This is a genomic window from Idiomarina tyrosinivorans (assembly GCF_003987475.1).
In the GTDB taxonomy this organism is placed as follows: domain Bacteria; phylum Pseudomonadota; class Gammaproteobacteria; order Enterobacterales; family Alteromonadaceae; genus Idiomarina; species Idiomarina tyrosinivorans.
Genome location: NZ_PIQH01000003.1, coordinates 230,687 through 283,406, shown reverse-complemented (window position 1 = coordinate 283,406; position 52,720 = coordinate 230,687). Strand labels below are relative to the sequence as shown.

Sequence of the window (52,720 nt, the reverse complement as noted above, 5' to 3'; positions counted from 1 at the left end):
AAGAAGCAAGCTTCTTCCTGTTACCGCTCGACTTGCATGTGTTAGGCCTGCCGCCAGCGTTCAATCTGAGCCATGATCAAACTCTTCAATTTAAAAGCTTAATCAACTCAATGAATTACGTGTGCTTCGCTATTTCTAGCTCGAACACTTCATTCATTTGTCGTCTTAGTACAATATTCTTCTGCACAACAACAAACGATAAGTGCCCACACAGTTTGCTTGGCTTGATTATGTTGTTAAAGAACGTTGCTTCACTTCGTGAAGCAGGGAGGCGTATTCTACACGTCCCATACGGTGCGTCAAGTGCTTTTTTACGCTTTCCTTCACCGCCCTGATGAAGCGTTTTTCTCCTCATCAGCGGCGGCGAATTATAAGGATCTTATGTGCCTACGCAAGATCTTTTTGCAGAATTCTTTTCAACCGCGCAGTATTTAACCGATCTGCCGATTAATCCTTCGTTTTGTCCTGCTGATCAGCGTTTTCTGCGGCTTTCTCAGACTGAGCTTTTCCACTTTCTGCTTCAGAGAAATCTGCGTCATCACAATAGTCATCGCCGACAACATGCTTTAGACGCAATTTCTTCACACTCTTAACGGTTAGGATTGGACCCGACAAGGTGTAAAGGAAGAAGATAGCAAACAATACCAAAGCGGGTTCGGTTGCAACAATCACAAAAGCCAACACAATAATTAAGATAACCAAGAAAGAGACTCGCTCTTTCCAGTTTACGTCTTTGAAAGAGTGGTAACGGAAGTTGCTCACCATTAACAGACCCGCGCAAACCGTAATTAACGCCGCCAGCCAACTCACATCTTTGCCGCTAATCTGGTATTCGGTACCGACCCAAACCATACCCGCAACAAGCGCTGCAGCACTTGGAATCGCCAAACCTTGGAAGAAACGCTTATCGTTGGTGGCAATATTAGTGTTAAAACGCGCTAACCGAAGCGCACCACCTGCGACAAAAATAAAGGCGGCTAACCAGCCAATTTTACCTAAGTCTTGAAGCGCCCAGTTATAGGCAACCAGTGCTGGGGCCATACCAAATGACACAATGTCTGCCATACTGTCGTACTGCGCACCAAAGTCACTTTCGGTTTGGGTCATTCTCGCGACTCGACCATCGATACCATCAAAGATCATCGCAATGAAAATTGCGACAGCAGCTTCAATGTATCGCTCGTTCATTGAAGAGACGATGGCGAAAAATCCTGAAAACAGACCCGCCGTGGTAAACAGGTTTGGTAATAAATAAATACCCCGCCGTTTGCCATTATTAGACGATGCTTTGTTTTCCGCTTCACTACCCATAGCTTGGTGATTCCTTAGTTAATGTAATCCGATAAGCAAGCCAACATAATAGCCTTGCCAACGCGCAGTCTAACATACGTTGTTAAAGCGGGGAAAACTTCCCCGCTATTGGCTAATTTCCAGTTGCTCACCATTTAACGCTACATTAATCGGTACTCCCGGCTGTAACTCGCCTGCCAAAATCTTCTGCGCTAACGGGTTCTCTAACTCGTGTTGGATCGCCCGTTTTAATGGCCGCGCACCAAACACGGGATCAAAACCGGTCTTCGCTAAATGCTCTAGCGCATCATCTGACAACGTCATAGTAAACTCGCGTTCTTCCAAACGTTGATACAGGCGTTGCAATTGTGCCTTAGCAATCGCTTTGATTTCGTCTTGACCTAGCGGATGGAATACTACCGTATCATCCACCCGGTTAATAAACTCAGGGCGGAAGTGTGATGCCAACACATCCATCACCATGGCTTTCATTTCGTCATAGCTGTTGTCTTTAGCATGCTCTTGGATCAAATCAGAACCTAAGTTGGAGGTCATAATAATCACCGCATTTTTGAAGTCGACGGTGCGGCCCTGACCATCCGTTAAACGGCCATCATCAAGCACCTGCAATAAGATGTTGAAAACATCCGGATGGGCTTTTTCGACTTCATCCAGCAAAATCACCGAGTACGGTTTGCGCCGTACGGCCTCCGTTAAGTAGCCGCCTTCTTCGTAACCGACATAGCCTGGAGGCGCACCTACTAGCCGAGCCACTGAATGCTTCTCCATAAACTCCGACATATCAATACGAACCATGGCGTCGTCGGTATCAAACAGGAAATTCGCCAGCGCTTTTGAAAGCTCTGTTTTACCCACACCGGTTGGACCAAGGAAGAGGAATGACCCAATCGGGCGATTAGGATCGCTTAACCCCGCTCGCGAACGCCGAATAGCATTTGCGACGGCATCCACAGCTTCGTTTTGACCAACCACCCGCTGATGCAGGTTTTCTTCCATATGAATGAGTTTTTCACGCTCGCCTTCCAGCATCTTCGCGACAGGGATCCCCGTCCAACGTGATAGAACGTCAGCAATCTCCTCCTCAGTCACGCGATTCTTCAGTAGGCTCATGTCCTGCATTTCTGCTTGCAGGGCAAGATCGAGTTGCCGCTCTAACTCAGGGATTTTGCCGTACTGCAATTCCGACATGCGGTTCAAGTCACCCGCTCGGCGAGCAATATCCAGATCGGTTCGTGCCTGCTCTAACTGGGCCTTAATGTGTTGGGTACCCTGCACCGCTGCTTTCTCGGAATTCCAAACTTCTTCCAGCTCGCTATACTTATGTTCCAATTCATCAAGTTCGTCGTGCAGAATATCCAAGCGCTTCTTACTGGCGTCATCTTTTTCTTTTTGTAGCGCTTGCTGCTCCAATTTCAACTGAATAATACGACGCTCCAAGCGGTCCAAATCTTCCGGCTTAGAATCGATCTGCATACGAATGCTTGAAGCTGCTTCATCAATCAAATCGATGGCCTTATCCGGCAACTTACGGTCGCTGATATAGCGATGAGAGAGCGACGCTGCTGCAACAATTGCCGGATCGGTAATTTCTACCGAATGGTGCAATTCGTACCGTTCTTTCAGTCCTCGTAATATGGCGATGGTATCTTCAACATTAGGTTCATCCACTAGGACTTTTTGGAAGCGTCGTTCGAGCGCGGCATCTTTCTCGATGTATTGGCGGTATTCATCCAACGTAGTGGCGCCCACGCAGTGTAATTCACCACGCGCCAACGCTGGCTTCAGCATATTACCGGCATCCATGGCACCGTCGGCTTTACCCGCACCGACCATGGTGTGTAATTCATCGATGAACAGAATCACTCGACCTTCTTCTTTCGAGAGCTCAGTGAGCACGGCTTTTAAACGTTCCTCGAACTCACCGCGAAACTTAGCGCCGGCTAACAAACCACCCAAATCAAGCGACAATACGCGCTTGTGTTTCAATCCCTCTGGTACCTCGCCGTTGACAATGCGCTGCGCTAACCCTTCAACGATTGCCGTTTTACCAACCCCAGGCTCACCAATGAGTACAGGGTTATTTTTGGTACGACGCTGCAGCACTTGAATGGTCCGACGAATTTCTTCGTCACGACCAATCACTGGGTCCAATTTACCTTGCTCTGCACGCTCAGTAAGGTCGATGGTATATTTTTCTAGTGCCTGACGTTGATCTTCAGCATTCGAATCTTCTACTTTTTGGCCATCGCGAATTTTGTTTATTGCAGCTTCAATGGCTTCCCGTGAAATCTTCATTTCTCGGAAAATCGCCCCAAGCTTTCCTTTGTCTTCGCAGGCGGCAAGAATAAACAGTTCGGAAGAGATAAACTTGTCGTTACGCTTTTGCGCATATTTGTCGCATACATTCAATAATGCGGCTGTTCCTTGCGCAAGCTGCACTTCTCCTGCCATTCCTTCGACTTGAGGAATAGCTTCTAAGGCTTTTGCTAAACGCGAACGAAACTGCGGAATATCGATACCGACCATGGTGAACAATGGACGCACCGAACCACCTTGTTGATCGAGCATCGCCTGCATTAGGTGCAGCGGTTCGATGTACTGATGATCACGGCCTACGGCAATGGATTGCGCATCGGCAATGGCCATTTGAAACTTACTGGTGAATTTATCGTGACGCATCACTCTACTCCTGAAAACTTATCACTACATTTAATGTGGGTACTTTTCAGACAGAATCAAGCATTAAACGGATAAATTTTGTTAGGTCTGAGTCACCGATGGGCGCCATATTAGGCTAGCAAAGCGGGCAGCCGCTTGATCTTTCCGCCAAGAGAAACCAAATGCTTGCGTTGCATGGGCGGTGCAGGTTTTAGCCTGATGCACTTGCACAACTCCCAGTGCCAACAACTTTTTTTCTGCAATACTTTGTAAATCCGCCAACCAATGCTGTGAATCTTGTTGCCGGAAGTCATTGCGAAAGTCGCTATTTTGCTCGGTAAAGGCCTGCCAAACATCGCTGCCAACTTGGAAACACTGGCCACAAATACTTGGCCCAATCCAGGCACGAATCGGCTGCCCGTACCTTGCGAAACGCGCCACTGTATGTTCGAGCACGCCATCGGCTAGACCTCGCCACCCTGCATGCACAGCCGCTATCTGCCGAGCATCATCGGTTGCCAGCAATATGGGTAAACAATCCGCCGTGAGCGCAGCGCAAACAGCTTTTGCTTGAGTTGCGACTATCGCGTCAGCCACTTGCGCAGGCTGCGCTTGGTCCCAGTCTACTACTCTCGTTGTGTGCTGTTGCTGCAGCCAGCGGGGAGCAGAGGGAAGCGCCAATTGCCGTTGTAATCGACGCCGACGCAGCAGCACCGAGGCAGGGTCATCACCGACATGCGCCGCTAAATTGCCTAGCCTTGCCGTAGTGACCGCTACCCGGATGTTGGCACTGAAAGGATGTTGCGGATACCAGACCTTATCAGCCGCGGGCGTGTTGCTCACGATCAATTCTCAGTTGCTCAAGCAGATGAGTAAAATCTTCAGGGTAAGGTGCCTGCCAACTCATCCACTCGCCGCTTATCGGATGGTGCAAAGAAAGTTGTACTGCATGTAATGCTTGTCGAGAAAAGCCCCGCAAGGTTTGTAAGAAGCTGTCTGATGCTTGCTTCGGTGGCCGTGGACGGCCGCCATAGGTTAAATCGCCCACCAGCGGATAGCGGATATGTGCCATATGGACCCGAATTTGGTGTGTACGACCGGTCTCCAACTTTAACCGTAGATGGGTGTGAGCACGGAAGCGCTCCATAACGCGATAATGAGTGACCGCATCGCGCCCACCTCCAACAACTGCCATATGCGTACGTTTGGTTGGATGACGACCTACCGGCTCATCAACCATGCCGCCAGCAGTCATCACGCCATTGCAAACCGCTTCATATTCGCGCTCGATTTCCCGTGCCTGCATTGCAGCCACTAAGTGGGTTTGCGCAGGCACCGTTTTGGCCACCACCATTAACCCTGTAGTATCTTTATCCAAGCGATGAATAATCCCGGCGCGTGGTACTTGATCAATCGCAGGGAAATGGTGCAATAGCGCATTTAACAGAGTGCCATCAGGTGCGCCAGCTCCGGGGTGCACCACCAGCCCCGCCGGCTTATTGATCACCAAAATATCGTCGTCTTCATAAACGACATTAAGTGGCATGGGCTGTGGTTTGTGACGCTCTTCACTCTCGAGTTCTGCGTCTACAGCCAGCAACATGCCTAAGCTGACTTTTTCTCTCGGTTTCTTAACTGGCTCGGCATCGACCGAAACCGCGCCTTCGGTAATCCACTGTTTTAATCGTGATCGAGAATAGTCTGGGAACAACTCTGCCAGTGCTTGGTCTAATCGTTTCCCAGCCAATTCTTCAGGAACAATGGCTTCTAATTGTATGGTTTCGCTCATAGCTTAAAGGTTCGACTATTAAAGCCATTACGGCTGCGTTAGAATGCATGGAATGTGCATAGTGTAACCGTTTGCAGAGCAAGCGCCAAAAGCTTTCAACAAAGGGATAAGAATTACATGATCAAACGTCATTTTGTGGCAGCCGTCGTGACCGGTGTATTCCTCTCCGGGTGTGCAGGAAGCCCGCAAGATAACAAACCGGAACTACAAAGCACCTCGATAGAGCAGCGCTACGATCACGCTCATGAACTGATTGCCATGGGTAACCTATCTGCGGCACGCGACGAGCTTTCAGAACTGAGCAAAAAATATCCTTTTGGCCCATACGCGCACCAAATTCAATTAGACCTAATATATGTTTACTATAAGCTGGACGATACCAATCAAGCATTGGCAACCATTGACCGCTTCGTCCAATTGAATCCGAACCATGAAGACATGGATTACGTATTATACATGCGTGGTTTAGTCAATCAGCGTGCCGAATACAATACGCTACAAGACATGTTTGGCATCGACCGTGCGGATCGCGACTCGACCAAATCTAGCGAAGCATTTAAAGATTTCGTCCAACTTATCAAACGCTTCCCCGACAGCGAATATGCAGCGGATGCTAAGCTAAGACTGATTGAAATTAAGCGTCGCTTGGCGCGTAAAGAGTTAAAAGCTGCACAATACTACATGGAACGCCAAGCCTATTTAGCAGCCGCTAACCGCGGCAAATACATTGTTGAGTATTACCCAAACATTCCAGAAGTTGAAAATGCCTTGGCAATTATGGTGGAAAGCTACGACCAATTGAACTTGCCAGAATTAAAGCGCGACGCTTTACGGATATTAAAACTGAACTTCCCGAACAATGCCTTAGCGAAATCGGAGTGATATGGCTGGACGCGGGTTAAACCGCGTCCTCATTTTCCTCGCCAGTACGAATTCGAATTACCCGTTCCACCGCAGATACGAAAATCTTACCATCGCCTATTTTGCCAGTTTGTGCGGTCTCTACAATCGCTTCCACGCATCGCTCAAGCTGATCGTCAGCAACCACAACTTCAACTTTTACTTTCGGCAAAAAGTCGACCATGTATTCCGCACCGCGATAAAGTTCGGTATGACCTTTCTGCCGTCCAAAGCCTTTCACTTCGGACACAGTCATACCAGCAATGCCGACTTCCGAGAGCGCTTCGCGCACATCGTCAAGTTTAAACGGCTTTATAATCGCTTCAATCTTTTTCATCCTGACACTCACTTTTCCGACGCGTTTTGGCGTTCGATTTCATAGCGGTAATGGCTGGTAATTGGGTAACGCCTATCTTTACCAAAGTTACGCGGTGTAACTTTTGGACCAACGGCCGCTTGCCGACGTTTGTATTCATTTAGATCGACCAGACGCAATACTCGCTTCACGTCTTCTTCCGCAAAGCCCGCATTGATAATTTCCAGTGCTGACCAATCCTGTTCAACATACAATGCCAGAATGCGGTCTAAATCGCCATAGGGCGGTAATGAGTCTTCGTCGACCTGGTCCGGTGCCAGTTCCGCAGACGGTGGGCGCTCGATAACACGAGGAGGAATACAGGCGGAACGTTGATTACGCAACTTCGCTAATTCAAATACTAGCAACTTCGGCACATCTTTAAGGGGAGCAAAGCCGCCACACATATCGCCATATAGGGTGGCATATCCGACCGCCATTTCGCTTTTATTGCCCGTTGTAAGTACCAAAGAATGGAGCTTATTCGACAACGCCATCAGCAAGACCCCGCGGCAACGCGACTGTAAATTTTCTTCAGTCGTATCAACACCCGCATCGCCAAATAGCGGCTGCAACTGTTGCATAAAAGCGTTGAACATTGGCTCGATTGGCACGACATCGTAATGCACGCCAAGCGTATTTGCCTGCTCAGCGGCGTCATCACGACTCATTTGCGAGGTGTAGCGGAATGGCATCATCACCGCCCGCACTCGGTCGGCACCCAAGGCATCTGTTGCAATGGCTAATGTTAGCGCGGAATCAATACCACCTGACAAACCCAACACCACGCCTTTAAAGCCGTTTTTATTGACGTAGTCGCGAACACTGAGCACTAACGCGTCATATACTTCCGCCAACGAGGATTCAGATGCATGATGTGCCATTGCGCTAGCACTAATTATATCGCCTTCAATAGTCAGGGTGGCGTGGCTCGGTTCGCAATGGCCCAATTCGGCAACCAGTTCACCTTGGCCATTCAGTACCAACGAATGACCATCAAAAATCAGTTCATCTTGCCCGCCGCAATTATTTAGATAGACAATCGGTTTTCCAGACTCAGCAACACGCTGCCTCAGCACGCCTAAGCGCTGTTCGTGTTTGTCCATTTGGTAAGGCGACGCATTAATAGATAGCACCCAATCGATATGTTCTTGGGCTAATTTTGCCAGCGGATCGGGATGCCAAAGATCTTCGCAGATTAGCAAACCAATGCGTTGTCCACGCCACTCGAAAACCACCGACTCATGCCCAGGAATAAAGTACCGTTGTTCATCAAACACACCATAGTTCGGTAACCGTTGTTTGTGATAGCGGTGCAAGCATTCTCCGCGATGTAACACTGAAAGGCTGTTAAAACGCTGTTCTCCGATCGCATGCGGGTGGCCTACAATCACCACCGTTTCCGATGCCGCTGCACTGATTTGTTCTACTGCATTATCAACGGCCTGCTGCATATCATCACGAAGTAACAGATCTTCTGGTGGGTAACCGGTGATCGCCAATTCAGGAAACACAATGATATCGTGCTCAGCACTTTGCTCGCGAATGGTCGCAAGGATTTTACTGGTATTTTCATGAATCGCGCCGACAGTAAAATCGAGCTGCGCAAGACAAACGGTTAATGCGGTCATGGATTCTGCCACTTTAATACAAGTCTATGAATGCCAAATTTGGCGTATTGGGAGCGCATAATATAGCAGCAGCATCGCCGCATCAATGGCGCAACTCGTCAGGAATAGTGGATTCTGTGTTGTTTAGCTGTGGTCGCTTACCTTTTCCTTTGCGGAATGCTTTCAACTGGTAAACATATGCCAGCACTTGCGCCACGGCAACGAATAACCCTCGAGGAATTTCCTGTTCCAGTTCGGTGGTGTGGTATATGGAGCGCGCTAAAGCGGGTGAGGCAACTAATGGAATATCATATTCTAGTGCAATTTCACGAATTTTCGCCGCGGTTTCGTCCGTTCCTTTGGCTAACAGCACAGGCGCTTGTTCACCGTTTTGCTCGTATTTGAGGGCAACCGCATAGTGCGTCGGGTTAGTCACTATCACATCGGCATTGGGCACTTCTTGCATCATCCGCCGCTGCGCCATTTCCATTTGTAAGCGACGAATACGTCCTTTTACTTCTGGGCTACCTTCGGTCTCTTTGTGCTCATCTTTGACCTCTTGCTTGGTCATCTTCAAATCTTTGTTATGCTTCCACAGTTGGAATGGCGCATCGATGACTACAATCAACAACATTGAACAGCAGATCAGCATAAACATCCACAGCAACATTTCTACGGCTTCTTCCATCATCAGCGGCATTTGCCCGATAGAAATGGACAAGATGTGCCCGAACTGCCACTTCAGTAGCAGCGTTGCAGTGATCGCCACCACAAAAAACTTGGCAAATCCTTTCAGCAGTTCTACCCCTGCTTGCGCACCAACCATACGCTTAAGACCTTTTAATGGGCTCATCCGAGAAAACTTAGGCTCCATTGCTTTCCAGCTAAAATTAAAACCGCCTAACCAAATGTTGCCCCAAAAGGTGCCAATAACAATCACCAAAAAAATCAGCATTAACGGCCAAATAATGAGCCCGACTGCAGCCCCAAGGTTGGTAAACATTTTGGTGGTATCAAACGCATGCTGGCGATCAATCAACAGTAAAAAATGTCCCAGTTTTTCCATCTGCGACACTAAATAGCTGCCAAACCAGAAAAAACCCGCAGCCGAACTGAGCAATACAAACGCCGTGCCTAACTCTTTCGATCGGGCTATCTGACCTTTTTCTCGAGCCTCTCTTTTGCGTTTCTCTGTGGGGTCTTCACTGCGTTCTTGATCAGTCTCTGCCATACTCCACCCCTAACAAGCATTGCCCATGACCTGACACATCAGGTGCACAGTGGTCTGCCAATGCCGTTCAAAATGCGCTAAAAAGCCGCCAATAGTCAGCCAAAGAATCAACAGACCGCTGACCATTGCTACCGGAAAGCCGATCGCGAAAATGTTCAATTGTGGCGCAGCTCGGGTCATAATCCCAAAGCTCAAGTTAATCAGCAATAGCGCAATCATTGCCGATAGCATGCTTGCCAGCGCCACCGAGAACATCATGGTGCCAAAGTCGGCTATCGCTCGCATCGAAATATGGCTAATACCCGTTAAACCCACCGGTATGGTATCGAAGCTTGTAACGATTAACCGGAACATCATTAAATGACCATCAAATGCCAAGAATAATAGGCTGGCTAACATTAAAAAGAACTGCGCAATCACCGGTACTTGTTGGCCATTTGCGGGGTCAACCATAGAGGCAAAGCCCAAGCCAATTTGCATGGCAATAAACTGTCCGGTTAATACGAACGTTTGCAGGAAGAGAATAGATACTGTGCCCAGTGCCACGCCGATAATGATCTGCTGTGCAGTGATAACAAAACCCGCAACCGAGAACATCTCCACACCAACATTGATAGCAGGAAGTGCAGGGGCAACAGCAAATGTGATGGCAACACTCAAAAGCAGCTTAATACGTTGGTTAATCAGCGTACCAGAAAGCAGTGCCATACTCATAATCATTGCCGATATTCGAGTCATCGGCCACAGATGCTGAGCCAGCCAATCCATGACCACTGAGGTCACGAGGTCCATCAGCCAACCACTTCAGGAATACGCGCAAACATATCGAGGGTGAAATCCATCAGTTGTTGCACTAACCAATGGCCGCCAAGCCCAATCACTGTGAGGGTAATTAACAACCGCGGAAGGAAGCTCAGGGTCTGTTCGTTAATGGAGGTCGCGGCCTGGAATACCGCAACTAATAGCCCCACCAATAGACTGGGCAAAATAATGACTGCCACCATGGTAACAATCAATTGCAGCGCTTCTTGGAAGACGTCGAGAAAAACCTCAGGGGACATAACGCAGAGCCCTCCAGCTACATGCCAAAGCTACCCGCGAGGGTGCTCATGGTTAAGTTCCAGCCATCAACCAGCACGAACAACATCAATTTGAACGGCAATGACACGATCATTGGCGATAACATCATCATACCCATTGCCATCAATACACTGGCAACAACAAGGTCAATAATCAGAAACGGAATAAACAACATAAAGCCGATTTGAAACGCCGTTTTCAGTTCCGAAGTAATAAACGACGGAATCAATACCGACAGCGGCACTTGTTCCGGCGCAGTCACATTTTCGGTACCAGAAATGTCCAGAAACGTTTCTAAATCGGTTAACCGTGTCTGCGATAGCATAAAGGCCTTCATCGGTGCCTCAGCGCGGTCGAGCGCTTCCATCGAAGTAATCGATTCATTCATGTATGGCTGCAAAGCGTTCTGGTTTATTTCGTTGAATACCGGGGTCATGATGAAGAAGCTTAAAAATAACGAAATACCAATCAGTACCTGGTTCGAGGGAGATTGTTGCAAACCAATCGCTTGGCGCAAAATCGCTAACACCACAATAATGCGAGTAAAAGAGGTCATCATAATGACCATCGCTGGAATAAACGTCAGCGCTGTCATTATGGCGAGAATTTGAAGGGTTACGGAGTATTCTTGCGTGCCGTCAGGATTCGTTTTTACCGTTACCGCAGATATATCTTGTGCCCAAGCTAGGTCGGGAATCAAAAAGATGACAGCGACAAGTAGAAGGGGCCAAAAAGACTTCATGTTATATTATTATCCTTGGTTGTTTTTCCACCCCGCGCAAAGCGCCATATATTTTGTAGCGTCATTGTTTCCGGCTTTGCTGTGGCCGTCACCGCAAACCCCTCGGGCAATTCTTTGAGGACGTTAACCGACTGCGAAGTAACGCCAAGCAACAACTTATCGTCCCCCACTTTTACCACCACTAAACGCTCTTTAGCGCCGAGCGACACTGAGCTCATCACTTCAATGCCGGAGCCGTTTTGCAACTTCAAATTCAGTCGCTTAACCAACATCGCTAGGCCGATGATAACAGCCAACACCAATAATAACGACAGCAACATTGCGCCGTAGTCATTTGCGGTAATAACGCCAACACCGCGGTCGGCTGTTTCCGTCACTGCCGTCAGCATACTAACGTAACTTGCGAATACGTTCGATCTGACTGATCACGTCAGTTAAGCGAATACCGAACTTATCATTTACCACCACCACTTCGCCGTGCGCGATCAGCGTGCCGTTAACCAACACGTCTAATGGCTCACCTGCTACACGTTCGAGTTCAACCACTGACCCCTGATTTAACTGCAACAAGTTACGAATACTGATTTGTGAACGGCCGACCTCCATAGAAATGGTCACTGGAATGTCCAAAATGGCATCCAGCTTGGTCTTCTGGTTTTCCGACAAGTCCGAGCTATCCGTTAATTCTTCCAGCTCAGCAGTCTGCACACCCGCGTTTTCTTCAGCTTGGCCGTCGCCGTCACCGCCATCTTCTTCGGCGGCCTGCTCAGCCATCGCAGCTTCCCATTCGTCCATGGTGTTATCGTCTTCACTGCTCATAAGTGCCTCTTTTTACTTCGTTCAACCCTACAGGTCGATATCTTCTTCTAACTGTTGCAACTCAGCGTCACCACCAATCCGACGTCCGCCTCGCGTTAACATATGAATATCTGATTTCACCGTTTCTGGGCGTTTGATCTTCTCACTGATCTTCAACGCCACATTTTCTCGCGAACGTCCCAGCTTGGCGTGGAAGGTTGGCAAGTCCTCAATAAATACGGTCAAATCGTCTGGCATTTCTAGCGGCAACACATCGCCGGGTTGTAAATCCATGATCTCACGTAAAGACATTTCTGATTCCGCGAGCTTAGCATTCAACTCGACTGGCACATCCATGATCTCGTCACGTAATGCCTTACTCCAGCGCATGTCGGTGTCTTCTTTATCCGATTGCACACCCGCGTCTAACAATTCGCGAATCGGCTCGAGCATGGAGTACGGCAAAGCAATATGGAAATCGCCGCCACCGCCATCCAGTTCAATATGGAACGAACTAATAACAATCACTTCGGTCGGGCTCACAATGTTCGCCATCGCTGGGTTAACTTCTGAATCCAGATACTCGAAACCGACGTCCATCACTGGCGCCCACGCTTCTTTGTAATCTTCAAACACCAGCTTCAGCAACATCTGAATAATGCGCCGCTCCGTTGGCGTGAATTCACGCCCCTCGATTTTGGCGTGGTAACGACCATCACCACCAAAAAAGTTATCTACCAAAATAAAGACTAAACGGGCTTCCATCGTAATCAATGCCGTGCCTTTCAGTGGACGGAAGCGCACCATATTTAAACTAGTCGGTACAAATAGCGTGTGCACATATTCGCCAAACTTGATCATCTGCACGCCGTTAATCGACACCTCAGCGGTACGACGCATCATATTGAACAAGCTGACTCGCATATGCCGAGCAAAGCGTTCATTAACGATCTCCAGGGTCGGCATCCGGCCCCGAACGATACGATCCTGCGAAGAAAAGTCGTAGTCCAACGCATCGTTGGCCGCTTCTGAGGAATCGACATCTTCCTCTTCAACGTCATCTACGCCATGCAGTAACGCATCAATTTCGTCTTGTGAGAGTAAATCACTGACTGCCATAATCGCTCACTTATTGCAGAACAAATCCGGTAAAGAGTACTTTCTCCACCACCGGCTTGCCGATAGTTTCCTGTAAAACTTTCCTCACTTCTGCCAAGCCGAGTTCTTGCACTTTCGCTTTGCCCTCTGCAGTTTGCAAAGCGTCGGCGGTAGAAGATGAGAACACTTGGTGTAACGTGCCCTCGATTAAAGGAATATGCTTTTTCGCTAATTCTTCGTTTTCGGCACCACGTACCAGCAGCTGAACCTTTATTTGTACCAATCGGTCACGTGCATCGCCTGGAACGTTAAAGACAAACGGCCGCGGCATACCAACATACAACGCGTCACCTTCATTAGGCGCGGGTCCGGCGGGAACCTCCGCGGCTGTTGCAGTTTCACTGCTTTGTGGTGCCGCTGCGGGCGGCTCGTCATCACCACTGAGCAACCACCAACCCACACCGCCTGCGATAATAACAACCACCACGGCGGCAATAATGATTAGCAGCTTGCGCTTACCACCAGCGCCACCGCCTTCTTCACCGTCTTGTTGTTCTTCCGTTGTATCATCAGCCATGTTTCTCTCCATCCATCGGCGCTAACGTCATTATGAACGACTCACTCGTCCCTGTCATGCGCTGCAATTAGACGTAAAAGTCGACCTGTCCAGCATCAAGTAATAGTTCACCGGCCGCCATCGTTAGTTCTACCGCATCGGCTTCGTCACTGGCAGCCCCTAAACCGCGGCTACCGCTGTTAGCCTCGGCGGTTTCGCGTTCGTCTCCTTGCAGCTGCTCGCCTACTTGACTATCGGCTAATTGCAGCCCTTGTTGCTCTAGCATTTCGCGTAACCGCGGTAATGCCTGTTCAATGGCTTCACGAGCTTGGGGGTTCTGAACTTGGAATTGCACCGTCGCTTGATCTTGGTGAGTATGAATACGGATATGCAGACTACCCAAATCCGGCGGATCTAATCGAATCTCTGCCCGTTGGGCGCCCTGACTCATCATAATAGAAATGCGTTCTTGCAGCATCCGTGGTGCTTCAGCATGAGTAATATCAATGGCTTGCTGTCCTGCTGCCCCCACTAGATTGGCATTTTGCGCAGTCGCCGTTGCACTGATGTTGCTCGCTGCAACGGTGGCATTGGTGCTCTGCCAAGTCGCTGTAATATTACTCGGCGCGCTATCGGTCTGCTGCGCCAGCACTCGTTGCTGGATAGTTGCCGCTAGCTGTTCAGCAGCACTTTTTGCATCCGCTTTTGGCGCTTGTTGCGCACTATCGTTACTGCTGAGTGGTTGTCCTTCAACTGCTTTAGCCTGAGTTCCGCTAGTGCCCTCTGCCGCTGCCGTGCCTGGCAAGGTGATTTTTGGTCCTTCTTTACGGGTATCTGACATCGTCGCAGGAATCGTTCGTGCCTGGCTGCCTGCTACCAAAGTCTCAGTCGCTTGACCTTTGTCGACGGTGTTAGACGGCGCAACTGACTTGTCCGCCTTATTGAGCAGGGCGGTTAACTCAGCCGCTAAATTTTTCAAACTGTCATCGCCACCTTTTGTGGCAATATCATTAACAGGTGTAGCGGCCTTTGCCGAATTTGCTTGGCGTAGCAGTTGTTGCAGCTTCTCCAGTAATGCTTGCCGTTGTTGCTGGCTCAATGCGGCTGTTGCAACGCTTGTACTGCCATCAGCAGGCACTTGGCCTTTTATCTGTTCAGGTGATGGTTGCTGCTCGCCATGCGCCGCCGATACTAATGCTTGCATTAGTGTCAGTAACTTGACAGCTTGTTGTTCGGCGTCTGTTTGGGGACTTTCTGCAGCGTCAGCATCATTCGCTTTGGCATCTGCTGCTTTAGCTGTGCCCTGCTGCGCTAACAGCAAATTGGCAAGTTGTTGCCACATTTCTGCACTGCTCTGCTGCGCGGACTCGGCAGCTTGCTGTTCAGTAGCGGCCTGATCGGCTTGGTTTTCATTATCCACGCTACGGCTTTGCTCACCCTCGCTATCCTGCTGTTTAAGCAGTGCTAGCAATTGTGCAACGAGACTCTGTAGCTGTTCGCTTGAAGCTGATGCATCGTCTGCTGCAGGCTTTTGAATCTTAGTATCGATTTGACCTTGTTTATCTTGTTGGTGCGCAACCAACTGCTGTTGCATAGACTGCAATAGTTCGACCCATTGTTCGAGGTCTGCGTTATCTTGTTGGCGTTGATTTTGCGCAACCTGTTGAGTCGCTTCTTCCGTTGCGTCAGCCGCTTCGGCAAACTTTTGCCGCTTGATGGCCTCGCGCTGAAAAAGGATTTGCTCGCCACTCTTAGTAGGGGCTCCTTGCGACGCGTTAGAATCTTTCGCCCGCTGGCTGGCGAAAGCCTGTGCAAATTCACCGGCATTGCTTGATTGCTCTGCGGTATCACGGCTGCCCTTGGTCTCCTGCTGGAGGAACACTGCAGTTATTTCAGACTGTTTTAGCTGTTGCATAGGTCGTCATCTCTATCAGTATCTAACGCCAGTATATCGACGCCCTCTTGACGTCTGTTCGCTGACCGATAATCAGACTTTGCAATATGTGTTCCAATTTTAGCTTTTAGCGGCTTTTTTATTGCGGATAAAACGTTGGCTGGAGAAGTCGTCAAGATTTTTCTGCTCTTTGCGAGCAACCGCTTGCGCTTCTTGCTTCTCTCTTTGCTCAATCAGATAACGGATGGATTCCGTTTTGCGGCGTTGTTCGAGCCATTGTTGGCGGCGCTGTTCTACTACTTGCTGCAACGTTTGCAACTCACCATGCAACTGTTCAACACCCTCATCAAGTTTACCGACGAAAGCGTGGTACTGACCAAAGTTGAGTGAGCCAATGCCTTGACTGCCGCGATTTTGCAGCTGTCGCAAATAGTCATAACGGTATTGTTCCATTCCCTGCAATTGCTGCTGCTGTTGCTGCAATTGCATTTGCGCTTGAGCAAAACGTTGCGCAGCTTGGTCTTCACGGCGCTGTTCCAGCTCTTCAACCATTTTTAATTGGCGAATTTCAGCCATTGCTTATTACCCACTTTGGCCATGCACGAGTTGCTGCAACTGCACTAAACTTTCATCGTACGTCATCACTTTTTTCATCGGCTGTTGGAGAAACTTTTCCACTCGTGGATAGTTCGCGATCGCTTGATCGATTTGCGGATCGCTACCGCGCGTATAGGCGCCAATAGCAATTAAATCGCGATTCCGACGGTATTGCGAGAACCATTGTCGTACTTGCACGGCTTGTGCCATGTGTTCATCAGACACCACTTGTGGCATCACCCGACTGATCGACGCTTCAACATCAATGGCGGGGTAATGGCCGGCGTCCGCTAATTGCCGATTCAACACAATGTGGCCATCAAGAATGGCTCGAGCGGAATCTGAGATTGGATCCTGAAGGTCATCGCCTTCGGTCAGGACGGTATAAAATGCGGTAATCGAGCCCTGCCCTTCGCCACCGTTACCGGCTCGCTCTACTAACTGCGGTAATTTAGCAAACACCGAGGGCGGATAGCCTTTCGTTGCTGGGGGTTCACCAACGGCTAATGCAATTTCCCGCTGTGCCATGGCGTAGCGAGTCAAAGAATCCATTAGCAGCAGCACTTTCAGGCCTTGATCGCGAAAGTATTCTGCCACCTCTGCCGCGGTTTCACAGCCGCGCAGACGCAGTAACGGCGATTGGTCGGCTGGAGAGGCAACAACCACCGAACGCTGGCGGCCCTCTTCGCCGAGGATCTCTTCAATAAATTCTTTTACCTCACGGCCACGTTCACCGATCAAGCCAACCACTATCACATCCGCGGTTGTACCGCGAGTCATCATCCCTAACAGCACACTTTTGCCGACCCCACTGCCGGCAAACAATCCCATCCGCTGCCCTTGGCCAACGGTTAGCAATGCATTGATCGCGTTAACACCAACATCAAGGGGTTGATTGACAGGGCGCCGATGCAACGGATTCATGGTTTGCCGCTTTTGCCGCGTCATTTGTTGTGCGCGAATAGGTCCTTTACCATCTAAAGGGCGTCCTTTAGCGTCTATAACTCGGCCAAGCAACTCCATACCTAAGGGTACCATTTGTTGTTGCCGTAACGGTTTTACTCGCGCCCCTGGCACCACACCTTCCGCGTCATCAATAGGCATTAAATAACTGATTTGATTTTCAAAGCCGACGACTTCCGCTTGAATTTCGCCTTGTTCACTTTCTACGGAACAGAGCGAACCGATGGGCGCGCGGCAGCCAACCGCTTCAAACATCAACCCGACAACGCGGGTTAAATAGCCAGATACCAGTGTGCGCGGCGGAGTAATTCGGCCCTGTGCTTGCTGCAAGAAGTGTTGGAGTTGTTCAGTTCGATTCATCGCTGACGTCCGTCCGCCCCAGCACTTGGCTGAACACATCCTGCATCCGCGCGGCTAAGGTAAAGTCGACACTTGAAGATTCGGTGGTCACGCGACAACCGCCACGTTGCTGCAGCTCGTCTTTGCTCAACAGCCAACCGTTGTCTTTCAGTGTGTCTTCTCCGTAGTGTTCGGTAAGAATCTCTAGGTCATCAGGGTGAAGATGTATCACCACCCGTTCATCGGTAACCGGCAACACATCTAAGGCTTTTTCTACCGACTGTTTGATAACGTCAATGGATTGCGTAACTTCCACTAAACAAACTTGTCGTGCTAATTCGATAACCATTTGTAGCAATTGCTCACGCACTTGCTTGTCAACCACTTGGAGCGGCTGTTGGAGTTCGTCGATAACTTGCGCCAGCGCCGACAGTTGTTCAGCAACCTCCTCTTGGCCTTGCGTGATCCCTTGTTCGCGGCCTTCTTCTTGGCCGAGCGTCAAGCCTTCTTCTTTACCTTGCTGTAAGCCCTGCTGATGACCATCTTCAAAGCCTTGTTTAAGGCCCTCTTGATAGCCTTCTTGGCGGGCTGCTTCGCGAATTTGCTCCAACTCTTCGGCGGTCAGCGGTTTGGCTTCTGCCTCTTCAACATGATCCGCCTCCGGCGGTTCATACTGCCAACGCCGCGGCTTATTCAGCGCATTGGTGCCACTCTGCTTTTGTGCTTCAGCATCGGTAATATCGGGTAAATCCCAAAGCGAGGTGCTAGACGTCTTGTCCTCGGTCATAATGCTTTACCCTTATAAGAATTCTTCGCCGCCACCGCCGCCAAGCATAATTTCACCGGCGTCAGCTAAACGGCGCGCTGCAGCAAGGATTTCTTTTTGTGCAGATTCCACTTCACTAATTCGCACAGGTCCCATTGCTTCAAGGTCATCTTGCAGCATTTCGCCAGCACGTTTAGACATATTGTTGAAGATTTTGTCACGTACTGCATCGTCTGCACCTTTCAGTGCTTTCTGCAGGACGTCGCCCTCTACCTCACGCAGCAAGGCTTGGATGCCACGGTCGTCGACATCGACTAGGTTCTCGAAGACAAACATCAAGTCTTGGATTTGCTGACTCATTTCTTCGTCTTGCTCGCGGATAGCGTCCATTAACTGACCCTCGATATTGGTATCGAGGTAGTTCATGATGTCTGCAGCAGCTTTCAAGCCGCCCATCTTCGCCGCCTGAGCACCGGCTTGGCCAGCGAATTGTTTCTCCATGATCTCGTTTAACTCTTGTAACGCAGCAGGCTGGACTTCTTCCAAATTGGCAATCCGCATCATCAAGTCCAAACGCACTTTTTCAGAGAACTGCGCCATAATTTCCGCACTTTGCTCGGCATCAAGGTAGGACAATACAATGGTCTGAATTTGTGGGTGTTCGTTGCGGATAATGGTCGCAACCTGTTTTGAGTCCATCCACTTCAGTGAATCCAAGCCTTTCGCGCCACCCCCCATAACGATCTGCTCGATAAGGTTACCGGCTTTATCTTCACCCAGTGCGGCGGTAAGGGCTTTACGCACAAACTCTTCGCTCTTGAAGCCGATATTGGTGAACTTCTGGATTTCTTGTAAAAACAGGTTGTGAACCGCATTCACTTTGTCTTGGCCAAAATCTTCCAAGCTAGCCATTGCCATCCCCACCTTCTGTACCTGTTTCGGTTCAAGGTGTTTAAGGATTTGCGCAGCATCTTCTTCCGATAAACTGAGCAACAGAATTGCAGCCTTTTCGACGCCCTCTAGTTTATTGACGTCGAACTCGGTTTCTGAACGTTTGGTTTTTAATTGCGTATCAGGCATCTTCGTTCAACCATGCTTTCACGACCAGTGAAGAAAGCTCAGGTTCATTCGCGACCAGAGCGCGAACCGCTTTCAACAAGTCTTCATCTTTATGCAAGTCCGGCAACTGCAGATTTCCATCTGGGCCGAAACCAACGGCACTCTCATCAAAGTCTGATGATAACAGATCGATGGTTTCATCACCCAAGCTTTCATCTTGGTCCAGCAACCGATCGATATCATCTTCTTGAACCGCTGCAGGATTCATCAATTTCTTCAGCATTGGTCTGACGACTGCTAAGATCAGTACAATAATAACCAGCGCGCCCATTGCCAATCTGAACATCCGCCAGAACCAAGGTTGCTCCCATAACGGCGGCTCCTCTGCGGTTAAATCAGGCAACTCGGCAAACGGCACAGTGACCACCTCTAGGCTGTCTCCGCGGTTAATATCAAATCCTAGGCCGCCTTGTAGTAATCGTCGAATATCTGCTAACTCTTCTGCGGTGCGTGGCACCATTTGCGTCTCGCCGTTTTCATTGGTCACTTTTTTGTAATCAACCGCGACCGAAACGCTCAAGCGTTTGATCACGCCTGATTGCTGTTTGGTATGACTAATGGTGTTATCCAACTCGTAATTACGGGTTGCTTCAGTGTGCGAACTCCCTGGCGTCACTTGCTGGTTTGCACTTCCTGTTGCTTGTTCAGGAATTGCTGAATCGAGCGGAGGTTGGTTACTCAGTGCGCCTGGAATGCCCCCAATAGCATCACCAATAGAGCGGTTTTCTACTATCATCTCACTGCGCACCGCAGGCATATCTGGATTGAAGTCGCGCCGGGTTTGCTCTGATTCAGTAAAGTCCATAGTTACATCAACTTGCGCGGTATAATTGTCATAGCCCAATATAGGCACCAAAATACCGTCGATTTTGTTCATGTAGGTCTCTTCGCGCATCCGTTCTAGTTGGTACTCACGCGAACTACGCACCGCCAACGCACTTTGCGACCCAGAATTCAGCAAACGGCCATTCTGATCGGTGACGGTCACTTGTTGGGTTTCCAAATTGGTCACAGACGACGCCACTAAATCAACAATCGACGCGACCTCTTCATCAGACAACGATTGGTTGCCTTTGACTTCCACCATCACCGAGGCACTTGGCTTTTTCTCCCGTCGTGCAAAAACGTTCTCTTTCGGCACCGCGAGCAGCACTCGAGCGCCTGCAATGGCCTTCATTTCTTCAATAGTGCTGGCAAGTTGCAATTCTCTAGAGTGCAATAAACGTCGGCGTTCAAGTCGTTGGCTCACACCAAAGCCTGGCTCAGCCATGATGATCTCTGCGCCAGTACTCTCTTGTTTACCGTAATTCACGCCAGCACGTGTTAGCTGAAGTTTAATGGCATCGTATTGCTCTTCTGGAACGGAAACGACACTACCATCGACTTTGTATTCAATTTGGTTGGCATCTAAGTAATCAAGGGTCTCGATTAACTGTTCCGTTTCCAGCTTGCCCAAGGGGCGGAATGTTGACTCCTGCGCCCATAACATAATGAAGATCGCAATCGCGACACAGATAGATAACGCCAAAACGACAATAATTTGGCGCAGGGTATCAAAGTTACCGACTACTGACAGTATCGACGACTTCCCAGTATTTTCTGACTCTGATGGGGTATCAGGAGTATCGGATACCATCAACTCAGTAGATTCTGCCACGACTGCTCTCCGTTACTGCGCTGGGTTAAACTGGCATTGCCATGATGTCTTTGTAGGCTTGTACAAGCTTGTTGCGTACTTGGACCGTTGCCTCAAACGCGATACTGGCTTTTTGCCCAGCAATCATGGTTTGTTCGAGAGTCACGTTCGGGTCGCCCAGCTCCATCCGGGTTTTCAATTCACCCGAGGTTTGCTGCAGCTCGTTAACGTTATCCAAGGCACCTTTCAACATTTCGCCGAAATCGGCCTGTGCGGTATTACCAATGGCGGCAGAGGCTTCAGAGCCGATGGGGGTATCGGCTGCCGAAGCCATGCCTTTTAACTGTTGCAGTTGTTGGTATAGAGCATTAGGTTCGACTTTCATAAAATCACCTTGCGTCAAAATTTCTTCATGTATTCGTCTTAAATGAACAGATGCAATGATGATGCCAACCTACTATTTGGGAATGACGAGACCCTGTTCGCGCATTTTGGCGATTTTGTAGCGCAATGTCCGTGGACTAATTCCCAGTTCTTCAGCAACATCCTTGCGTTTGCCACCGTTGCGTTGCAGCGCCGCACTGATAATCCGGTATTCTTGTTGGAATAGCTCGCCGCCAAGGCCATCGGCTTGCTGCTGTTCAAGTTGCTCTGGTAACGCCATTTCCGCCGCGCCATGCTGCTCATCAAGCAGAATGTCATTGGCATTAATGGTTTCGCCTTGGTGCATGATTAACGCGCGCTGGATAACATTCTCCAATTCACGCACGTTGCCGGGCCAGTGGTATTCGCGTAAACGTTGTTTCGCGTCATCCGCTAAGCTCACCGGATAACTAATCCCGGCGCGCTGTGCATGGCGTCGTAATAGCAGTTCGGCTAACGGTTCAATATCATCACGACGTTCCGCTAACGCTTTCCAATGCAATGGAAACACGTTCAAGCGGTACATTAAATCCTCTCGGAATTGCCCTTGTTTAACCGCTTCTTTCAAGTCGCGGTTGCTGGTCGCAATAACGCGTACATCGAGCTGGATGGTCTTTCTTCCACCCAAACGTTCAACTTGGCGCTCTTGCAATACGCGCAATAATTTTGCCTGCAAGCTGAGGTCCATTTCGGTGATTTCGTCGAGCAACAGGGTACCGCCCTGTGCCAACTCAAACTTACCGGGTGAAGATTGCACCGCGCCAGTAAATGCGCCTTTTTCATAGCCAAATAGAATGGACTCCAGCATGCTCTCTGGAATCGCCGCACAGTTAATAGCAACAAAGGGCTGCTCAGAGCGCGCCGATTGCTGGTGAATAAAGTGCGCCAATACTTCTTTACCGGAGCCACTTGGACCAGTGATCATCACCGTAGCATCGCTGGCAGCGACTCGCTCCGCAAGCTGAAATAAGTTTTTGCTGCTGGCATCTTCGGCAACCGGTTGATCAATCGATTCTTCACTCACGGGTAAATAACGGCACACCAGTTGTTGCAATTTCTCGGTAGAAAAGGGCTTACTCAAGTAGTCCACAGCACCTTCACGCATCGCAACAACCGCGTCATCAACGCGGGCATAGGCGGTCATCATGATCACCGGCAAGTCGATTTGCTGGTGGTGCATGCTGCGTAACAACTGCAACCCATCTAGGCCTGGCATTTGCACATCGCTGATAACCAACTCAATCGCTTCTTTTTTCAGCAGCAACAACGCTTCTTCACCGCTACCGGCTTGGTAACAGTGATACCCAGAAAGAGACAGGGTATCGACAATTGCTTCGCGTAACGCAACATCGTCTTCAACGACCAACAGTGAGCGTTCAACCATAGTGTGCAATCTCCTCAACTACTTCGTCTTTGTCGGCCAGCAGCGGGAGTTGCAGGGTAAAGGTGGTGCCCTGTTGCGGCTTGCTGGTGACAGAAATTTGACCTTGGTGGGACTGAACCACAGAACGTACAACGGCTAAGCCCAAGCCCGTACCGTGTGATTTGCCGGTAAAAAATGGGGTGAAAATTTGTTCTTGTACCGCAGCATCCATCCCACAACCGTGGTCGATAACGTACAACCAAAGCTGCTGTTGCTCTTTGTCGATGCGCAGCGTGACAGAGGCCCCAGGCTCACTCGCATCAACCGCATTGGTAATAAGGTTTTGGATGGCGCCGGATAGCGCGGTTAAATTGGCCTGCAATGGGGTGTCTTGGCAGCTACATTCAACCTGCAAATGCACCTGACGCTGCTGAGCATAGGCTTCTACATGACCCAAGCAATGTTCAAAAAGCTGTTTTACCGACAGCCGTTCCAGCACAGGCTGATCGCCGCTTTTCGCGAACAACAGCATGTCATTGACTTGGTGTTCTAAGGTTTGCAGCCGATTTTGCAGTTTATCAACAAATTGCTGACGCTTCTCATCAGTCACTTGCGGTAACTTTAAATTGTGTGCATAAAGCATAGCGGCCGATAATGGTGTGCGGATTTGGTGCGCCAGCGACGCCACCATTTTGCCCATTGATGATAACCTTTGTAGGTGGCTTAACCGTGCCTGCAGCTTGCGAGTTTCCGTTAGGTCGGTCATCACAATTAGCTGCCCAGGCTGCGGATCTAATGATGAAATATCTAACCTGACTCGACGCCCTGAACGAAGTGACACTTCATGGCCGTCATCGGCACGCGGCGCAAAGCGGCGGGTAACCAAGTCACGCCAAAGTTCGCCAGCCAAAGCGCCTTCCAGCAGTTGCTCCGCATGAGCGTTTGCTAACTGTACACGGCCGTCTAGATCCAATACGAGAACCGCATTGGGCATGGCATTAATAATTGCATCTAAACCATTGAGGTGTGTCATAGCATTCGTCATTTAGGGTACCTAATACACCTAAAATGCAATAGCTATGCCAATATTTTATCGTTTTATTTCAGTAGGTTATGTGGGGTTTTTGAGGTGTCGTAATTTTGACTCAAGACTCTTCACGCACCAGTTGATACTTTTTCATTTTCTCAACTAACGTGGTGCGCCGCATACCGAGCAGTTCGGCCGCTCTGGCAACTACCCATTCCGACTGCTCGAGCGCTTGCCGAATAAGATCAACTTCAATATCGCTGAGCATGTCTTTTAAATTAACCCCTTCCGGTGGCAGAGGTTGCCCTGAAGATAACTGAATTTCTTGCAACACGGTTTCAGCGCCTTCGTCATCGTCTTCTAGCAACGCTTCATTGTCATTGTCATCGTCGCTACTGGCGAAGATATCGTTCAACGCTTGTCGCTCTAACACTTCTTCGGGATATTCTGGCACCACAGGCACGGCATCGATATGTTGATATTTTGGCGGCAAATCGTAGACATCGACAATGCCATCAGGGTGCATTATCGCCATCCGCTCTATCAGGTTATTGAGTTCACGAATATTGCCTGGCCATTGATGGATCTTGAGAGATTCTATGGCTTTGTCGGTGAACCTGACTCCCACGCCATTTTGTGCCTCAAAGCGGGCAACCAACTCAGGCAGTAACACGGCAATATCGTCGGTGCGTTCACGCAGTGCGGGCATTTCAATGGGGAACACATTTAACCGATAATACAAATCTTCGCGGAATTTACCGTCGATGATCATCTGCTCCAACTCACGGTGAGTGGCAGCGACAATCCGCACATCGGCATTAATCTGTTTACTCGAGCCAACCCGTTCAAACACACGTTCTTGCAAAACTCGCAACAGTTTAACCTGCATTGGCAATGGCATATCGCCAATTTCGTCAAGGAACAGCGTACCCCCTTGGGCTAATTCAAATCGCCCTTTACGGGTATTGATTGCGCCAGTAAAGGCCCCTTTTTCATGGCCAAACAATTCGCTTTCCAACAACTCCGGGGGAATAGCGCCACAGTTGACTGGAACGAAAGGGCCTTTGGCACGCGGCGACAAATCGTGAATAGCACGTGCCACCACTTCTTTACCAGTACCAGATTCACCCAACACCAGCACATTGGCATCGGTATCGGCGACTTGCTCAATCATTACCCTTACATGAGCAATCGCCCGCCCCTGACCGACCAACGTGCGCATTAAACGCTTACTGTTTTTGCTTTTGCTTTTCGGTAACGGTTTTTGCCGGTGATATTCCTGACAGTAGTACAGGAGTTGCGCCACTGTAGGGTATTGAATGGTTTCGCCCAACCCCCCGATCACGTTACTGACTTTCAGGGCATGTTCGTGTTTTTGATGGGCAGAAATAAATGGGATATGCGGGTTGGCCTTTGCGAGCGCCGCAAGATCAGCTTCACAATCCCCTGCGATAACACATAGGGGTAGTTCGTGAGTATCAATTTTTCCCTCGCTAGCAAGGTCTATGCGCTCCACCGACTCGCCAACAAAGGTCAGCACAGTCTCTATTTCGCGGCAGCGCTCTGGCGTTGCTTCAACAAGGTATATCTTTTGCGGCTTTACCATATTTTCTTTGTTTTATGGGTTACTGCTTTTGCCATGCACTGTTTGCCATTGTATCGAAGGGATCAGCTTTGGCAATATCAACCCACTTCTCCGAGCAAATATTTTTTCCCCGCGCTACGAATGAAATAGCGTGAGACACCTTGTAGTTCTTCAACTTCAGCCATATCGACCCAACGATAAAAAACATTGCGGTGCAGTTTAGCTTGGAGACCACGATACACTGTTACGTATGGAATACCGTTGCGGACTTCGAGTGGGTGTTGGTCACTGATTGCGACCTTATCACCGACATTCGTTTCCACTAACCAAACTGTTTCACCGTCGTCACTGCTGGCCTGCTGATAATCCGTGATCACAAAAGGCACATCGGCAACTGAGATTTTTACTTTTTCTGCCGGGGTGACCAAATAATACTGCTGCTCTTCAACCACCAGCACCGAGGCAAATAGCTGTACCAGTTTTTGCCGGGCAATCTCGCTACCCTGATAAAACCAGCGCCCTTGCGAGTCGATACTGATCGGGATTTCTCCACAGTAAGGCGGATTCCACTGCTCAGTGGGCGCGTGCTTAACGGACTCTAAGCGCTGTATCCACTGCTGCAGAGATGCCATTTAGCCAACCAATTTCTTCTGGCGTAGCAAGTACCACAACGTCGCTTCGGTACGGTTGGATACCTTAATGGCTTTAAATATTGCTGATAGATGCACCCGAATGGTTCCTTCGGTGATCCCCAAAATATTCGCAATCTCTTTGTTTGATAGCCCTTGCGCCAGTAGCTGCATAATCTCTAACTGCCGTGGTGAGAGGAAGTTTTCCGCACCACCTTGACCGGCATTTGGCTCACTGACATGGGTTTCTTCTGGCAGGTAGCGGTCGCCTTGCAAAATAGCGCGAACGGCCGCCTTGGCATTTTCTGCTGAACTGTCTTTCGGCAAGTAACTGCGCATACCGGCTGATAATGCTTGACGGATTTCTGCCGTCGGCTTGGACCACGTGAATGCCACTAGATGCGCGCGTGGCGCGTACTTTTTAATGGCCTGTAACGCTGGACGAATTTCTTCGTCTGGAAGATCCATTTCCATGAAAATGACATTAAAGTCGTCGGCATGTTGCAAATAATCGGCGGCCACAGCAAAACTATTGGCTTCATATATTGCGGGATGATCAGCGTAGTTGGTAAGCAGCTGAATTAACCCAGATCGCAGAAAGAACTGCGGGTCGATGATGAGTATTTTCATTCCATTGGCTCATTAACTGACTAAACTCATTAACTTTTATCATAAATGGACGTCAGTTGGCGACCATTTTTACACAAACAATGCGCAAATATTTCAACGACTTGTTAAAAAATCTAACAAACTGGACCACGAACCCGATAGTTTGTGACGTCAGTATTAAAATTGCGTATAGTCAGTGAAGACTTCAGAAAAGCTAACATCCATAACAAAGGTAGCAGAAAATGGCGAAAACACCGCTTCGCAGCCTCGCATTTTTGGCAATGTTTTTTATTCCATGGGTTAACGCTCAGAGCCTTTACAAGAATGTCAACGGTTACACCTTGACCAGCCCTCCAGGTAAAGACGCCGTGTTGAACCACTTTTCTGAAATGGTCATTGCCGATGGCAAGGTGTTAGCAATTGGGCATGGCGAATTAGCCAAGCGCTTTCCCGACGCCAAAACCATCGACTTACAGGGCAAAACCGTTTTACCCGGCCTGACAGATGCGCATGGACATGTGCTTGGGTTAGGCCAAAACTTGCGCCAAGTAGAGTTGCGCGAAGCGCGCTCCGAAGCGGAGGCCGTGCAGCAAGTTGCCCAATACGCCACCAACAACCCCAATTTACGCTGGGTTATCGGTCGTGGCTGGAACCAAGAACTATGGCCATCGAAGCGCTTTCCTAGCGCCGAAGCCTTGGATGAAGTTGTTAACGATCGTCCAGTTTGGTTAACCCGTGTTGATGGTCATGCTGGATGGGCAAATAGCAAAGCCCTGAAACTTGCGGGCATAAATGCCAATACCATAGACCCAGATGGCGGTCAGATTATTCGTGACAGTGATGGTCAACCCACAGGCGTATTAGTTGATAACGCAGTAAATTTAATGAAAAAGGTGCTTCCAGAAGCTAATGCTAGCGAGCGACAGCGAGCGCTAACCGCTGCGTTCAAGCACCTATTATCGGTGGGTATCACCAGCACTCACGATGCTGGAATTAGCCAAAAGCTATTGCGCGATTACCAGCAACTTGCCGCAGAGGGCAAAATCCCCATGCGCATCTACGCAATGATTGCAGCAACCGATCCTGCGTTACCAGAGATGTTGAAACAAGGGCCGATCTACACCAAGGATGACCACTTTACCGCACGAAGTGTAAAAATTTATGCCGACGGTGCATTAGGCAGCCGTGGCGCAGCCCTGCTAAAGCCATACAGCGACGATAAGCATCAGCACGGTTTGATGGTAACGCCGGTGGATGAAATCCGCGATCTGTTTCATTTGATTGTACCGTTTGGCTTTCAAATTAACATTCACGCCATTGGCGACAGAGCCAACCGTGTTGCATTGGATGCTTTCGCCGAGGTTTACCAAGATTTAGGCGGTCGTAACCTGCGTAACCGCATTGAGCACGCGCAGGTGATTGCGCCAGCAGACATTCCGCGTTTTAAGGCGCTAAATATCATCGCCTCAATGCAGCCGACGCATGCCACCAGCGATAAAAACATGGCAAAAGACCGTTTAGGTGAACAGCGTTTAAAAGGGGCTTACGCTTGGCAAACGCTATTGGAGCAAGGCACGATTGTCGCTGCTGGATCGGACTTTCCGGTAGAACTGGCTAATCCGTTCTATGGTTTGCATGCCGCGGTGACTCGCCAAAGCCGAGACAACCAACCGCAAGGTGGATGGCGTGTTGATGAAGCGCTATCACTGCCACAAGCGTTGCGTGCTTTTACGCTCGATGCCGCTTATGCAGCACACCAAGACGAAATATTAGGATCGCTGGAACCTGGCAAGTGGGCCGATTTTATTGTTGTTGATCGCGACCCATTTGCTATACCTGCTAGTGATTTATGGAAAGTTGAAGTAGAGCAAACCTTTGTTGGGGGTAAACGCGTATATTCTTCAACGACACCTTAACCACAAGGACATCGTGAGCAATGAGTGATGACTTTTTATTTGCTGAAGAAGAACCGAAAGACGAGCCAGAGCTGGGGCTAGATCCCTATAAAGTACTGGTGGTGGACGATGATCCTGAAATTCATGCGATCACCTCCATGGCACTGAAGTCGTTCAAGCTCGATGAACACCCCATCGAATTTTTATCAGCCCACTCCGGCGCTGAAGCCAAAGAAATTTTAACCAAGCACGACGATATCGCCATGATGCTGCTTGATGTGGTGATGGAATCTGAGCATGCGGGCTTAGATGTTGCCCGCTGGGTGCGCCAAGATTTGGGCAACCGTCTTATTCGTATTGTGTTGCGCACGGGGCAACCTGGGCAGGCACCTGAAGAAGAAGTGATCGCTCGCTACGATATTGATGATTACAAAGAAAAGACCGAATTAACCTACCGCAAGCTAGTGACCTTAATGTACTCGTGCTTGCGTGCTTACCGAGACTTACATGCCATTGAGCGTAATAAACGTGGCTTGGAAAAGGTCATTCAAGCCTCCGCGGAAGTATTTAGTGCGCGTTCAATGCAAGGCTTGTGTCAGGGCATTTTAGAACAATTGGTAGCGCTAATCACCCATACCGACGACGCCCTCTACTGTCGCTCAGAAGGGCTATCAGCAGAAGCGTCCGCCGGAGAACCTTTTGAAATTATTGGCGGTACCGGTGACTACCGAGATGCCATTGGACAGAAAGTCGACGGCGATGTGGATTGGGCAGTCGTTGAGCGTTTAAAAGCGCAACAAGCGGCGGTTAATTTTGCCGTAGAGAAAGGCCGTTACTATGGCCTGTATCGTGCGGAAAACGGTAACTACTACTTGTTGTTTATCCGCGATATTCGTGATTTAAGCGACCTCGATTTGCACTTGTTGAGCCTTTTTGTGAACAACAGCGCAATCGCTATTGATAACCTGTCTGCGACCCAGACCGAGCGTGATGCGCAACGTGAGTTACTTTACAGCGTGGGCGAAGCGATTGAACGCCACTCGGTGGATAGCCGTTCACACCACATTAAGCGTTCAGCAGAAATGGCCGGTGTGCTGGCAAGAATTTCTGGTTACTCCGGTCAAGACATTGAACAATTAAAACAAGCGGCTTCAGTTTACGATATTGGCAAAGTGGCGGTGCAACAAGAGTTGGCGCAACGTACCGATGCCCTATCGGTGCACGACTACCAAGAAATTATGGAACGGGTGATTGAAGGCCATGAGTACCTCAAACAAACCGGCACCGATATCGCTAGCCTGGCGGCGCAAATTGCCTGTGATATTCATGAACGTTGGGATGGCACCGGTTACCCCAGCAACAAGCAGCACGAACAGATTAATAACGTTGCCCGCTTGCTACAGTTAACCAGCCATTACGACAGTCTGCGCCGTGACACGCAATATCGACCAGCACGCTCAATTGAGGACGCTACGAACTATATTAAGGAACACCAAGGTAAAATTTTCGACCCGCAACTGGCCAGTTGTTTACTCGACAATATCGACGCCTTGGAAAAAGTCCGGCAACAATACCCTGATAGTGAGAAGTAACTAACGCTATGACCGACTTACATAATATTCGTCGTGATTACCAGCGCGGTAGGTTATCCCGCGCCGACTTATTAGCCGACCCTTTTCAGCAGTTTGAGCTGTGGATGCGCCAAGCGCTCGCAGAAAAGCTTAATAGCGACCCCACGGCAATGACAGTGGCTACTGCCAGCAAAGACGGTATACCTAGCCAACGCGTGGTACTGTTAAAGTCATACGACCACAATGGCTTTGTATTTTATACCAACCAACATAGCCGCAAGGGCAAAGAGATTGCCGAGAATCCGCGCACCAGTTTGCACTTTGCCTGGCTAACGATGGAGCGCCAAGTCGCCATCGATGGCGTCGCTTCTGCGCTCTCCAGAGAGCGAGTAGAACAGTACTTTCATGCGCGCCCGAAAGCCAGCCAAGTGGCGGCGTTGGCGTCATCACAAAGCCAAGCGATTGATAGCCGCGCCACGTTAGAGCAGCGCTATCAACAGTTATTAGAACAATATGCAGAACAACAGGTGCCAGTACCTGAACAATGGGGTGGCTACCTAGTTACTCCCAATCGTTTCGAGTTTTGGCAAGGCGGTGAACACCGCCTACACGACCGCTTCAGTTACCAATTGGCTGCCGATAAACATTGGCACATTACTCGCTTACAACCTTAAAGCGGCTCAGGTAACGGCTGCTGATAACGCTCTGCGCAGCGCTGCATCACTTTTAGTGTAGCGGCGCTGTACTCAACGCCTTCGCGTAATTGTCGCTGCTTATTGAGGCAGGCCTGTTGCCCTGGAATGCGCACCGGTTTGTCTGGTTTAATCGGTTGTGCCGCACGCGCCTGCGCAAATAGCGCGTCCACCTCTTCAATAAACTGACTTTGGCTACCAAATGCACTAGGGTCCAATACCTGAACCCAAACACTATTGGCATCACCGTCCTGATGCCCTTGCGTGCGACCATACTGGCTTAACGCCATGGTCCAAATTTCACTGAACAGGGTTAAGCCATAACCTTTGTAGCCTAGAAGCTCGCCACCCAAGGGGGCAAGCGCTGCGCCGGGCTGCTGGAAAAAGGTCAGCGGATCGTCACTCCATTGTCCGTCAGGAGTGATTAACGCCTTATAAGGCAGCCGCTGTTGATTCGCTTTCGCTTGTCGCACTTTGCCCGCGGCCGTCATCGACAGACTGATATCGACCAACAACGGATGCTCAGTTGACGGGACGCCAACAGCCAACGGGTTCGGTGAAAATACCGCTTGCTTGGCGCCATAAGGCGCAACCGCTTGTTGTCCCGGGGTAGAACACATAATGCTAACCACTAATCCTTGCTCTGTGGCTAGGGTTAAATAGGCTGAGAGCGCAGCAATATGTTGGCTGCGCTTAACCACGATAGTGCCGCTACCGGCTTGCTTTGCCATTTCGCAGGCTTTCGCTACCGCTTTTGGCATCACATACGGGCCAGGCAAAAATTTTGCGTCCCACAACGCCGTCGCGGCGCGCTCTGCCAACACCTCTGGTTGGCCTTTATTCAAACTTTTCCCCTGCGCTAACCAATCGGCGTTGTTTAATAACCGAATAAGGCCGTGGGTCGAATGACCAAGTAAGTCGCCCTCTAATAAATAATAAGCCACTGCATCGGCAATCTCTGGAGCCGCCCCTGCTTGTTGCAAGCATGCCGTTGCCCAGGTTAAGAGTGCTTCGGCGTCATAACGGCGGTGGCTCATAAGATTTCCCCTTGGTGATCAGGCTACAGGTCGGATAAGCTAGGGCTAAGACATTATCAAGGAGTGAAGATTGTGTCATCTGAAAAGACCATTCAACGCATCGCAGTGATCACCAGTGGCGGCGATGCACCAGGCATGAATGCCTGTATTCGAGCGGTAGTACTGACCGCACAACATTACGGTATTGAAGTACTCGCATTTCGCCACGGTTATGAAGGCTTACTCAATAACGATTGGCAACGCTTAGACGAAACCAATGTGCTGCATATTTTGCAGTATTCCGGAACCATTATTAAGAGTGCCCGCAGCGAACGCTTTAAACAAGCAGAAGCCGCGCAAGAGGCAGCACGCAATCTGGATGCTCACCAAATCGATGCATTAGTGGTGATTGGCGGTGACGGTTCGTTCCGCGGCGCCGACCATTTAAGCCACCATTGGGATGGCCAAGTGATTGGCGTGCCCGGCACCATTGACAACGACTTGTTTGGTAGCGACGATACCATAGGCTATTCGACCGCGGTAGAAACCGCCATGGATGCATTAGATAAAATTCGCGATACCGCAGAAGCGATGGACCGGGTGTTTATTGTTGAAGTCATGGGTCGCCATGCAGGCTTTATTGGCTTGAGTAGTGCTATGGCTTCTGGTGCTGAACGAATGATTTTGCCCGAACTACAACGGGAAAAACCGCTCACTGTGGCCTCTATTGTTAAGCACATAGAAGCCGTGCAGCGGGTGCGTGGTGATAGCAGCTACGTGATGGTACTGAGCGAGCACCAGTGGCCCGGCGGCGCGGTGCGCTTAGCCGAGCAGTTGGAAGATCGGCTACATTTACCCTGCCGCCCTTGCTTACTGGGCCATACCCAACGCGGCGGACGCCCCACGGCACACGACCGTATCCTGGCCACTCGGCTGGGTGTGCACGCCGTACAGCTGATCCGACAAGGCGTTAGTGGAGTAATGGCAGGTACCAGTGGTCAAGGTTTAGCGGAAACTCCGCTGGCCGAAACGTGGCAAAAACGTAAGGGTTTAAGCCAAGAATGGGTAGACATTCAACAGTCGCTTTTTAACCCTGTGAAAAAGTCGAAAAACGGCAGTTAACGGCAGCCCAATTTGATCGCAATAAGTGCTAGCCAAGCGCTATGGTTATCACCATAATAGCCGCCGTTAAACCTGCTCACGATTTAAGGGAGAGCCAACCATGTCAAAGCCAGAGTTAGCGCCTATTACAGTGCCGCTCAACGACCCCATAAGACCGTTTTTTGGGGCCGAGCATAGCCGTGCGTTACACGCAGGTGCAACCCATATTGTCGGCTTTGGCTTTGATGGTACCGCGTGCTTCCGCAAAGGCACAAAAGAAGGTCCTGACGGCCTCCGTGAGGTGTCAGAAGATATCGAATCGTATTCGCCCTATTTAGACGCCGACCTATTCGACGCACCCTTTTACGATTTGGGCAACTTGCGCTTAGGGTTCGACGAAGACGTTGAAGCTCAGTGGCACCATGCCGTGAACGATTTCGGCCAAGTGCTTGAAGGCCGCGACTTTGCCGCAGAAGGGCTGAAATTTTTAACGCTCGGCGGCGAGCACTCGATTTCCTACGCGCCGATAACCCACTACTTAAAGCAATACCCCGATATGGTGTTGTTGCACTTAGATGCCCATGCCGATTTGCGTGACGGCTTCTTGGGTTACCATTATTCGCATGCGTCGATTATTCGCCGTGTGGTTGACCATTTTGGTCCGCAACATCAGCTCATTCAGTATGGTATTCGCTCTGGTACTCGCGAAGAATACCAATGGATGCAGCAGCAAGGCACAGTGCGCACCTCGCGCAAAGACTTCTTAAACAGCGTAGCAGCCATTGCCGCTGACCGTCCGATTTATTTGACCCTAGATTTGGATTATTTTGATCCATCATTTTTACCCGGTACTGGCACGCCTGAGCCGGGCGGCGAAGACTTCCATTCATTTATTAGTTTAATGAAGATTTTGCGACAAAAACGTTTTGTCGGCGCCGACGTGGTAGAACTGTCACCGAAAATTGACCCCACCGGCAATTCCGACGTATTTGCTGCCAAGGTGGTGCGCGAACTGTTATTGGTGTTGAACCAGAATTTGAAAGAGAACGCAGGAAAATAATGACCGAGCATAACGACTATAGCTGGAGCATCGACGACGCTGAAGAACTCTACGGCGTAAAACGTTGGGGTGCAGGATATTTTTCAATTGGTGAGAACGGCAACATTAAGATAGCGCCAAACCACCGTTTACCTGATGTCACCATCGACATGAAGGAAGTGGTCGACGAAATTATTGCCGAGGGCATACAGTTGCCGGCGGTGATTCGTTTTCACGATATCCTCCGCTCGCAGGTTGAGATCCTTAACGAAACCTTCCAGCAAACCATCGAACAGGCCGACTACCAAGGCAAGTACACCGGTGTGTTCCCAATTAAAGTGAACCAAATGCGGGAAGTGGTGGAAGAGATCATCGATGCTGGTGAACCCTACAACTATGGTTTGGAAGCCGGTTCAAAGCCAGAACTGATGGCAGTGATGGCCTACAACGAGAATCCTGAAGCGCTGACCATTCTTAATGGCTATAAAGACGAAGATTATCTGACCCTTGCCCTACTTGGCCGTAACTTGCAGCGCAAGATGATCATTGTGATCGAGAAATACAGCGAACTGGAAATGCTGATTCCGTTGGCACGCAAGTACAACGTTGAACCGATGATTGGTTTGCGAAGCAAGATGATGGTGAAGAGCACGGGTAAGTGGTCTGGATCCAGCGGTGACCGCGCCAAGTTTGGCTTAAGCATTGCCGAAATCCTCAATATTGTTGAGCGCTTACGCCAAGAAGACATGCTCCATTGTGCGAAACTTTTGCACTTCCACATTGGTAGCCAGTTGTCTGATATTCGTAAAATCAAAGAAGCGGTTAGCGAAGGTGCTCGGCTGTATGCCAAGCTAGTGCAAATGGGTGTGCCACTTGAGTACCTCGACATTGGCGGCGGCCTTGGTATTGATTACGATGGCACCAGTTCTACGACCGACTCGTCACGCAACTACTCCACCGACGAATACGTCGCTGACGTGGTATGGGGTGTAAAGCAGGTTTGCGACTTAGAAAAAGTGCCCCACCCCAATTTAGTTAGCGAGAGCGGCCGCGCTATTACCGCCCACCACAGTTGTGTGGTCACTAACATCGTTGGCGAAGTGAAGCCGTCCAGCGTCGATTACGACATTAGCCCAGAAGATGGCGAACATATTCTGGTCAGTAACATGCGCGAGCTAGTCAGTGCAGAAGAATTGCATCCGCAAGAGCGATATAACGATGCCGCTTCGAACAAAGCCAGCGCCTATGAAGCTTTTAAGTTTGGAATCTTGTCACTACCAGAAATGGCTAAAATAGACACCATGTACTGGCAGATCCTTAGCGACATTCACGCCGATTTAGACAAAGACAGCTACATTATTCAGGAGTTGGAAGAGCTAGAAGATATGCTGGCAAGCCAATATCTGTGTAACTTCTCGATTTTCCAGTCAGCGGCAGATACCTGGGCGATTGGGCAAGTGTTACCCATAGTGCCAATTTCGCGATTGGAAGAGCAACCGCAAGTGCGTTGCTCCATTGCCGATATTACTTGTGATAGCGACGGTAAGCTCAGCAAGTACATCGAAGGCACAGAGATCAGCGACAATATCCCCATGCACACCCTGAAAAAGGGCGAGGAGTACCATGTTGGTATGTTCCTAACCGGTGCCTACCAAGACGTGATGGGCGACATGCACAACCTGTTCGGTCGTCTGACCGAGGTGCACGTATATTGCCACGATGATGAACCGGGTGATTTTTATATCGAAGAGGTGGTTCCGGGCACTTCAGCCGAGAAAGTGCTCGAAACCATGCAATACAACACTGACTTTATGGCCAAAACGGTGAAGAAATCGATCGACCGCCAAGTCCGTAAAGGTTCTCTGGCGCCACGTGAAGGCGTGCGCTGGACCGATTTTTACGAGAAGTGTTTAGCTGGAAGCACCTATTTGAAGGTATAAACGAAGAAAAACCCAGCAACTTGGTTACTTCGTAGGCAAACGGTTGAAAAGGGCAAAAAAGCGGTTGACTCCAACCCGAGAAAATCGTTTAATACGTCCCGCGCCCGGATAGCTCAGTCGGTAGAGCAGAGGATTGAAAATCCTCGTGTCGGTGGTTCGATTCCGCCTCCGGGCACCACCATTCTAAAGCCCTGCACTTTGTGCGGGGCTTTTTTGTTTGCGGTGGTGTACCAGATTTGTACCACGTTAGTTCACCTTGGTTAAGCTGCCAGCTAAGCGCCTTGGCTAACTTAGGTTAATCCTCGCGCTTCCAAGAGAGGCTCAGTGACAAATCCGCCTGCGTGATTCAACTCAATTAACTGATATAAGGTTAGTGCGAGCCAGAACCAAGCCAAACCTAATATGCCGTAGTAACTCTTAAAGAAGCCCTTGAGCTGTCACCCTTCGGATAACTCGAAGGGTTACGCTTCAAGTTCCTTTTTTGCTGTAAAACGTGATTTTGAGTACTTACAGAGGGTATAGAGAGGGAAATAGCCCGTTTTTAGTGGGTTTGCTTGTTCCCATTTCCTTATTTCCTAGATTCAACTAATAACTGCAACACTCGCTCATAGCCTGTTGCAATTGCTCTTTAAAAATTATGTCTGGCTGAATAAACCCCAGAGTTTTCCTAGGCCGTAAATTCAAGCGTTGCTGATATTTAGCCATCAGCTCGTTAGTTACAGTGCGCAAATCAGTACCTTTTGGCACGTATTGACGCAATAACCCGTTCGCATTTTCGTTCGCACCGCGCTGATACGAAGCATAAGGGTCAGCAAAATAAACGTCTGTGTCTAATTCTTCTGCAATTCGCTCATAGTCTGCAAATTCTAAACCGTTCTCAGCCGTGGTTCTGTGAACTAACTCCTTAAAAGGCTGAAGCATTTCGATAGTCGCGTTAGCAATGGCATCAGCGTGTTTACTTGTAACTTTTTTCACAAGATAAAAACGGCTTTTACGCTCTAACAGCGTGACGATAGCACCGGTTCCACGCTTGCCGATAACGGTGTCGATTTCCCAGTCGCCGTAGCGTTCCCGGTCATCAATAATTGCTGGCCGGTCGTGTATCGCGCGACGGCCTAAAATCCGACCTCGTTGCTTATGCAGGCGCTTTTTATAGCGTCTTAACCGGTGGCGAAGGTGAGTAAATAAACCACCGCCGCCGTAAAAGTCAGCCAGAACATAATTGTAAATCCACTCGTGACTGACTGGATAGCCTATTCGCGTGCAGATAGCCGATATCTGCTCCGGGCTCCAGTCCATCTCGAGCATAAGCTCTACAGCGTTGCGAGTATTCTCGCAAACCCGTTTGGGCTTTGGCTTTAAACGCCGTTTTAGTGTGCGCTCTTGAGCCAATTGAGGGTCATAAGACCCGCATAAATTGTTGTTTCGTCGCAACTCTCGATGGACGGTTGAGGGTGCAATGTTCAGCTTTCTTGCAATCTCTCGTTGTGAAAATTCTTCTGAGAGCAACGCAGAAATCTGGTATCGTTGCCCCTCGGTCAGCTGCCGATAACTCATGTTGGAACTCACTTTTTTTGGTCGAAAAGTAAGACTACCACATGTAGGTAGCTGACCTCCTTCCGACCTATCCCATTACATGAGTGTTGCGGTTATTATCTGAATTCAGGTATCATTAAAGTACTTGTTTATAGTTGCAGGTAATAATGCTTAGACTAGGATTTTTAATACTGGTGCTTGTTGCTGTTCTGACTCAAATCAGTCAGGCGGTTGCTGACGTGCATCAATCTCACCAGTCCTCTTCTGCACAACACCTCAATTTTGAGCATGACGAATCCCGCATCGACAAACGTAGCCTGCCTAAAAGTGGCGAAGTCAGCTTTGACTGTCACCACTGCTGTCACTGTCATGGCTCATTTCATCTCTATGCATTGAAATCAAAAGAAACGCTCGCTTTACCAAAACTAGGTACAACCCGCCCTGGGTATACCCAGTTTTACACTAACCCACTATCAGCGCCGCTGTTCCGGCCTCCCATCTCCTCATAGCTGCCAAATAAGCTGCTTTCGCAGCCAAAAAAATCATTATTTTACGCAGTAATATGACTGAGGAGTCTATCTATGGGTCTATTTTCGACATATAGCAAACGCTTGTTTGTTGCCGTCAGTCTGGCAATGAGTTCAAGCTACGCGAATACACAACAGCTGCCCGAGCAGTGGCAACAAACTGTGCAGCAACATCCCAGTGTTGAAGCCGCTCGACAGCAGGCTGAAGCGCTGATCCAACAGGGTAAACAATTAAATCAGCCTCTGTACAACCCTAGCTTATCGTCACGCTTAGAGCGCGAAGGTGACATCAATAATTACGCTGTTGGTCTAAGCCAAACGCTGGACTGGAGCACTCGCAATGAAGCACGTGCCAGTCAGAGTGACGCAATGACCGCTATGGCAATGAGTATTTATCGCCAAGCGGCGACATCGCATGCTAAAACTCTGCTGAATGCCTATGTGCAATGGCTTGATGCAAAAAAGCGTTACGCACTCGCCGAGCAGCAAAAGAAAATCGTTAAACAGGCGATAAGCCTGGTTGCCGAACGGCGTAAAGCCGGAGACTTAGGTGCCGTCGACGAACAACTGACGGTACTCGCACTAAGTCGGCAACTGCAACAAACTGCAGCGGCTTATCAACAACTGCAATCCGCTGAAGCAGAGTTAAACGCTCTGCTAACAACGTCTGATGTCGGTCAACTCTCCATTAACGAGGAGCTATTTAACGTTGAACCTGCGTTAACGGCTCGTTGGCAACAACATCCAGCGTTAAAAGCCGCTTACCTGCAATGGCAATTAAAGCGCGCCGATGTCGACTGGAAACGCTCGTTAACCACCGCCAACCCAACCGTAGGCGTCGAAGCGGGCGAGAGCGATAACGAAACAGTAGTTGGCTTATCATTCAGCATTCCACTACAGATTCGCAATAACTACAGCGATGCAGTACGCGCAGCCAATAGCGAAGCTGTTGCTGAAGAAAAACGTTTGATTGCGCTACGCCAACAATGGCAAGCAGCACTGAAATCGTCCCTTAACAACTACCGCTTTGTTAAAAAACAATGGCAAAGCTGGCAAAGAGACTTTCAATCTCGGCAGGATGAGTCGATGCAGGTGATTGAGCGGTCCTGGCTCGCCGGTGACCTATCCACCACAGACTACCTCACCGCTGTGCAACAGCAGCTCGATAGCCAATTTGCAGGGATAGCGCTGCAAACACAATATCGGTTGGCCGCCATTGAATGGTTGTACCGTTCGGGCGAACTCAGTAAAGCACTGACGTTATCGCCGTTAAGCCAGCCAACAAACGCAGAGATTGGAGAGTAAACGATGTCAGTAAAACCTTTATACGCAGCAATAGCACTTGCGCTGAGCTTTTCGGTTATGGCGCAGGATGAACACGGACACGACGAAAAAGAAGCTACCCACAAGGAAAGTGCAGGCGTGGAGCTATCCAGCAAGCAGCTGTCCATGGCAGATATCACCACGCGAACCTTGCAAACTCAAGTCATTGAATACCCGGTTTATGCCCCGGGCGAGGTGGTTGCTAACGACTTTAACAGCTATATCGTGAGTCCGCGCATCGACTCGACCGTGCTCAAACGTTTTGTCAGTATTGGCGACCACGTCGAAAAAGGTGAACCTCTAGCCACCCTCTTCAGCGCCACCATGGCGGAGGCGCAAAGTCAGTATTTGGTCACACTTAACGAGTGGCAACGCGTGCAGTCACTCGGCGAGTCAACGGTTGGTGAAAAACGCTTTGTCGAAGCGAAAAACGCCTTTACCTCAGCGCAAGCGCAGCTCAAAGCATTTGGTATGTCAGCCAGTGATATTAAGCGTTTAAGTAAAGCTGACTACCCTATCGGCGAATACCAACTGACCTCAGAAATTGGCGGAATTGTGGTTAGCGATAATTTCAAGCAGGGTCAGCAAGTTAATGCCGGTAATCACTTGGTTGAAGTGCTGCAAGAAGAAACCTTGTGGGTTAATGCTCGTCTACCAGGCTCAGCTGACCTTAGTGTGCAGTTTGGTGATCCTGTTACAGTGAGTGTCGACAATCAGCGCTTTGCGGCAAAAGTCATTCAGGAAGGCCACACAATCGACCATAAAACCCGCACCCGAACGGTACGACTTGCGGTAAATAACGAAAAGGACCAATTACACCCTGGTTTATTTGCGGATGTTTATTTCTCAGTCAAGTCGGATGGACCGGTGCTTGCAGTTAAGGACTCAGCCTTAATGCGGGCATCTGATGGTGACTGGCAGATATTCATTGAGCACGAACCCGGAAAGTTTGAACCGAAGAAAGTCGAATTGGTTGATGAAAAGGGTCCGTGGAAAGTCATTCGAGGCGTTAAGGAAGGCACAGAGTACGTCGATAACGGCGCGTTTTTCGTTCGCTCTCAAATCGCTAAAGGCGGTTTTGACCCACATAACCACTAACAGGAGGTTGTATGTTTCAGCGCATTATTCAGTTTGCTGTCGCTAATCGCCTGTTATTGGTATTGGCTTTATTCAGCATCAGCATTGCGTCATTTTTTGTTATTCCCAAACTTAATCTGGATGCCTTCCCCGATGTTACCAACGTTCAGGTAACGGTAAATACGGAGGCCCCCGGGTTAGCAGCGACCGAAGTCGAGCAGCTGATTACCTATCCGATAGAGTCGGTGATGTATGCTCTGCCCGACGTCAAAGAGGTTCGGTCAATCTCAAAAACAGGTTTATCGGGCATTACAGTGGTGTTTGACGAGAGTGTCGATATCTACTTTGCCCGGCAACTGGTGTTTGAACGACTGCAGGCGGCAAAGGAGTTGATACCCGAAGGCGTAGGTACACCCGAAATGGGTCCTAACTCCTCCGGCCTAGGCCAGGTTTATCAGTATCTGCTACTTGCCGAACCGGGCTCCGGTGTCAGCAGTATGGAGTTACGCAGTCTAAACGACTATGTGGTTAAACTGCTACTAATGCCCGTTGAGGGAATTACCGAAGTCTTGTCCTTTGGCGGTAAGGTTAAGCAATATCAGGTTAACCTCAATCCCGCTAAGCTGTTGTCTTACGACCTTACCCAGCAAGACGTAATGGGCGCGGTCAACAAGAATAACGGTAACGTTGGTGGTTGGTATATGCCCCGCGGTCAGGAGCAGTTGGTTATTCGCGGCACCGGTTGGTTGGATAGCGGTAAAAAAGGCCTGCAACAAATACGACAAATACCGCTCAAAACCGTTGACGGCGTTTCCGTAACACTGGGCCAGGTTGCCGACGTCGAAATCGGTAGTGAAATTCGCCAGGGGGCGGTCTCAATGTCGCGTAAAGTCGACGGCGAGGTCAACCAGCTGGGCGAAGTGGTATCGGGTATTGTGCTCAAACGCATGGGCTCGAATACCAAAGCCACTATCGACGGTATTAAAAAGCGCATTCCGCTTATTCAGCAAGCATTACCCGAGGGTGTCACCTTTGAGCCGTATTATGATCAGGCCGATTTAATACAAAAAGCCGTATCTACGGTCGCGTATTCACTGCTCATTGCCTTTGTCTTTATTACCGCAGTATTAGCACTGTTTTTGCTCAACATACGCGCTACTTTTTTAGTGTTACTGTCCATTCCCGTTTCTATCGCCATTGCCCTGATGGTAATGTCCGCGATGGGCATGTCAGCTAACCTGATGTCGCTGGGCGGGATTGCTGTTGCCATTGGTATGCTGGTCGACGGCTCCGTGGTGATGGTTGAAAACATCTTTAAGCACTTAAGTCGTCCGGATAGTGAACACCAAGACGACGCCGAGCAACGCACAGAGCACCGCGACCCAGATCCTCAGGCAGCCAAACTCGATAGCCATGGTATCAAGCTGCGAGTTAAGGAAGCGGCGAACGAAGTGGCACGACCGGTATTCTTTGCCGCCATGATTATCTTGGTGGTCTTTATGCCACTGTTTAGTTTTCAGGGTGTTGAAGCTAAATTATTTGAGCCCATGGCTATCAGTATTATGTTGGCCATTATCTCCGCGGTTTTTGTGGCCATCATGGTTGTACCGGCATTAGCCAGTTACTTTTTCAGTCGGGGTATTAAGCCTCGTGAAAATAAACTGCTTAAACCACTAGATAATGGTTATAAAAGACTATTATCGGTGGCGTTACGCAGTAAAAAGGCTGTTATTACCCTGGCCGGTGTGCTGTTTGTCGGCGCTTTGGTGTTAGTGCCTCGTCTCGGCACAGAATTTGCGCCCGAACTGGAAGAAGGCACGATTAATATTCGCGTGACATTAGCCCCCTCCTCTAACCTTGAAACGGCCTTAGAGGTGGCTCCGAAGCTTGAAAAAATCCTGATGTCGTTCCCGGAAACCACCTACGCACTCAGCCGCATTGGACGAGCTGAAGTGGGCGGTGATCCAGAGCCTATCAGCAACATCGAGATGTATGTGGGTGTTAAGCCGCAGTCTGAATGGACAACAGCATCGGATCGCTACGCCTTACAAGAAAAAATGGAGGCAAAACTAGATGATCACCCAGGCTTGTTGTTTAATTTTTCACAACCTATTGCAACACGGGTTGATGAACTGCTCTCAGGTGTAAAATCGCAGCTAGCCATCAAACTATTTGGACCCGAGCTTGACGTGTTGGCCCGTAAAGGCCAGGAAATAGAAAGTGCCGTCAAGCAGGTTGACGGGGCCGTTGCAGTAGCGATGGAGCAAATAAAAGGTGAAGCACAACTGGTGGTTTCGCCGAAACGCCAACAACTCTCACGCTACGGCTTAAATGTCTCCGATGTACTTAGCGTTGTCGACAATGGCTTGGGTGGCGCTTCGGCAGGCCAGATCATTCGCGGTAATGAGCGCTATGATATTTACGTGCGGTTGGCCAAGCAATTCCGCGATACGCCGGAGTCTATTCGCTCGTTACGCTTGTTAACTCCCTCGGGGGCCTGGGTAACCTTAGGCGAAGTCGCCAACGTTGCAATTGAATCAGGACCACCGCAAATCCGTCGTGATGATGTACAGCGTCGCGTTGTAATTCAATCGAACGTTCAGGGTCGTGACATGGGCAGCGTGGTTGCCGATATTAGGAAGGCGATTGACGAGAAGGTGGATTTACCAACCGGTTACTCAGTCGACATTGGTGGCCAGTTCGAAAGTCAACAACGAGCACAGGAGCGCTTGTCCATTGTCGTTCCCATATCGCTGGCACTCATCGCCCTGCTGCTTTATTTTGCTTTCGGCACCATGGGTCAAGCCATGTTGATTTTGGTGAATGTACCGTTGGCAGTCATCGGTGGTATTGTGGCACTCTATGTGTCAGGACAGTACTTATCGGTGCCCAGCGCCGTGGGTTTCATCACACTGTTTGGTGTGGCGGTACTAAACGGTGTGGTTCTGGTCGAAAGTATAAACCAGAGAATAACCGATGGGCATTCAGTTAATGATGCCGTGTTTGATGGCGCATGGTCGCGACTACGCCCGGTATTAATGACGGCAATAACCTCAGCGTTAGGACTCATTCCCATGCTGTTTGCAACCGGCGCAGGCGCTGAAATTCAGCGTCCATTGGCCACCGTCATTGTTGGCGGTTTGGTGTCTGCGACATTGCTAACACTGGTTATCTTACCCGTGCTCTATCCTTGGTTTTCGAAACAAAAAATTAAGGATCTGAGCCGTTAGGGTTCAATAGCATTTAAGGGGGCGGTTATTGCCGCCCCTTCTACTACAAAGAGGAACGTATTATGGGGCATCACCATAACCATGATCACTCAAAGGACATGCCGTCCAACCGCCTGGGGTGGGCATTTGTTCTTAACTTTGTTTTCACCATTATCGAGTTTATTGGTGGCTTTCTTACCAACAGTACCGCCATTTTAGCTGATGCCGTTCATGATCTTGGCGATAGCCTGTCGTTAGGTCTCGCGTGGATACTAAATAAACTTGGCAAAAAACAGGCTAACCAACACTTTACCTACGGTTATAAAAGACTGAATCTTGCCGGTGCATTTATTAATGCCGTTGTTTTAATCGCAGGCTCTGCCTGGGTACTTGTGGAAGCGATTCCCAGACTCTGGAACCCTCAAATGCCCATCGCTGATGGCATGATCGCTTTAGCCGTCGTTGGCATTACAGTTAATGGATTTGCCGCTTACAAATTGTCAGAGGGCAAAACGTTAAACGAACGCGTTATTAACTGGCACTTGCTGGAGGATGTTCTCGGCTGGGTTGCTGTACTTATCGTTGGTATTGTTTTGCTGTTCGTAGACTGGCCGATTCTCGACCCTATATTGTCGATTGGCTTTACTCTATTTATTTTAGTGAATGTACTACGCAACCTGGGGGCAACACTGAAACTCTTCATACAGGCCACGCCAGACAAAAAAACCTACAAACAAGTCGCGGACGCTTTACTGGAGCTACCTCATGTCGCTGACCTACACCATCTGCATTTTTGGTCACTAGATGGCGAGGAGCATGTATTAACCGTTCATTTGGTGTTATCTAAAAACCTTGATATCGAGGCCCGTAGCGATTTAAAACAGCGCATCGATGACGTCCTTGCGCCCTATGCTTTAAGCCATACAACGGTAGAACTTGAAGATCCAGATGAAACGTGTAGGGACAACTGATAATGAGTGCATTATTTTTAATGAAAACACTGGGCTTATTTATCGCAACCGCAATTGCTGAAATTGTCGGATGCTATTTACCCTACCTATGGCTCAAAGAGGGCCATTCTGTTTGGTTGCTCATTCCGGCGGCGATAAGCTTAGCCCTATTTGCTTACTTATTAACACTTCATCCGGCGGAAAGCGGGCGCGTTTACGCAGCCTACGGCGGTATTTACGTGTTAACCGCCATAGTTTGGCTGCGAATTATCGATAAATCGCCTTTATCCAGCTTCGACTTGATTGGGACGGCGTTTGTGCTCACGGGCATGGGGATCATTGTATATGGTTGGCGTTAGACTGGCCTGAGATTTAGTAACACGCTAAGTTACACGTTTTTTATTCCGATTAATTTTAATCTTTAAAAACAGGCTCTTATCAAAACCTTTCGATTCCGCCTCCGGCACCACCATTCTAAAGCCCTGCACTTTGTGCGGGGCTTTTTTGTTTGCGGTAGCATTGCGAAAGCAGAGACACATTTCAGCGTTTGACCTCCTAGCAGTAACTATTTATCGTTGATAGGTTAAAGCAGCTTTTTGTATTACGTTTTTATACGTTCGTTAAGTCTCGGAGTCGCTGAATGAAATGCCCCCATTGCAAAAAAGACATAGCTATTGAAAGAAATGGGTTAAGTTTTGTGTCGTACGATTATAATTGTCCTAAGTGTTTTAAGAAAATCCACTCTAAGTTCTCGGTACTGCACTTCTTAGCTGCGTTTGTCCTATTATTTATTGTTGCTACAACGGTCAGCTACATAGTTTTTGGTCATGACGATATCATCGCCGGTTACCCGACTTTATTAGCGATCGTTTTAAGCTTGTATTATGCCCGCCGACATAATAAAGCTGGTTAGATAAACGTGAATAGAACTGGGCTTCTCGCCCAGTTAAACCAGTGGCAGCTATTATTTCAGCGGAATATAAATGTCCGTTAGCAGGTCGCACTCGTCAACCTCATGAATGAAGTTGATGTAGTGGAAAAAGCACGGAAAATCCCTGACCTCTTCATTATTTTTCGGCAACCAATGACGATAAATATGGTAAATGGTATCGTCCATATTGGCATGGCTACCGCGATGACGAACCACAGCGCAACGGCCTCCTGGTATCACCGCTGTTTCTACACCAAAATCGTTAGCGGGCACGTCCTCGGCTATTTCGCCACAAACATCCCAACGGAAATCTTCCGCGGGTGTAGTATTCGGGTCGCTATGTGGGATTCCAAAAGTTCGGCTGCTGCCTACCGGCGATAGTCCAGTCTGCTTGCGCCACTGAATAAACTTACCAGCAGTGGCTAATACATTTTTTGGATCGCCTTTATGCGTCAATTTAGCCACTTTAGTGGGTTCGAACGTCACTACACGAATATCCATCGGTAATTCTCCTTGCGGTTTATAGTCAGTTGTTAAACGCTGGTGCCATTCAGGCCACCTTGGCGCCTGTCTAAACTCTGAAGGAGATTGTTCAAAGGTACGCTTAAAGGCTCGCGAAAAAGCTTCAGGACTATCAAAGCCGGCTTCCAATGCGATATCAATAACACGCTTTTCCGGTTCAAACGCCAGTCGGTATGACGCCCGTCGAAAACGCTCAAGCTGAACAAAGCGCGTTACACTGACCCCGGTAAAAGCGGCAAATAGTCGGTGAAAATGAAACTTTGATACAGCCGCAACATCACTCACAACGTTCAACGACAGCTCGTCGTCCATGTGCTGAGCAATATATTCACAGGCTTTAACAACACGGGCGTTGTAGGGCTTACTCGACATCGGCTTCCTTTGTTTACTATCTCAGAGCTAGACTACCGACGATAGTGCCTTATCCAGCCGCAGCTTTTCCTGATTGAAATTGCGCAATTGGCCTCAACCAAGCAAATAACGTGTAAGCGCGCCGACGCCGATGGCAATGCTAACGCTAAGCAATGTACCGAGCATAATATACTCGGTTAGTTTGCGGTCGCGGGCGCGCGTTAAGTCACCGATGCGGAAAATACTTTTCATCGCCAGCAGGAAGCCGACACCGACATATAAGCCGTTTAGGACAAAGCCAAAGATCAACCAACGCTCGATAATACCCAGCCATTTGCCCGCTTTTAGTAAGCCTTCATCATCGTCTAACTGACGGGTGTAACTGTCCAGCGCCATACTAATCGCAATCGCTACCGGTTCACTGAGCAACAGTACCGCTGCCAGTAATAACAATGCCTTTACGCTAAGTAAGTGCTCACAAAATGCTGCTAACTCACTTACTTGCCAAATGTTTGCCGCGGCACCCAGCGCCAGCGTTGTCCCAGCAATAACCAGCCAGTGGCCGACTTGGTCAAGCAGAAAATAACGGAAACCGCCTTTTTGATAAGACTTCCAAATATCAATCCCATAGTGGCTCAACACCACCGCTGCCCAAGCCAGTATTAGACTGGGTAAACTCATTGGCAGCGGACTGAGCGCTAAAGCCAGCGCAGCAACAATCGCATGCACCACGATATGCTTGAACAGTCCAAGCGATCGAATGCGATGCTGGTAGCGGCTATCAATCCATGCTTGCGGTTGTAGGTAAAAGTCGCCTAACAGGTGTGCCAAAAATAATAATAGTGCCGTTACCGCCATGGGTACTCCTGAAACTGGTTAAGCGTGGTTGCTATGGCATCCATATTCATGCGTTTAAAATGCAAATGCACATTTTGTCGACTGGTTGCTAGCTTATCCGCCAATGCTTGTTGGCTCAACTCTGGTGCCTGCAACCATGCCAGTAATATCTCGGCCTGGCGCTGCGATAAGTCGCCGGTGAGTTTATCGAACAGCATCACCGCCAATTGCCACGCCGATAATGTTGATAATTCCGGGTCAGTCAGTACTAACTGTAACGACCCGTTTTCTTGGCTTTCAAGTTGCCGACCTGATTGTTCGAATACCGGCCCTAGTGATTCACCTGGACTCTCCCGCAACAACTCGGCTTGGCCAACGGCCAAGGATTGTGTGGCCTGGCACTGCGGCGTTAACGTCGCTAATCGCGCTCGTACCGACAATGCCAGCGCTAAACCCTGCCCAGGCTCGCTAACATAAGCCTGAAAAGCATCACCGCGGTAAACCTGCCAGCGCAGATCACAGTGCTGTTGCCACTCAGCAAAGTGGCTTTTTAGCGCGGCAATCACGTTATTGAGTTGGGCGGCGGTGTAACTGCTAGAAGCAACGATGTCGCCACTCAGCACGGTTAAAACAGACATACGGTGTAAACCTTTTTTGCTTTACTTTTAATTTAGCAATCGTTTTAGGTTTACGCAATAGGGTTAATTACTTCGCTATCTTGGGTTTTCCGGCTAACTCCAGTAATGTGATCTCAAGGCGCTATAATACGATAACCATTAAGAGTTAGAGCTCATGTACCGCGATATTCAGCAACTTGCTAATGCCATCGATACCATCATCGCTTATATTGACGAGGAGCGGCGATTCCAATTTGTTAACCATGCCTATGAAATGTTTGTTGATAAGCCCGCGGTGGATATTTTGGGAAAGCGCGTAGATGAAATCCTGGATAGCGAGTCGGCAGAGTACGTAAAACCCCTGCACCAGCGTGCATTAAATGGTGAGCACGTCGAGTATGAACAAACCATCACCTTAGCTAACGGTCGCAAACGCATTCTCAACACCCGCTATGTGCCAATGCATGATGCTGATAGCGGCAAAGTGTCAGGTTTTTACGCCATTATCGATGATATTACCTCGTACATCTCGGCGACCGACTTGATGCGTACGGTTCATAAAATCATTAATCAACCGGGGAAAAAGCGCAAAGGTAAAGTGATCAGCCAGCTATTGGAACTGGGTAATTCCTACCTGCAAACCGAGATAGGACTGGTGTCGGAAGTCGATGGCAACGACTATATCGTTAAGTACTCTGATGCCATCGGTCAGCCAATAGAACCTGAAACGCATTTCCCACTGGGGAATACTTATTGTTCTGTTACCTTAGCAGAGGAACGGGTCATCGCCGTGACCGAAGCAGCGAAAAGTGCCTTTTTCAAAGGTCACCCCTGTTACCAGACGTTCGAATTAGAAACCTATCTAGGCGTTCCATTAACCATTGATGGCGAACTTTGGGGAACCTTGAGCTTCTCTTCTGCAGCACAACGTGAGTTACCTTTTGATGCGCTAGAGATTGAGTTAATTAGCTTAGTGGCTTCGGCCATTGAGACCATACTGGCGGAAAAACGCCGTTTGGATGAATTACGCCAGTTAGCCTACTTTGATCCATTAACAGAATTGAGCAACCGTACCAGCGCCATTTACCAGATTAACGAACGGTTAAAAAAGCAACGACAACAAGGCACCCCGTTCTATGTCGCTATCGCCGATGCCGACCACTTTAAGACCATCAACGACCGCTACGGCCACCAGGCTGGCGACCGAGTGTTACGCAAACTGGCTCAGGTACTAAAAGCGAATATTCGTGAGCACGATTTAGCCGCTCGGCTTGGTGGTGAAGAGTTTGTATTGCTGATCGACTCCGATAATGTCGCAGTTGCCCATAAAGCACTGGAGCGCTGCCGTCAGCAAGTCCATGATAATCCAGTGACCTTAGACGACGGTACGGAAATCAAATACAGCATTTCTGTGGGCATGACCCGAACCGCCGATAAGGACGAATTTCTACAGATCTATCAACGCGCCGACCAAGCGCTCTATCGCGCTAAAGGCGCTGGCCGAAACTGTATCGTTAGCGCTGACTAACACGCGTCAACCAGCCATATTTATCGGCGGCTTGACCCCATTGAATAGCATTGAGTGCCTGTCGAAGCTGTTTGACTTTAGTGCCAATGTTGCCGCTTCCCACTTTGTGCAATGTGCCATTGTGAAGCAGTTCACCCACTGGCGCCAATACTGCGGCGGTACCCGACAATGCTGCCTCACAATCTTCATGAGCAGCGCGTTCTAGCAGTTCCGACACTGTGAGTTCTCGCTCACTAACGCGATAGCCCATATCAGCCGCAAGGGTTAATAGCGAATCACGGGTTATACCATGCAAAAAGGTCGAGTCCAGATTCTTAGTAATCAGTTCGTCACCATCAAGCAATAAAAAGTTAGCAGCGCCCGTTTCCTGCACATCGCCATTCGGAGCAAACAACACTTGGTCTGCTTGGTGTCCGGCTTTCGCCGCTAAAATATGTGGCATTGCGCTCGCGTAGTTACCACCACTTTTAATCATGCCCATGTGCGCGGCACAGCGCATGCCATCTTCTTCGACCAACAACCGTAACGCCCGCTCTCCACCCGCAAAGTAATCCCCCACCGGCGAAAGCAAAACGTACAGCATTGCGCTATCGGTCGGTGCAGCGGCTTTACCAATAGCGGCTTCGGTGCCTATCAGTGTTGGCCGAATATACATTGAGCCCGGCGGTTCGGGTACCTCGGTAACATACTCCTCGACGACACGGATGATCATCGCCCGCAGCTGCTCAGCATTAATTTCCGGCAGATTCAATAACCGAGCGCTTTGTTGCATGCGCGCCACATTATTCTCGAGGCGAAAAATATGCACGCTGCCATCTCGGTGACGAAATGCTTTCAACCCTTCGAAACAGGTACTGGCATAATGCAATACGTGTGCGCCTGGGTGCAGCGTCAATTGCTCCGCTGAGGTTAAGTTAAATTCTTGCCATTGACCATTTTCATACTTGGCCAAGGTCATTTTCGGCATAAACGTTTTTCCGAACGCCGCCATTATTCTTATCCTTCTGCTTACATCTGTGGTCTCACTATACCACAACACTTATTTGTCTTAAGCTTGTACGCAGAATGGCGATTTTCGGAGCAGTCTATGACAATTCAACAGTATTTTACTGGCGTAGTCCTTGCTGCGCTGTTAGCGGGCTGCGCCAGCGAGCCTTCAGTTGTTATGTTAGGTACTAAGCACCCCGCAATTAATCCCGATACCGTCCAGTTTTATCGGCAAAAGCCCGCTGAAGCGGAAGAAATTGCCCTAATAAAGGCATCTAGCGATGGTTCTTTCCGCTTCGGTGAACAAGCAGAGCAGCGCTTTGTGATTAACCAGTTACGACAGCAAGCCGCACAACTCGGTGCCAACGGGATTGTGCTGCAAGGTAGCGAAGACCAGCCCGATAACTCAGTGAGTATTGGTACTGGCATTGGCCAACGCTCAGGCAACGTGAGTATTTTTCTGGGCTTAGAACGCGCGATCCAACTGAGCGATAAGATAGCGCATGGGCTTGCCATTTTTGTACCAATCACAAACAATACCGAGTCGGTAAAATCTCAAGAATGTGACCACTGTGCCGATAGCACTAATGATATAGACAAATAATAATCTGGTTCGCTGTTCAACCCACCATCTGCAACAGTGATCGGTCGAATAATAAGTTGGAGTCACCGAATGTTTCGTAACCTATCTGTGGGGATTCGCGCCAGCGGCGCCTTTGGATTAATTGGCGTGATTGTTTTAGCAATGGGTATTTTTGCTATAGCGCAACTGAATAGTGTGTCTGAACAGCTAGCCCAGATTACTGAACAACAAATTCCTAGCACAGAGCAGATCAACGGAATCGACCGAGAGTTTTTACGCGTCCGCGTACACACCGCCAATATCGCTGCCGCAGACAGTGCCAGTGGTCGGCAAAAGTACACCGCCAAGCTAGAAGATGCGAAACAGAACATGCAATCGCATCATCAGCAACTTAAACAACTGGCGGACAGCGCCAAGGCCAAACAACTGATTGCCGACTACGAGCAGTTACAAAATCAATACTGGAACATACAAAAGCAATTTCTGAACCTCATTAATAGCGGCCAAACCTCTGCAGCACTTAGCCTGCGAGATAATCAGCAACTTCCTCTCACAAACAAAATTTCGACACTACTAGACGACTTAGTGGATTACCAGAAGCGAGAGGTTAATGAGGCGTCAGCGATGGCGGAAGACATTCGTAAAAGTGCCGGTTTATGGCTAATAGTTGTCGTCGTTATCACCCTGAGCTTACTGGCTGCCTTTGCTTGGTTACTCACCCGCAGCATTGTTGACCCACTCCGCCAAGCGGTGGATGTTGCACACCGTATTGCTGACCGTGATTTGAGCCAAAGTTTTGAAGTCGAAGGCCAAGACGAACCGGCGCAACTATTACGTGAATTGCGTAAGACGCAAGAAGAGTTGCGCAATTCCCTGCAAACCATCGCGAAATCCTCAGAGCAGTTGGCTTCTACATCTGAAGAGCTAAATTCGGTCACCGACGACTCGGCTCGTACCATACAGCAACAATCTAACGAACTTGAACAAGCCGCGACCGCGGTCAACGAACTGACTACCGCTATAGAAAACGTTGCTCGTGATGCGCAAGCGGCATCGGAGTCATCGGTATTTGCCGACGAGAAGGCGCAGCAAGGGTTAGCGCAAGTTCGCGAAACACTGGATGCGATTAAAGAGCTAGCCGGCGATATGTCAGTCTCGTCTGAACAGGTCGGTGAACTTGCCGACAAAGTGAAAGAAATTGTCACCGTACTTGATGTGATTCGCGGCATCGCCGACCAAACCAATTTGCTAGCATTGAACGCGGCTATCGAAGCAGCGCGCGCTGGTGAATCAGGGCGCGGTTTTGCGGTTGTTGCCGATGAAGTAAGAGCATTGGCGCATCGCACACAACAGTCAACGGTAGAAATTGAAAACCTGATTCAATCGGTTCAAGAGACCAGCAATAACTCG

General features: G+C 49.2%; 48 protein-coding genes, 1 tRNA gene and 1 rRNA gene (1 of these 50 only partly in view). 16 read left to right on the top strand and 34 right to left on the bottom strand.

The genetic code is table 11. The features are described from left to right. The 5 genes from CWI84_RS04745 to rluD all read right to left on the bottom strand — a co-directional run. Nucleotides 1–92 (bottom strand): 16S ribosomal RNA (locus tag CWI84_RS04745); the annotation flags it as partial. Nucleotides 93–447: 355 nt separating this feature from the next. Continuing rightward, a complete protein-coding gene (gene pssA, locus CWI84_RS04740) occupies nucleotides 448–1,311 on the bottom strand; it encodes a CDP-diacylglycerol--serine O-phosphatidyltransferase (protein ID WP_126841424.1) in 864 nt (287 codons plus the stop codon). A gap of 105 nt (nucleotides 1,312–1,416) precedes the next feature. Further along, nucleotides 1,417–3,990 carry an ATP-dependent chaperone ClpB gene (gene clpB, locus CWI84_RS04735; RefSeq protein WP_126841423.1) on the bottom strand — a complete coding sequence of 858 codons (2,574 nt, stop codon included), beginning with the start codon at nucleotides 3,988–3,990 and terminating at the stop codon, nucleotides 1,417–1,419. Nucleotides 3,991–4,071: 81 nt separating this feature from the next. Next, nucleotides 4,072–4,812, bottom strand: a complete 741-nt coding sequence (gene pgeF / locus CWI84_RS04730) for a peptidoglycan editing factor PgeF (protein ID WP_126841422.1) — start codon at nucleotides 4,810–4,812, stop codon at nucleotides 4,072–4,074. Next, complete coding sequence (gene rluD, locus CWI84_RS04725; protein ID WP_126841421.1) at nucleotides 4,790–5,758, bottom strand: 23S rRNA pseudouridine(1911/1915/1917) synthase RluD; 969 nt, start codon at nucleotides 5,756–5,758, stop codon at nucleotides 4,790–4,792. The genes pgeF and rluD overlap by 23 nt, the downstream gene beginning before the upstream one ends. A gap of 117 nt (nucleotides 5,759–5,875) precedes the next feature. Between rluD and CWI84_RS04720 the strand changes: the two genes are divergently transcribed. Continuing rightward, a complete protein-coding gene (locus CWI84_RS04720) occupies nucleotides 5,876–6,640 on the top strand; it encodes an outer membrane protein assembly factor BamD (RefSeq protein ID WP_126841420.1) in 765 nt (254 codons plus the stop codon). 16 nt (nucleotides 6,641–6,656) lie between these two features. On the opposite strand, the gene glnB is transcribed toward CWI84_RS04720, so the two are convergent. From glnB to CWI84_RS04610, 22 genes are all read right to left on the bottom strand, one after another. Next, a complete protein-coding gene (gene glnB / locus CWI84_RS04715; protein WP_126841419.1) occupies nucleotides 6,657–6,995 on the bottom strand; it encodes a nitrogen regulatory protein P-II in 339 nt (112 codons plus the stop codon). Nucleotides 6,996–7,003: 8 nt separating this feature from the next. Next, on the bottom strand, nucleotides 7,004–8,644 hold the full coding sequence (locus tag CWI84_RS04710) for an NAD+ synthase (protein ID WP_126841418.1): 1,641 nt from the start codon (nucleotides 8,642–8,644) through the stop codon (nucleotides 7,004–7,006). 82 nt (nucleotides 8,645–8,726) lie between these two features. Then, nucleotides 8,727–9,854 (bottom strand): flagellar biosynthesis protein FlhB, encoded by a 1,128-nt coding sequence (gene flhB / locus CWI84_RS04705; protein WP_126841417.1) that lies wholly within the window; start codon nucleotides 9,852–9,854, stop codon nucleotides 8,727–8,729. A 9-nt stretch (nucleotides 9,855–9,863) separates the two neighbouring features. After that, the gene (gene fliR, locus CWI84_RS04700; protein WP_126841416.1) at nucleotides 9,864–10,646 is read right to left on the bottom strand and encodes a flagellar biosynthetic protein FliR; all 783 of its coding nucleotides are present in this window, start codon (nucleotides 10,644–10,646) and stop codon (nucleotides 9,864–9,866) included. Next, entirely contained in the window at nucleotides 10,646–10,915 is a 270-nt protein-coding gene (gene fliQ, locus CWI84_RS04695) for a flagellar biosynthesis protein FliQ (protein WP_126841415.1), read from the bottom strand. Before fliQ ends, fliR begins: the two co-directional genes overlap by 1 nt. A gap of 17 nt (nucleotides 10,916–10,932) precedes the next feature. Next, on the bottom strand, nucleotides 10,933–11,676 hold the full coding sequence (gene fliP / locus CWI84_RS04690) for a flagellar type III secretion system pore protein FliP (protein WP_126841414.1): 744 nt from the start codon (nucleotides 11,674–11,676) through the stop codon (nucleotides 10,933–10,935). Next, nucleotides 11,673–12,053 (bottom strand): flagellar biosynthetic protein FliO, encoded by a 381-nt coding sequence (gene fliO, locus CWI84_RS04685; RefSeq protein ID WP_241968731.1) that lies wholly within the window; start codon nucleotides 12,051–12,053, stop codon nucleotides 11,673–11,675. Before fliO ends, fliP begins: the two co-directional genes overlap by 4 nt. A gap of 13 nt (nucleotides 12,054–12,066) precedes the next feature. Further along, complete coding sequence (gene fliN / locus CWI84_RS04680) at nucleotides 12,067–12,495, bottom strand: flagellar motor switch protein FliN (RefSeq protein ID WP_126841413.1); 429 nt, start codon at nucleotides 12,493–12,495, stop codon at nucleotides 12,067–12,069. A 27-nt stretch (nucleotides 12,496–12,522) separates the two neighbouring features. Beyond that, nucleotides 12,523–13,593: a flagellar motor switch protein FliM gene (fliM, locus tag CWI84_RS04675; RefSeq protein ID WP_126841412.1), complete on the bottom strand. Its 1,071-nt coding sequence runs from the start codon at nucleotides 13,591–13,593 to the stop codon at nucleotides 12,523–12,525. 10 nt (nucleotides 13,594–13,603) lie between these two features. Beyond that, on the bottom strand, nucleotides 13,604–14,149 hold the full coding sequence (gene fliL / locus CWI84_RS04670) for a flagellar basal body-associated protein FliL (RefSeq protein ID WP_126841411.1): 546 nt from the start codon (nucleotides 14,147–14,149) through the stop codon (nucleotides 13,604–13,606). Between the two features lie 67 nt (nucleotides 14,150–14,216). Beyond that, nucleotides 14,217–16,043 (bottom strand): flagellar hook-length control protein FliK, encoded by a 1,827-nt coding sequence (locus tag CWI84_RS04665; protein WP_126841410.1) that lies wholly within the window; start codon nucleotides 16,041–16,043, stop codon nucleotides 14,217–14,219. Between the two features lie 99 nt (nucleotides 16,044–16,142). Continuing rightward, a complete protein-coding gene (gene fliJ / locus CWI84_RS04660; protein WP_126841409.1) occupies nucleotides 16,143–16,598 on the bottom strand; it encodes a flagellar export protein FliJ in 456 nt (151 codons plus the stop codon). 6 nt (nucleotides 16,599–16,604) lie between these two features. Continuing rightward, entirely contained in the window at nucleotides 16,605–17,942 is a 1,338-nt protein-coding gene (gene fliI / locus CWI84_RS04655; protein ID WP_126841408.1) for a flagellar protein export ATPase FliI, read from the bottom strand. Further along, nucleotides 17,929–18,708 (bottom strand): flagellar assembly protein FliH, encoded by a 780-nt coding sequence (gene fliH / locus CWI84_RS04650; RefSeq protein WP_126841407.1) that lies wholly within the window; start codon nucleotides 18,706–18,708, stop codon nucleotides 17,929–17,931. The genes fliI and fliH overlap by 14 nt, the downstream gene beginning before the upstream one ends. A gap of 12 nt (nucleotides 18,709–18,720) precedes the next feature. Beyond that, complete coding sequence (gene fliG, locus CWI84_RS04645; RefSeq protein ID WP_126841406.1) at nucleotides 18,721–19,767, bottom strand: flagellar motor switch protein FliG; 1,047 nt, start codon at nucleotides 19,765–19,767, stop codon at nucleotides 18,721–18,723. Further along, on the bottom strand, nucleotides 19,760–21,442 hold the full coding sequence (gene fliF, locus CWI84_RS04640; protein ID WP_126841440.1) for a flagellar basal-body MS-ring/collar protein FliF: 1,683 nt from the start codon (nucleotides 21,440–21,442) through the stop codon (nucleotides 19,760–19,762). Before fliF ends, fliG begins: the two co-directional genes overlap by 8 nt. A 46-nt stretch (nucleotides 21,443–21,488) precedes the next feature. Further along, entirely contained in the window at nucleotides 21,489–21,827 is a 339-nt protein-coding gene (fliE, locus tag CWI84_RS04635; RefSeq protein ID WP_126841405.1) for a flagellar hook-basal body complex protein FliE, read from the bottom strand. A gap of 72 nt (nucleotides 21,828–21,899) precedes the next feature. After that, nucleotides 21,900–23,249: a sigma-54-dependent transcriptional regulator gene (locus CWI84_RS04630; RefSeq protein WP_126841404.1), complete on the bottom strand. Its 1,350-nt coding sequence runs from the start codon at nucleotides 23,247–23,249 to the stop codon at nucleotides 21,900–21,902. Further along, nucleotides 23,242–24,273, bottom strand: coding sequence for a sensor histidine kinase (locus tag CWI84_RS04625; protein ID WP_198674480.1), 1,032 nt, complete (start codon nucleotides 24,271–24,273; stop codon nucleotides 23,242–23,244). The genes CWI84_RS04630 and CWI84_RS04625 overlap by 8 nt, the downstream gene beginning before the upstream one ends. A gap of 100 nt (nucleotides 24,274–24,373) precedes the next feature. Continuing rightward, entirely contained in the window at nucleotides 24,374–25,861 is a 1,488-nt protein-coding gene (locus CWI84_RS04620) for a sigma-54 dependent transcriptional regulator (RefSeq protein ID WP_126841403.1), read from the bottom strand. Between the two features lie 77 nt (nucleotides 25,862–25,938). Next, nucleotides 25,939–26,472, bottom strand: a complete 534-nt coding sequence (locus CWI84_RS04615) for a DUF1285 domain-containing protein (protein ID WP_126841402.1) — start codon at nucleotides 26,470–26,472, stop codon at nucleotides 25,939–25,941. After that, a complete protein-coding gene (locus CWI84_RS04610; RefSeq protein WP_126841401.1) occupies nucleotides 26,473–27,099 on the bottom strand; it encodes a LuxR C-terminal-related transcriptional regulator in 627 nt (208 codons plus the stop codon). 221 nt (nucleotides 27,100–27,320) lie between these two features. Between CWI84_RS04610 and CWI84_RS04605 the strand changes: the two genes are divergently transcribed. The 3 genes from CWI84_RS04605 to pdxH are packed head-to-tail and all read left to right on the top strand — an operon-like array spanning nucleotide 27,321 to nucleotide 31,218. Beyond that, nucleotides 27,321–28,994, top strand: a complete 1,674-nt coding sequence (locus CWI84_RS04605; RefSeq protein ID WP_126841400.1) for an amidohydrolase — start codon at nucleotides 27,321–27,323, stop codon at nucleotides 28,992–28,994. A gap of 20 nt (nucleotides 28,995–29,014) precedes the next feature. After that, a complete protein-coding gene (locus CWI84_RS04600; RefSeq protein ID WP_126841399.1) occupies nucleotides 29,015–30,565 on the top strand; it encodes a DUF3369 domain-containing protein in 1,551 nt (516 codons plus the stop codon). 8 nt (nucleotides 30,566–30,573) lie between these two features. Next, nucleotides 30,574–31,218 carry a pyridoxamine 5'-phosphate oxidase gene (gene pdxH, locus CWI84_RS04595; protein WP_126841398.1) on the top strand — a complete coding sequence of 215 codons (645 nt, stop codon included), beginning with the start codon at nucleotides 30,574–30,576 and terminating at the stop codon, nucleotides 31,216–31,218. Here the strand turns inward: pdxH and CWI84_RS04590 are convergent. After that, entirely contained in the window at nucleotides 31,215–32,273 is a 1,059-nt protein-coding gene (locus tag CWI84_RS04590) for an Ldh family oxidoreductase (protein ID WP_126841397.1), read from the bottom strand. The genes pdxH and CWI84_RS04590 overlap by 4 nt on opposite strands. Before the next feature lie 72 nt (nucleotides 32,274–32,345). Between CWI84_RS04590 and CWI84_RS04585 the strand changes: the two genes are divergently transcribed. The 4 genes from CWI84_RS04585 to CWI84_RS04570 all read left to right on the top strand — a co-directional run bounded on the left by CWI84_RS04585 (nucleotide 32,346) and on the right by CWI84_RS04570 (nucleotide 36,510). Continuing rightward, nucleotides 32,346–33,374 (top strand): ATP-dependent 6-phosphofructokinase, encoded by a 1,029-nt coding sequence (locus tag CWI84_RS04585; RefSeq protein WP_126841396.1) that lies wholly within the window; start codon nucleotides 32,346–32,348, stop codon nucleotides 33,372–33,374. Between the two features lie 100 nt (nucleotides 33,375–33,474). Next, nucleotides 33,475–34,413, top strand: a complete 939-nt coding sequence (speB, locus tag CWI84_RS04580) for an agmatinase (protein ID WP_126841395.1) — start codon at nucleotides 33,475–33,477, stop codon at nucleotides 34,411–34,413. After that, nucleotides 34,413–36,332, top strand: coding sequence for a biosynthetic arginine decarboxylase (speA, locus tag CWI84_RS04575; protein WP_126841394.1), 1,920 nt, complete (start codon nucleotides 34,413–34,415; stop codon nucleotides 36,330–36,332). The genes speB and speA overlap by 1 nt, the downstream gene beginning before the upstream one ends. A gap of 102 nt (nucleotides 36,333–36,434) precedes the next feature. Continuing rightward, nucleotides 36,435–36,510 (top strand) — tRNA-Phe (locus tag CWI84_RS04570). Between the two features lie 407 nt (nucleotides 36,511–36,917). Here CWI84_RS04570 and CWI84_RS04565 read toward each other — a convergent pair. Both CWI84_RS04565 and CWI84_RS04560 read right to left on the bottom strand, forming a co-directional pair. Beyond that, a complete protein-coding gene (locus CWI84_RS04565) occupies nucleotides 36,918–37,889 on the bottom strand; it encodes an IS30 family transposase (RefSeq protein WP_126841393.1) in 972 nt (323 codons plus the stop codon). 164 nt (nucleotides 37,890–38,053) lie between these two features. Further along, nucleotides 38,054–38,239, bottom strand: a complete 186-nt coding sequence (locus CWI84_RS04560; RefSeq protein WP_126841392.1) for a hypothetical protein — start codon at nucleotides 38,237–38,239, stop codon at nucleotides 38,054–38,056. A 210-nt stretch (nucleotides 38,240–38,449) separates the two neighbouring features. On the opposite strand from CWI84_RS04560, the gene CWI84_RS04555 reads away from it, so the two are divergent. From CWI84_RS04555 to CWI84_RS04535, 5 genes are all read left to right on the top strand, one after another. Next, nucleotides 38,450–39,700, top strand: coding sequence for a TolC family protein (locus CWI84_RS04555; RefSeq protein ID WP_126841391.1), 1,251 nt, complete (start codon nucleotides 38,450–38,452; stop codon nucleotides 39,698–39,700). Nucleotides 39,701–39,703: 3 nt separating this feature from the next. Beyond that, on the top strand, nucleotides 39,704–40,816 hold the full coding sequence (locus tag CWI84_RS04550) for an efflux RND transporter periplasmic adaptor subunit (RefSeq protein ID WP_126841390.1): 1,113 nt from the start codon (nucleotides 39,704–39,706) through the stop codon (nucleotides 40,814–40,816). A gap of 11 nt (nucleotides 40,817–40,827) precedes the next feature. Next, nucleotides 40,828–44,025, top strand: coding sequence for an efflux RND transporter permease subunit (locus CWI84_RS04545; RefSeq protein ID WP_126841389.1), 3,198 nt, complete (start codon nucleotides 40,828–40,830; stop codon nucleotides 44,023–44,025). Nucleotides 44,026–44,087: 62 nt separating this feature from the next. Beyond that, nucleotides 44,088–44,975, top strand: coding sequence for a cation diffusion facilitator family transporter (locus CWI84_RS04540; protein ID WP_126841388.1), 888 nt, complete (start codon nucleotides 44,088–44,090; stop codon nucleotides 44,973–44,975). A 2-nt stretch (nucleotides 44,976–44,977) separates the two neighbouring features. Continuing rightward, entirely contained in the window at nucleotides 44,978–45,313 is a 336-nt protein-coding gene (locus CWI84_RS04535) for a YnfA family protein (RefSeq protein WP_126841387.1), read from the top strand. Between the two features lie 605 nt (nucleotides 45,314–45,918). Here CWI84_RS04535 and CWI84_RS04530 read toward each other — a convergent pair. From CWI84_RS04530 to CWI84_RS04520, 3 genes are all read right to left on the bottom strand, one after another. Continuing rightward, nucleotides 45,919–46,779: an AraC family transcriptional regulator gene (locus CWI84_RS04530; RefSeq protein ID WP_126841386.1), complete on the bottom strand. Its 861-nt coding sequence runs from the start codon at nucleotides 46,777–46,779 to the stop codon at nucleotides 45,919–45,921. A 93-nt stretch (nucleotides 46,780–46,872) separates the two neighbouring features. Further along, nucleotides 46,873–47,616: a DUF3307 domain-containing protein gene (locus CWI84_RS04525; protein WP_126841385.1), complete on the bottom strand. Its 744-nt coding sequence runs from the start codon at nucleotides 47,614–47,616 to the stop codon at nucleotides 46,873–46,875. Further along, on the bottom strand, nucleotides 47,607–48,233 hold the full coding sequence (locus CWI84_RS04520; protein ID WP_126841384.1) for a hypothetical protein: 627 nt from the start codon (nucleotides 48,231–48,233) through the stop codon (nucleotides 47,607–47,609). Before CWI84_RS04520 ends, CWI84_RS04525 begins: the two co-directional genes overlap by 10 nt. Nucleotides 48,234–48,387: 154 nt before the next feature. Here CWI84_RS04520 and CWI84_RS04515 point away from each other — a divergent pair, with 154 nt between their 5' ends. Next, nucleotides 48,388–49,740, top strand: coding sequence for a diguanylate cyclase (locus tag CWI84_RS04515; protein WP_126841383.1), 1,353 nt, complete (start codon nucleotides 48,388–48,390; stop codon nucleotides 49,738–49,740). Here CWI84_RS04515 and CWI84_RS04510 read toward each other — a convergent pair. Beyond that, on the bottom strand, nucleotides 49,727–50,731 hold the full coding sequence (locus CWI84_RS04510; protein WP_126841382.1) for a branched-chain amino acid aminotransferase: 1,005 nt from the start codon (nucleotides 50,729–50,731) through the stop codon (nucleotides 49,727–49,729). The two genes, CWI84_RS04515 and CWI84_RS04510, sit on opposite strands and share 14 nt — an antisense overlap. 96 nt (nucleotides 50,732–50,827) lie before the next feature. Here CWI84_RS04510 and CWI84_RS04505 point away from each other — a divergent pair, with 96 nt between their 5' ends. Both CWI84_RS04505 and CWI84_RS04500 read left to right on the top strand, forming a co-directional pair. Then, nucleotides 50,828–51,331, top strand: coding sequence for a hypothetical protein (locus tag CWI84_RS04505; RefSeq protein WP_126841381.1), 504 nt, complete (start codon nucleotides 50,828–50,830; stop codon nucleotides 51,329–51,331). A gap of 69 nt (nucleotides 51,332–51,400) precedes the next feature. Further along, nucleotides 51,401–52,720, top strand: the 5' portion of a protein-coding gene (locus CWI84_RS04500; RefSeq protein ID WP_126841380.1) for a methyl-accepting chemotaxis protein. It continues 303 nt past the right edge of the window; only the first 1,320 of its 1,623 coding nucleotides appear in the window; it begins with the start codon at nucleotides 51,401–51,403; its stop codon lies off the right edge, out of view.

Excerpts from the sequence above, each read along its gene's own strand:
- CWI84_RS04545 (WP_126841389.1), top strand. The coding sequence starts at position 40,828 with ATGTTTCAGCGCATTATTCAGTTTGCTGTCGCTAATCGCCTGTTATTG.
- CWI84_RS04710 (WP_126841418.1), bottom strand. The coding sequence starts at position 8,644 with ATGACCGCATTAACCGTTTGTCTTGCGCAGCTCGATTTTACTGTCGGC.
- CWI84_RS04600 (WP_126841399.1), top strand. The coding sequence starts at position 29,015 with ATGAGTGATGACTTTTTATTTGCTGAAGAAGAACCGAAAGACGAGCCA.
- flhB (WP_126841417.1), bottom strand. The coding sequence starts at position 9,854 with ATGGCAGAGACTGATCAAGAACGCAGTGAAGACCCCACAGAGAAACGC.
- CWI84_RS04535 (WP_126841387.1), top strand. The coding sequence starts at position 44,978 with ATGAGTGCATTATTTTTAATGAAAACACTGGGCTTATTTATCGCAACC.
- CWI84_RS04555 (WP_126841391.1), top strand. The coding sequence starts at position 38,450 with ATGGGTCTATTTTCGACATATAGCAAACGCTTGTTTGTTGCCGTCAGT.
- fliL (WP_126841411.1), bottom strand. The coding sequence starts at position 14,149 with ATGGCTGATGATACAACGGAAGAACAACAAGACGGTGAAGAAGGCGGT.
- fliN (WP_126841413.1), bottom strand. The coding sequence starts at position 12,495 with ATGAGCAGTGAAGACGATAACACCATGGACGAATGGGAAGCTGCGATG.
- CWI84_RS04605 (WP_126841400.1), top strand. The coding sequence starts at position 27,321 with ATGGCGAAAACACCGCTTCGCAGCCTCGCATTTTTGGCAATGTTTTTT.
- pssA (WP_126841424.1), bottom strand. The coding sequence starts at position 1,311 with ATGGGTAGTGAAGCGGAAAACAAAGCATCGTCTAATAATGGCAAACGG.
- CWI84_RS04665 (WP_126841410.1), bottom strand. The coding sequence starts at position 16,043 with ATGCAACAGCTAAAACAGTCTGAAATAACTGCAGTGTTCCTCCAGCAG.
- fliI (WP_126841408.1), bottom strand. The coding sequence starts at position 17,942 with ATGAATCGAACTGAACAACTCCAACACTTCTTGCAGCAAGCACAGGGC.
- CWI84_RS04590 (WP_126841397.1), bottom strand. The coding sequence starts at position 32,273 with ATGAGCCACCGCCGTTATGACGCCGAAGCACTCTTAACCTGGGCAACG.
- speB (WP_126841395.1), top strand. The coding sequence starts at position 33,475 with ATGTCAAAGCCAGAGTTAGCGCCTATTACAGTGCCGCTCAACGACCCC.
- CWI84_RS04625 (WP_198674480.1), bottom strand. The coding sequence starts at position 24,273 with ATGACGAATGCTATGACACACCTCAATGGTTTAGATGCAATTATTAAT.
- fliE (WP_126841405.1), bottom strand. The coding sequence starts at position 21,827 with ATGAAAGTCGAACCTAATGCTCTATACCAACAACTGCAACAGTTAAAA.
- CWI84_RS04620 (WP_126841403.1), bottom strand. The coding sequence starts at position 25,861 with ATGGTAAAGCCGCAAAAGATATACCTTGTTGAAGCAACGCCAGAGCGC.
- CWI84_RS04560 (WP_126841392.1), bottom strand. The coding sequence starts at position 38,239 with ATGACAGTGACAGCAGTGGTGACAGTCAAAGCTGACTTCGCCACTTTT.
- fliR (WP_126841416.1), bottom strand. The coding sequence starts at position 10,646 with ATGGACCTCGTGACCTCAGTGGTCATGGATTGGCTGGCTCAGCATCTG.
- CWI84_RS04525 (WP_126841385.1), bottom strand. The coding sequence starts at position 47,616 with ATGGCGGTAACGGCACTATTATTATTTTTGGCACACCTGTTAGGCGAC.
- CWI84_RS04615 (WP_126841402.1), bottom strand. The coding sequence starts at position 26,472 with ATGGCATCTCTGCAGCAGTGGATACAGCGCTTAGAGTCCGTTAAGCAC.
- CWI84_RS04510 (WP_126841382.1), bottom strand. The coding sequence starts at position 50,731 with ATGGCGGCGTTCGGAAAAACGTTTATGCCGAAAATGACCTTGGCCAAG.
- fliG (WP_126841406.1), bottom strand. The coding sequence starts at position 19,767 with ATGCCTGATACGCAATTAAAAACCAAACGTTCAGAAACCGAGTTCGAC.
- CWI84_RS04565 (WP_126841393.1), bottom strand. The coding sequence starts at position 37,889 with ATGAGTTATCGGCAGCTGACCGAGGGGCAACGATACCAGATTTCTGCG.
- fliF (WP_126841440.1), bottom strand. The coding sequence starts at position 21,442 with ATGGTATCCGATACTCCTGATACCCCATCAGAGTCAGAAAATACTGGG.
- CWI84_RS04630 (WP_126841404.1), bottom strand. The coding sequence starts at position 23,249 with ATGGTTGAACGCTCACTGTTGGTCGTTGAAGACGATGTTGCGTTACGC.
- clpB (WP_126841423.1), bottom strand. The coding sequence starts at position 3,990 with ATGCGTCACGATAAATTCACCAGTAAGTTTCAAATGGCCATTGCCGAT.
- CWI84_RS04550 (WP_126841390.1), top strand. The coding sequence starts at position 39,704 with ATGTCAGTAAAACCTTTATACGCAGCAATAGCACTTGCGCTGAGCTTT.
- CWI84_RS04530 (WP_126841386.1), bottom strand. The coding sequence starts at position 46,779 with ATGTCGAGTAAGCCCTACAACGCCCGTGTTGTTAAAGCCTGTGAATAT.
- CWI84_RS04515 (WP_126841383.1), top strand. The coding sequence starts at position 48,388 with ATGTACCGCGATATTCAGCAACTTGCTAATGCCATCGATACCATCATC.
- rluD (WP_126841421.1), bottom strand. The coding sequence starts at position 5,758 with ATGAGCGAAACCATACAATTAGAAGCCATTGTTCCTGAAGAATTGGCT.
- CWI84_RS04720 (WP_126841420.1), top strand. The coding sequence starts at position 5,876 with ATGATCAAACGTCATTTTGTGGCAGCCGTCGTGACCGGTGTATTCCTC.
- pdxH (WP_126841398.1), top strand. The coding sequence starts at position 30,574 with ATGACCGACTTACATAATATTCGTCGTGATTACCAGCGCGGTAGGTTA.
- fliQ (WP_126841415.1), bottom strand. The coding sequence starts at position 10,915 with ATGTCCCCTGAGGTTTTTCTCGACGTCTTCCAAGAAGCGCTGCAATTG.
- fliP (WP_126841414.1), bottom strand. The coding sequence starts at position 11,676 with ATGAAGTCTTTTTGGCCCCTTCTACTTGTCGCTGTCATCTTTTTGATT.
- CWI84_RS04610 (WP_126841401.1), bottom strand. The coding sequence starts at position 27,099 with ATGAAAATACTCATCATCGACCCGCAGTTCTTTCTGCGATCTGGGTTA.
- fliH (WP_126841407.1), bottom strand. The coding sequence starts at position 18,708 with ATGACCGAGGACAAGACGTCTAGCACCTCGCTTTGGGATTTACCCGAT.
- speA (WP_126841394.1), top strand. The coding sequence starts at position 34,413 with ATGACCGAGCATAACGACTATAGCTGGAGCATCGACGACGCTGAAGAA.
- CWI84_RS04540 (WP_126841388.1), top strand. The coding sequence starts at position 44,088 with ATGGGGCATCACCATAACCATGATCACTCAAAGGACATGCCGTCCAAC.
- CWI84_RS04520 (WP_126841384.1), bottom strand. The coding sequence starts at position 48,233 with ATGTCTGTTTTAACCGTGCTGAGTGGCGACATCGTTGCTTCTAGCAGT.
- fliM (WP_126841412.1), bottom strand. The coding sequence starts at position 13,593 with ATGGCAGTCAGTGATTTACTCTCACAAGACGAAATTGATGCGTTACTG.
- CWI84_RS04505 (WP_126841381.1), top strand. The coding sequence starts at position 50,828 with ATGACAATTCAACAGTATTTTACTGGCGTAGTCCTTGCTGCGCTGTTA.
- glnB (WP_126841419.1), bottom strand. The coding sequence starts at position 6,995 with ATGAAAAAGATTGAAGCGATTATAAAGCCGTTTAAACTTGACGATGTG.
- fliJ (WP_126841409.1), bottom strand. The coding sequence starts at position 16,598 with ATGGCTGAAATTCGCCAATTAAAAATGGTTGAAGAGCTGGAACAGCGC.